65 protein-coding genes and 1 pseudogene (1 of these 66 cut by a window edge) are annotated in these 55,510 nt (G+C 57.5%); 46 read left to right on the top strand and 20 right to left on the bottom strand.

The annotated features are described in order from the left end of the window. The 5 genes in view from HIJ39_RS06200 to HIJ39_RS06180 are tightly spaced (at most 20 nt apart) and all read left to right on the top strand, a layout consistent with a single transcriptional unit that may run on beyond the window. Positions 1-387 carry the 3' portion of a hypothetical protein gene (locus HIJ39_RS06200; RefSeq protein WP_169097807.1) on the top strand. It extends 243 nt beyond the left edge of the window, so only the last 387 of its 630 coding nucleotides appear in the window; its start codon lies off the left edge, out of view; the stop codon is at positions 385-387. After that, on the top strand, positions 384-1,829 hold the full coding sequence (locus HIJ39_RS06195; RefSeq protein ID WP_169097805.1) for a proton-conducting transporter transmembrane domain-containing protein: 1,446 nt from the start codon (positions 384-386) through the stop codon (positions 1,827-1,829). The genes HIJ39_RS06200 and HIJ39_RS06195 overlap by 4 nt, the downstream gene beginning before the upstream one ends. Before the next feature lie 20 nt (positions 1,830-1,849). Next, positions 1,850-3,280, top strand: a complete 1,431-nt coding sequence (locus HIJ39_RS06190; protein WP_169097803.1) for a hydrogenase large subunit — start codon at positions 1,850-1,852, stop codon at positions 3,278-3,280. Between the two features lie 19 nt (positions 3,281-3,299). Continuing rightward, positions 3,300-3,863: an NADH-quinone oxidoreductase subunit B family protein gene (locus HIJ39_RS06185; RefSeq protein WP_169097801.1), complete on the top strand. Its 564-nt coding sequence runs from the start codon at positions 3,300-3,302 to the stop codon at positions 3,861-3,863. After that, a complete protein-coding gene (locus tag HIJ39_RS06180) occupies positions 3,860-5,905 on the top strand; it encodes a proton-conducting transporter transmembrane domain-containing protein (protein WP_169097799.1) in 2,046 nt (681 codons plus the stop codon). The genes HIJ39_RS06185 and HIJ39_RS06180 overlap by 4 nt, the downstream gene beginning before the upstream one ends. 567 nt (positions 5,906-6,472) lie before the next feature. On the opposite strand, the gene HIJ39_RS06175 is transcribed toward HIJ39_RS06180, so the two are convergent. The 5 genes from HIJ39_RS06175 to HIJ39_RS06155 form a co-directional block, all read right to left on the bottom strand. Continuing rightward, entirely contained in the window at positions 6,473-7,585 is a 1,113-nt protein-coding gene (locus HIJ39_RS06175; RefSeq protein WP_169097797.1) for a hypothetical protein, read from the bottom strand. A 712-nt stretch (positions 7,586-8,297) separates the two neighbouring features. Then, positions 8,298-9,437: an NHL repeat-containing protein gene (locus tag HIJ39_RS06170; protein WP_169097795.1), complete on the bottom strand. Its 1,140-nt coding sequence runs from the start codon at positions 9,435-9,437 to the stop codon at positions 8,298-8,300. 82 nt (positions 9,438-9,519) lie between these two features. Beyond that, a complete protein-coding gene (locus tag HIJ39_RS06165; RefSeq protein WP_338055098.1) occupies positions 9,520-10,083 on the bottom strand; it encodes a DUF2231 domain-containing protein in 564 nt (187 codons plus the stop codon). A 167-nt stretch (positions 10,084-10,250) separates the two neighbouring features. Further along, the gene (locus tag HIJ39_RS06160) at positions 10,251-10,493 is read right to left on the bottom strand and encodes a hypothetical protein (protein ID WP_169097793.1); all 243 of its coding nucleotides are present in this window, start codon (positions 10,491-10,493) and stop codon (positions 10,251-10,253) included. Positions 10,494-10,641: 148 nt separating this feature from the next. Beyond that, positions 10,642-11,382 (bottom strand): hypothetical protein, encoded by a 741-nt coding sequence (locus HIJ39_RS06155; RefSeq protein WP_169097791.1) that lies wholly within the window; start codon positions 11,380-11,382, stop codon positions 10,642-10,644. 765 nt (positions 11,383-12,147) lie between these two features. On the opposite strand from HIJ39_RS06155, the gene HIJ39_RS06150 reads away from it, so the two are divergent. Next, complete coding sequence (locus tag HIJ39_RS06150; protein ID WP_169097789.1) at positions 12,148-13,317, top strand: SCO family protein; 1,170 nt, start codon at positions 12,148-12,150, stop codon at positions 13,315-13,317. Between the two features lie 167 nt (positions 13,318-13,484). Here HIJ39_RS06150 and HIJ39_RS06145 read toward each other — a convergent pair whose 3' ends face one another. After that, positions 13,485-14,321 (bottom strand): sulfite exporter TauE/SafE family protein, encoded by an 837-nt coding sequence (locus HIJ39_RS06145; RefSeq protein WP_169097787.1) that lies wholly within the window; start codon positions 14,319-14,321, stop codon positions 13,485-13,487. Between the two features lie 144 nt (positions 14,322-14,465). On the opposite strand from HIJ39_RS06145, the gene HIJ39_RS06140 reads away from it, so the two are divergent. The 7 genes from HIJ39_RS06140 to HIJ39_RS06110 are packed head-to-tail and all read left to right on the top strand — an operon-like array spanning position 14,466 to position 18,325. Continuing rightward, entirely contained in the window at positions 14,466-14,786 is a 321-nt protein-coding gene (locus HIJ39_RS06140) for a rhodanese-like domain-containing protein (RefSeq protein ID WP_169097785.1), read from the top strand. A 14-nt stretch (positions 14,787-14,800) separates the two neighbouring features. Continuing rightward, positions 14,801-15,550 carry an MBL fold metallo-hydrolase gene (locus HIJ39_RS06135; protein ID WP_169097783.1) on the top strand — a complete coding sequence of 250 codons (750 nt, stop codon included), beginning with the start codon at positions 14,801-14,803 and terminating at the stop codon, positions 15,548-15,550. Between the two features lie 20 nt (positions 15,551-15,570). Continuing rightward, on the top strand, positions 15,571-16,185 hold the full coding sequence (locus HIJ39_RS06130; protein ID WP_169097781.1) for a rhodanese-like domain-containing protein: 615 nt from the start codon (positions 15,571-15,573) through the stop codon (positions 16,183-16,185). 12 nt (positions 16,186-16,197) lie between these two features. Further along, positions 16,198-16,524 (top strand): hypothetical protein, encoded by a 327-nt coding sequence (locus tag HIJ39_RS06125; protein ID WP_169097779.1) that lies wholly within the window; start codon positions 16,198-16,200, stop codon positions 16,522-16,524. A 24-nt stretch (positions 16,525-16,548) separates the two neighbouring features. Then, positions 16,549-16,740: a thioredoxin domain-containing protein gene (locus HIJ39_RS06120; RefSeq protein ID WP_338055096.1), complete on the top strand. Its 192-nt coding sequence runs from the start codon at positions 16,549-16,551 to the stop codon at positions 16,738-16,740. Between the two features lie 3 nt (positions 16,741-16,743). After that, positions 16,744-18,066 carry an FAD-dependent oxidoreductase gene (locus HIJ39_RS06115; protein WP_169097777.1) on the top strand — a complete coding sequence of 441 codons (1,323 nt, stop codon included), beginning with the start codon at positions 16,744-16,746 and terminating at the stop codon, positions 18,064-18,066. 31 nt (positions 18,067-18,097) lie between these two features. Next, positions 18,098-18,325 (top strand): hypothetical protein, encoded by a 228-nt coding sequence (locus HIJ39_RS06110; protein ID WP_169097774.1) that lies wholly within the window; start codon positions 18,098-18,100, stop codon positions 18,323-18,325. Between the two features lie 41 nt (positions 18,326-18,366). On the opposite strand, the gene HIJ39_RS06105 is transcribed toward HIJ39_RS06110, so the two are convergent. Both HIJ39_RS06105 and HIJ39_RS06100 read right to left on the bottom strand, forming a co-directional pair. Beyond that, complete coding sequence (locus HIJ39_RS06105; protein ID WP_243239386.1) at positions 18,367-18,705, bottom strand: PadR family transcriptional regulator; 339 nt, start codon at positions 18,703-18,705, stop codon at positions 18,367-18,369. Between the two features lie 69 nt (positions 18,706-18,774). Beyond that, the gene (locus HIJ39_RS06100) at positions 18,775-19,236 is read right to left on the bottom strand and encodes a methyltransferase family protein (RefSeq protein WP_169097770.1); all 462 of its coding nucleotides are present in this window, start codon (positions 19,234-19,236) and stop codon (positions 18,775-18,777) included. Positions 19,237-19,447: 211 nt separating this feature from the next. On the opposite strand from HIJ39_RS06100, the gene HIJ39_RS06095 reads away from it, so the two are divergent. From HIJ39_RS06095 to HIJ39_RS06075, 5 genes and pseudogenes are all read left to right on the top strand, one after another. Continuing rightward, entirely contained in the window at positions 19,448-19,864 is a 417-nt protein-coding gene (locus tag HIJ39_RS06095; protein ID WP_169097768.1) for a hypothetical protein, read from the top strand. Positions 19,865-20,098: 234 nt separating this feature from the next. Further along, positions 20,099-20,374: a metal-sensitive transcriptional regulator gene (locus tag HIJ39_RS06090; protein WP_169097766.1), complete on the top strand. Its 276-nt coding sequence runs from the start codon at positions 20,099-20,101 to the stop codon at positions 20,372-20,374. Positions 20,375-20,437: 63 nt separating this feature from the next. Then, positions 20,438-20,632: pseudogene (locus HIJ39_RS06085) on the top strand (glutaredoxin family protein); the annotation flags it as partial. Positions 20,633-20,655: 23 nt separating this feature from the next. Next, positions 20,656-21,054, top strand: coding sequence for a DUF302 domain-containing protein (locus HIJ39_RS06080; RefSeq protein ID WP_169097763.1), 399 nt, complete (start codon positions 20,656-20,658; stop codon positions 21,052-21,054). 195 nt (positions 21,055-21,249) lie between these two features. After that, positions 21,250-21,573, top strand: a complete 324-nt coding sequence (locus HIJ39_RS06075; RefSeq protein WP_169097761.1) for a sulfurtransferase TusA family protein — start codon at positions 21,250-21,252, stop codon at positions 21,571-21,573. Here the strand turns inward: HIJ39_RS06075 and HIJ39_RS06070 are convergent. Beyond that, the gene (locus HIJ39_RS06070) at positions 21,560-21,838 is read right to left on the bottom strand and encodes a metal-sensitive transcriptional regulator (RefSeq protein ID WP_169097759.1); all 279 of its coding nucleotides are present in this window, start codon (positions 21,836-21,838) and stop codon (positions 21,560-21,562) included. The two genes, HIJ39_RS06075 and HIJ39_RS06070, sit on opposite strands and share 14 nt — an antisense overlap. After that, complete coding sequence (locus HIJ39_RS06065; protein ID WP_169097757.1) at positions 21,835-22,203, bottom strand: hypothetical protein; 369 nt, start codon at positions 22,201-22,203, stop codon at positions 21,835-21,837. Before HIJ39_RS06065 ends, HIJ39_RS06070 begins: the two co-directional genes overlap by 4 nt. A 61-nt stretch (positions 22,204-22,264) precedes the next feature. On the opposite strand from HIJ39_RS06065, the gene HIJ39_RS06060 reads away from it, so the two are divergent. Beyond that, positions 22,265-22,939, top strand: a complete 675-nt coding sequence (locus HIJ39_RS06060; RefSeq protein WP_169097755.1) for a VOC family protein — start codon at positions 22,265-22,267, stop codon at positions 22,937-22,939. Here the strand turns inward: HIJ39_RS06060 and HIJ39_RS06055 are convergent. After that, positions 22,919-23,290, bottom strand: coding sequence for a hypothetical protein (locus HIJ39_RS06055; protein ID WP_207711504.1), 372 nt, complete (start codon positions 23,288-23,290; stop codon positions 22,919-22,921). The two genes, HIJ39_RS06060 and HIJ39_RS06055, sit on opposite strands and share 21 nt — an antisense overlap. Before the next feature lie 136 nt (positions 23,291-23,426). Between HIJ39_RS06055 and HIJ39_RS06050 the strand changes: the two genes are divergently transcribed. From HIJ39_RS06050 to HIJ39_RS05960, 19 genes are all read left to right on the top strand, one after another. Next, positions 23,427-23,891, top strand: coding sequence for a DsrE/DsrF/DrsH-like family protein (locus HIJ39_RS06050; protein ID WP_169097753.1), 465 nt, complete (start codon positions 23,427-23,429; stop codon positions 23,889-23,891). A 61-nt stretch (positions 23,892-23,952) separates the two neighbouring features. Further along, on the top strand, positions 23,953-24,639 hold the full coding sequence (locus HIJ39_RS06045; RefSeq protein WP_169097751.1) for a 4Fe-4S dicluster domain-containing protein: 687 nt from the start codon (positions 23,953-23,955) through the stop codon (positions 24,637-24,639). Positions 24,640-24,666: 27 nt separating this feature from the next. Continuing rightward, positions 24,667-25,872: a heterodisulfide reductase-related iron-sulfur binding cluster gene (locus HIJ39_RS06040; RefSeq protein WP_169097749.1), complete on the top strand. Its 1,206-nt coding sequence runs from the start codon at positions 24,667-24,669 to the stop codon at positions 25,870-25,872. A gap of 22 nt (positions 25,873-25,894) precedes the next feature. Further along, positions 25,895-26,956 carry a CoB--CoM heterodisulfide reductase iron-sulfur subunit A family protein gene (locus HIJ39_RS06035; RefSeq protein WP_169097747.1) on the top strand — a complete coding sequence of 354 codons (1,062 nt, stop codon included), beginning with the start codon at positions 25,895-25,897 and terminating at the stop codon, positions 26,954-26,956. Then, a complete protein-coding gene (locus HIJ39_RS06030; protein WP_169097745.1) occupies positions 26,956-27,651 on the top strand; it encodes a hypothetical protein in 696 nt (231 codons plus the stop codon). The genes HIJ39_RS06035 and HIJ39_RS06030 overlap by 1 nt, the downstream gene beginning before the upstream one ends. Beyond that, complete coding sequence (locus HIJ39_RS06025) at positions 27,652-28,932, top strand: (Fe-S)-binding protein (protein WP_169097743.1); 1,281 nt, start codon at positions 27,652-27,654, stop codon at positions 28,930-28,932. Between the two features lie 16 nt (positions 28,933-28,948). After that, positions 28,949-29,392, top strand: a complete 444-nt coding sequence (locus tag HIJ39_RS06020; protein ID WP_169097741.1) for a glycine cleavage system protein GcvH — start codon at positions 28,949-28,951, stop codon at positions 29,390-29,392. A 22-nt stretch (positions 29,393-29,414) separates the two neighbouring features. Then, a complete protein-coding gene (locus tag HIJ39_RS06015) occupies positions 29,415-29,906 on the top strand; it encodes a biotin/lipoyl attachment domain-containing protein (protein ID WP_169097739.1) in 492 nt (163 codons plus the stop codon). A 16-nt stretch (positions 29,907-29,922) separates the two neighbouring features. Then, positions 29,923-30,996: a lipoate--protein ligase gene (locus HIJ39_RS06010; RefSeq protein WP_169097737.1), complete on the top strand. Its 1,074-nt coding sequence runs from the start codon at positions 29,923-29,925 to the stop codon at positions 30,994-30,996. A gap of 44 nt (positions 30,997-31,040) precedes the next feature. After that, positions 31,041-31,280, top strand: a complete 240-nt coding sequence (locus HIJ39_RS06005; protein ID WP_338055094.1) for a sulfurtransferase TusA family protein — start codon at positions 31,041-31,043, stop codon at positions 31,278-31,280. A 28-nt stretch (positions 31,281-31,308) separates the two neighbouring features. Beyond that, positions 31,309-31,689, top strand: a complete 381-nt coding sequence (locus tag HIJ39_RS06000; protein ID WP_169097735.1) for a DsrE family protein — start codon at positions 31,309-31,311, stop codon at positions 31,687-31,689. Between the two features lie 17 nt (positions 31,690-31,706). Then, positions 31,707-32,219 carry a GAF domain-containing protein gene (locus HIJ39_RS05995; protein WP_169097733.1) on the top strand — a complete coding sequence of 171 codons (513 nt, stop codon included), beginning with the start codon at positions 31,707-31,709 and terminating at the stop codon, positions 32,217-32,219. A gap of 19 nt (positions 32,220-32,238) precedes the next feature. Further along, positions 32,239-33,000: an electron transfer flavoprotein subunit beta/FixA family protein gene (locus HIJ39_RS05990; protein WP_169097731.1), complete on the top strand. Its 762-nt coding sequence runs from the start codon at positions 32,239-32,241 to the stop codon at positions 32,998-33,000. A 5-nt stretch (positions 33,001-33,005) separates the two neighbouring features. After that, positions 33,006-33,965, top strand: a complete 960-nt coding sequence (locus HIJ39_RS05985) for an electron transfer flavoprotein subunit alpha/FixB family protein (RefSeq protein ID WP_169097729.1) — start codon at positions 33,006-33,008, stop codon at positions 33,963-33,965. Then, positions 33,965-35,992, top strand: a complete 2,028-nt coding sequence (locus HIJ39_RS05980) for a heterodisulfide reductase-related iron-sulfur binding cluster (RefSeq protein WP_169097727.1) — start codon at positions 33,965-33,967, stop codon at positions 35,990-35,992. The genes HIJ39_RS05985 and HIJ39_RS05980 overlap by 1 nt, the downstream gene beginning before the upstream one ends. A 487-nt stretch (positions 35,993-36,479) precedes the next feature. Further along, a complete protein-coding gene (locus tag HIJ39_RS05975; RefSeq protein WP_207711503.1) occupies positions 36,480-36,869 on the top strand; it encodes a DsrE family protein in 390 nt (129 codons plus the stop codon). A gap of 20 nt (positions 36,870-36,889) precedes the next feature. Then, positions 36,890-37,120, top strand: coding sequence for a sulfurtransferase TusA family protein (locus tag HIJ39_RS05970; protein WP_169097725.1), 231 nt, complete (start codon positions 36,890-36,892; stop codon positions 37,118-37,120). Positions 37,121-37,162: 42 nt separating this feature from the next. Further along, complete coding sequence (locus HIJ39_RS05965) at positions 37,163-38,302, top strand: NAD(P)/FAD-dependent oxidoreductase (protein WP_169097723.1); 1,140 nt, start codon at positions 37,163-37,165, stop codon at positions 38,300-38,302. An 18-nt stretch (positions 38,303-38,320) separates the two neighbouring features. Further along, entirely contained in the window at positions 38,321-39,094 is a 774-nt protein-coding gene (locus HIJ39_RS05960) for a helical membrane plugin domain-containing protein (protein ID WP_169097721.1), read from the top strand. Positions 39,095-39,191: 97 nt separating this feature from the next. On the opposite strand, the gene HIJ39_RS05955 is transcribed toward HIJ39_RS05960, so the two are convergent. After that, positions 39,192-40,094, bottom strand: a complete 903-nt coding sequence (locus HIJ39_RS05955) for a LysR family transcriptional regulator (RefSeq protein WP_169097719.1) — start codon at positions 40,092-40,094, stop codon at positions 39,192-39,194. Positions 40,095-40,229: 135 nt separating this feature from the next. Between HIJ39_RS05955 and HIJ39_RS05950 the strand changes: the two genes are divergently transcribed. Genes HIJ39_RS05950 through HIJ39_RS05930 form a run of 5 tightly spaced genes read left to right on the top strand, consistent with a single transcriptional unit; the run spans position 40,230 to position 47,156 of the window. Beyond that, a complete protein-coding gene (locus tag HIJ39_RS05950) occupies positions 40,230-43,079 on the top strand; it encodes a molybdopterin-dependent oxidoreductase (RefSeq protein ID WP_169097717.1) in 2,850 nt (949 codons plus the stop codon). 4 nt (positions 43,080-43,083) lie between these two features. Next, complete coding sequence (locus tag HIJ39_RS05945; RefSeq protein WP_169097715.1) at positions 43,084-43,746, top strand: 4Fe-4S dicluster domain-containing protein; 663 nt, start codon at positions 43,084-43,086, stop codon at positions 43,744-43,746. Next, entirely contained in the window at positions 43,746-44,753 is a 1,008-nt protein-coding gene (locus HIJ39_RS05940) for a dimethyl sulfoxide reductase anchor subunit family protein (protein WP_169097713.1), read from the top strand. Before HIJ39_RS05945 ends, HIJ39_RS05940 begins: the two co-directional genes overlap by 1 nt. After that, complete coding sequence (locus tag HIJ39_RS05935; protein WP_169097711.1) at positions 44,753-45,742, top strand: glycosyltransferase family protein; 990 nt, start codon at positions 44,753-44,755, stop codon at positions 45,740-45,742. Before HIJ39_RS05940 ends, HIJ39_RS05935 begins: the two co-directional genes overlap by 1 nt. Positions 45,743-45,782: 40 nt before the next feature. Beyond that, on the top strand, positions 45,783-47,156 hold the full coding sequence (locus HIJ39_RS05930) for a YeeE/YedE thiosulfate transporter family protein (RefSeq protein WP_169097709.1): 1,374 nt from the start codon (positions 45,783-45,785) through the stop codon (positions 47,154-47,156). 87 nt (positions 47,157-47,243) lie between these two features. Here HIJ39_RS05930 and HIJ39_RS05925 read toward each other — a convergent pair whose 3' ends face one another. After that, the gene (locus tag HIJ39_RS05925) at positions 47,244-47,588 is read right to left on the bottom strand and encodes a DsrE family protein (protein ID WP_169097707.1); all 345 of its coding nucleotides are present in this window, start codon (positions 47,586-47,588) and stop codon (positions 47,244-47,246) included. A gap of 189 nt (positions 47,589-47,777) precedes the next feature. Here HIJ39_RS05925 and HIJ39_RS05920 point away from each other — a divergent pair, with 189 nt between their 5' ends. Further along, on the top strand, positions 47,778-48,764 hold the full coding sequence (locus HIJ39_RS05920) for a DMT family transporter (protein ID WP_169097705.1): 987 nt from the start codon (positions 47,778-47,780) through the stop codon (positions 48,762-48,764). Here HIJ39_RS05920 and HIJ39_RS05915 read toward each other — a convergent pair. The 5 genes from HIJ39_RS05915 to HIJ39_RS05895 form a co-directional block, all read right to left on the bottom strand. Then, the gene (locus tag HIJ39_RS05915; protein WP_169097703.1) at positions 48,661-49,170 is read right to left on the bottom strand and encodes an HPP family protein; all 510 of its coding nucleotides are present in this window, start codon (positions 49,168-49,170) and stop codon (positions 48,661-48,663) included. The genes HIJ39_RS05920 and HIJ39_RS05915 overlap by 104 nt on opposite strands. A gap of 202 nt (positions 49,171-49,372) precedes the next feature. After that, positions 49,373-50,230 carry a molybdate ABC transporter substrate-binding protein gene (locus HIJ39_RS05910; RefSeq protein WP_169097701.1) on the bottom strand — a complete coding sequence of 286 codons (858 nt, stop codon included), beginning with the start codon at positions 50,228-50,230 and terminating at the stop codon, positions 49,373-49,375. Further along, positions 50,217-50,555 (bottom strand): DsrE family protein, encoded by a 339-nt coding sequence (locus HIJ39_RS05905; protein WP_243239384.1) that lies wholly within the window; start codon positions 50,553-50,555, stop codon positions 50,217-50,219. Before HIJ39_RS05905 ends, HIJ39_RS05910 begins: the two co-directional genes overlap by 14 nt. Before the next feature lie 61 nt (positions 50,556-50,616). After that, positions 50,617-50,919, bottom strand: a complete 303-nt coding sequence (locus HIJ39_RS05900) for a rhodanese-like domain-containing protein (RefSeq protein ID WP_169097699.1) — start codon at positions 50,917-50,919, stop codon at positions 50,617-50,619. Positions 50,920-51,055: 136 nt separating this feature from the next. Continuing rightward, the gene (locus HIJ39_RS05895) at positions 51,056-51,922 is read right to left on the bottom strand and encodes a hypothetical protein (protein ID WP_169097697.1); all 867 of its coding nucleotides are present in this window, start codon (positions 51,920-51,922) and stop codon (positions 51,056-51,058) included. 66 nt (positions 51,923-51,988) lie between these two features. Here HIJ39_RS05895 and HIJ39_RS05890 point away from each other — a divergent pair, with 66 nt between their 5' ends. Next, positions 51,989-52,483 (top strand): haloacid dehalogenase, encoded by a 495-nt coding sequence (locus HIJ39_RS05890; RefSeq protein WP_338055093.1) that lies wholly within the window; start codon positions 51,989-51,991, stop codon positions 52,481-52,483. A gap of 85 nt (positions 52,484-52,568) precedes the next feature. Here HIJ39_RS05890 and HIJ39_RS05885 read toward each other — a convergent pair whose 3' ends face one another. Further along, positions 52,569-53,045, bottom strand: coding sequence for a phosphate-starvation-inducible PsiE family protein (locus tag HIJ39_RS05885; protein WP_169097695.1), 477 nt, complete (start codon positions 53,043-53,045; stop codon positions 52,569-52,571). Positions 53,046-53,473: 428 nt separating this feature from the next. Here HIJ39_RS05885 and HIJ39_RS05880 point away from each other — a divergent pair, with 428 nt between their 5' ends. After that, complete coding sequence (locus HIJ39_RS05880; RefSeq protein WP_169097693.1) at positions 53,474-54,217, top strand: DUF6904 family protein; 744 nt, start codon at positions 53,474-53,476, stop codon at positions 54,215-54,217. A gap of 71 nt (positions 54,218-54,288) precedes the next feature. Here the strand turns inward: HIJ39_RS05880 and HIJ39_RS05875 are convergent, their stop codons facing one another. Then, positions 54,289-55,122, bottom strand: a complete 834-nt coding sequence (locus tag HIJ39_RS05875) for a class I SAM-dependent methyltransferase (protein WP_169097691.1) — start codon at positions 55,120-55,122, stop codon at positions 54,289-54,291. Positions 55,123-55,510: the final 388 nt, after the last annotated feature.

Genomic DNA, 55,510 nt, shown 5'->3' with positions numbered 1-55,510 from the left:
CGCCGGGCGTACGGAACTCATGGTCCTGCCGGGATGAGCGCCCTATTAATGTTGGCGCTCCTACTGAGCGCCGGAGGCATAGTGGTGGGGCGCTTGGGGCTGCCATATCCCTTGCCGATGGGATTGGTGCTGGCCGCCATGCTGGTGACGTTCGTGCAACTCTCAGGCCGATATGAGGTGTGGAGCCTTCTCTGGGGCATCTTGAGCCTGGAAACGGTGATGGATGTCGGTGCGCTCACGTGGGGAACCAGCATCCCCGCGATCGGAGAAGTGGGCATCGACGTGACCGGGTTGGCCTTGGCCCTCGTGCTGGCCTATGTGGCAGCCGAAGTCCGGCGGGTTAAGCATTCTCTAGATGTCCGCGATCTCGAGGAGCTGATCGGATGATGACGGATGCATTGTGGATTATCCCCCTAGGGCTTGCTGTCATTGGGTTGGGGTATTGGATTGTGCCAGTCAATCGCCTGGGGTGGGTGAGCGGGATCGCAGGGGCTTTTCTTCTCTTTTGGCTGGCAGCATTGCCGCTGCGCTTGTGGCAGGGAACCGGTCCCTTGGCGACGTGGTTTTTCGTGATCGTGGCGATCTTGTCAATCTTTGGGATTTGGTACTCGGGCCCCTACATTACGCGCGAGGCGAAAGAGCATCACTGGGCGGCCAGACGCGTTAAAGGGTATTATCTCTTCTTTATGCTCTTCATCGGGTCCCTCGCCGCGTTGGCCATTTGGACAAACTTCATCTTTCTATGGATGGCGATTGAAGGAGCGACGTTAACGAGCACGGTGCTGACCGCGCATCCAGCCAGTCGCGGGGCGGTTGAAGCCGCATGGAAATACATTGTTGTGACAGAGTTGGGCGGTCTGGTTGCGCTTCTGGGAACCATTTTGTCATTGACGGCCGTGGGCAGCCCGCTATTCGCATGGTCTTTCGTGCCCGCGCATCAGACCTTGTCTGGAGTACACCAGCACTGGGCGCTCATCGGAGCCTATATGGCCTTGGTGGGCTATGGCACGAAGGCGGGATTGGCTCCCTTTCACACCTGGCTTCCCGATGCCCACAGCGAAGCGCCGGCACCGGTTTCGGCTTTGTTGTCCGGATTAAAACTGGCGGGGGCGATGTTCATCGTGTACCGATTGTTCCACGTGCTCGCCTTGAGTCTTCCGTCTGCCTATCTGCAAGACGCTCTGATCTTGCTGGGCTTGCTGTCATTGGTCATTGCCGCCGGTTCGTTGACGTTCCAGCGCGATCTCAAGCGCCTGTGGGCATACTCCAGCATTGAACACATTGGTCTCATCAGTCTTGGGATGGGATTTGGCGGCATCGCGTTGGTGGGAGCGTTTTTGCACATCTGGACGCATGCGGCGAGCAAGACGCTGTTGTTTCACAACGCCGGCACCGTTCGAATTCTGTATCACAGTTCCCATTCAGAGCATGGGGCCCGTGGCATTCTGCATCGCACCCCCTGGACCGGTGCGCTACTGGCACTAGGATCGGCGGCGATCGTCGGGCTTCCGCCGTTTGCCCCGTTTTGGAGTGAGTGGCTTATTCTCGCGGGGGGGCTGCATCAGGTGGGCGACCGTCCGGTCGCAATTGCGGCCGCGGCCCTGGTTGTGCTCATTTTCATCGCCATTGCGCGACGTGTGCCGGGCTGGCTGTTCACCCCGGGGCAGGTTGGCGCCTCGCCAGTCAATACCATTCAGGAACCAATGGGGTTAATTCTACCCAGCGCCGTATTGGGGGTGTTTGTCTTGGCCGGTGGCATCGGATTTCCATTGCTGGTTCACCCCTTATGGCACCATGTGGTGTCGCAGTTGGCGACAGTTCATCTCTAAACAGGGAGGATGATGACGGAATGGAAGTAGGGGACATGGTACAAACCATCCCAACAGCCGCGACGGCTCGGGACTGGATCGATGCATGGCGTGTCGCGCGTGCGCGGGACTTCGACAGCATTGTGCTAACGGCCGACGGCCCCATCCTCGCGACGCTGCTGATGAACCGCAAGACGGGCGCCCTCACGCGGCTGCACTGGGACGCGCGCGAAAGCGACTGGGAGGATGCGTGGCAACCGTCCTGGTCGGGGATTGGGGAGACCGTGACGGCCGAATATCGCTTAGCCCGGGAACGCCCGGAGTTATCGTGGCAATTGCCAGATCATCCCCGCGTCCGCGGCAAGGGCCTCTTTACCTATCCCCTGGGCCCAGTCCGAGCGGATGTCGCTGAATCCCTTCTCTATCGCTTGCATGTGATGGGAGATGAAATTATCCGTTTGACGCTCAAAAATGGATTCAAGGAGCGGCATATCCGAGCCCTGGTTTCAGGACGGACGGTCCAGGAGGCACTGCCCGTGATTTCTCGGTTCACGACCACCTCAAATGTTCACCATACGTTGGCGATGGTCCTGGCGGTCGAGGATGCGTGGGGAATCCAACTTTCGCACCAAGTGCAGACAACCCGGGTCCTGTTGGCGGAACTAGAGCGGGCATACAGTCACTTGGGAGACCTGGCCATGCTAGCCGTCTCGACCGGACTTCCCGTACCCCAAATGGAGTATTTGCACCTGAAAGAGACCGTGCTGAGGCTCAATTTCTCGCTCTTTGGGCATCGATACCTCCGCGCCGCCATTGTTCCCGGCGGTGTCGCTGCTCGAGGGTGGCCCCAAGATGTGGATCCGGTCGCGGCCGCCCGCATTATCTCGGACGTGCTGGATCAAGCGGAGCGCATTGCGATGGGATTGGAGCGCACGTCATCGTTTCTGGACCGGTTGCATGGAGCGGGGCGGGTGCCGCCTGCGGCCATCCAATGGGGAAGACCTGTCGGCCCCGTAGGCCGCGCGGCGGGACTGGAATTAGATGTGCGTCAGGTTCGGCCTTATGCGGCGTATGGCGACTTAGACCTGAACACGCCGATTGAGACGGACGGCGATGCCTACGCGCGCTTTCGCATTCGCGTGGAAGAACTCGGCGAAAGTCTCAGATTGGTGCGGCGGATTTTAGGGGGATGGAATCCCCATGAGCTATCCCCGAACGAGGCGCAGGAGGTCCTTGATGGACCGCCGGTGCAAGCATCGGGAGTCGGGATCGTTGAGGCGCCCCGCGGCCTCTTGGGGTATTGGCTGCGGTTTGACCCGAAAGATGGCCGCATTGCACACGCGGCCATCGCGACGCCCTCCGAGCGCAATTGGGCGGTGGTTCCCGATGCGATGGCGAACGGCAACATTTTACAAGACTTCCCCATTATTGATGCTAGCTTCGCCCTATCCGTTGCGGGATGGGACGGTTAGCCCAGGAGGGGTTCGAGAGATGTACTATTGGCATTGGCTGAAAAATATCGTACGGCGGCCCGAAACTACAGGATTCCCGACCGAGCCCGATGGGATCGCGGCAGCGATGGCGAATTCAGACGCGGTCCAAACGAGTGCTCGCCCCGTGGATGGCTTCCTGCGCCGCGCCTTGGCCATCCGGCACATTGATGCCGGATCGTGCAACGGATGCGAATCGGAGTTGGGGTTGTTGTCCAGCCCGGATTACGACTTGTCCCGCTACGGATTTAGCTTTACGCCTTCGCCCAAGCATGCGGATATTTTGGTGGTAACCGGCGTCATCACGGATGCCATGGTTCAGGTCATCGCGGACGTGTTTGAACAAATGACGGCGCCCAAGCGCGTCGTCGCACTCGGATCATGCGCCATCGACGGATGGGTGTTTCGGGGAGCTCCGGGGGTTCGGGGGGGCCTTGAGGGGATTGTGCCCGTCACGACCACTATCGCCGGATGTCCGCCAAGCCCGGGAGACATTTTGCGCGGGCTCTTGGCTGCGGTTGACGGCGTAGATCCCATAAGCGGCCCCAGGGAGGTACGGCAATGAGCGGTTCCGATTGGATTTTGACATGGACGGTGTATCTTGTTGTGGTGCTTGCCGGTGGTGCCACACTGTGGCGCAGTGGATCACGCGGCGTTCATGTCTGGCTGTCGGTCTCTGGACTGGTGGGATCGCTGGGGCTCTTGGCCATGTCTTTCTTCTTGGTCCCCCAATATGCCCGTCGCATCCCATTGCCGGCGCCATGGCCGGCACTGGTGGCCTCGCCATTGCCGCTGGCAAGGCTGTGGTCCGTGGTGGCCGGGCTGCTGTTCTTCGCAGCCATCCTCTTGACCTTCTCGCGTCGCGATGGTCATCGCATACTGTATGCCCTTTTGCCGCTTTTGTCGGGCGTCGGAGTGTTCTTGTGGAGTGGCGATGGGTTGTTGCTCTTAATCAGTTGGGAATTCATCTCTGCGGTCACCTATTTGGGCTTGGTGACCACCCGACGCTCACGCCCCGTATGGAACGCGGGATGGGCTTTGCTGGCCCTGTCTGAACTTGGCGGCATGATGCTTTTGGTGGCCTTAGTCTGGTTGATGCCCATACATGCCAAATCGTTGCAGGACACGTTGGCGGTGCATCAGCTGAGCGGCGTCCCGGCATCGTTGGGAAATGTGATTATGGTACTTGCGGTGATTGCCTTCGGGGTGAAAGCCGGGCTGTTTCCTGTCATGATCTGGATGCCCATGGCGGAACCGGAGGCTCCTGGAATGGTGGCGGGCATTTTTTCCGGCTTGCTGACGGCACTCGCCTTCAGCGGCATCTTGGCCGTGGAGGCCATGGTTGGGGCGAGTTTGGCATGGGCTGTGGTCTTGGTGGTGCTCGGCGTATTAGGGGCCTTGTCGGGGGCTTTGTATAGTATCGTATCGCGGCATGCCAAACGGGTCTTGGCCTATTCCACGTTGGAAATTCTGGGTTTGGTGTTCACGTCGTTGGGCATTTGGCGAATTGTCTCTTTAACGACACCCCAAAATGTGGCGTCCACCATGGCCCTCGATGCCGCCGTGGTGTTGCTGGTCATGCATGCCGGCGCCAAATTCGTGCTGTTTGCCGCCACGGATTTTACGGGTCGCTGGGGTCAGACGCTCGACCGATTAGGGGGATTGGTCCCCGGGTCCGGATGGGTTGCCTGGTTGGCCTTGCTGGCGACGGCGACCTTGGGAGCGTTTCCCCCTTTGGGTGGATTCGTCGGGGAATGGCTGCTGCTGGAAGGCATCTTGAAGCCCATGCGGGAGGGCACCGGTGCGGCCGCGCATCTCGGTTTGATGGTGGTTGGTGCCGGTCTGGCGTTGACGGTGGCTATCGGTGTGGCCGCCTACCTGCGTTGGTACGGATTTATCTTTTTAGGTGTTCACCGTGGCATAAAACCTGTGAGCGGGGAGCATCCACTGCGGTCCTTCGTCATTGCGTTGGCGATACCACTGGTGTTGGTGGCAGTCGCCGGCCCCGGCGTGCCATGGTTCCTGCCTTGGATTAACCACGCCCTGGTGCCCTATCTCACGTCGCGGAGCCCCGTGGTCGCGCCCACCTTTATCAATCCCCAAAGCGCGGCCCCCTTGGTCCCCATTGGGGCAAACTTAGTCCCAGCACCCGGAGCGCACGGCACCGTGTTCTTCCCCCAGGCGTTCAACGTGGGCAACCCCTATGTTTTGTTCTGGATGGCGATTGCGCTCACCCTGGTGGTGGCCCTGATACGGAAACTATTTCGCCGCGGGACGGGAGTCCGGTTGGTGAGTCCCTGGAATGGGGGAGCGGAACCCTTTGCCGCACGCACCAGTTGGTCGGCGGAAGGCTTTGTTCATCCCTTGAGGCTCGCTTTCGCAAAGTTTTATGGCTTGTCGCGCACCCGCACACACACGGAGGGTGCCCACTTCTATCGCCACACCATTATCAATCGGCTTGAGCAGCAAGTATACGGTCCACTGGTCGCCGTGGGACGTTGGGCTTCGAGCCACATTCGGCGAATCCAATCGGGCCGCTTGAACCAATACGTTACCTATGTTTGGATCTTTGTGGTCATCGGCATCGTTGTGGGCGTGTGGCGCTAGCGGTACAATGGCGCTGCCAAATGGCCTGTTTGATTGACCGCGCTCAACTACTCCGTTTACGGATGATGCATCGGTTTTATCGCCGGACCGATTGGACGACGCCATTTTGGATATCCGGGAAGACAACGACCCCATGGACTGCGGGACTCTCAGCAAGCGCGCTGCTTACTGACGGATGGCATCACTTCAACGGGGACGCACACGCAGGGCGCCCCCGTTCCAGAAAACGTGTTTGAAGTCACAGCACTTAAGTTGTCGGGACCGGAATCTGACGCGTTTCGCAGCTAATTTGCCGTACCGCTTTGCGTCTTGTGGGGCATCTGGCTGAGTGGGAAGTAGCGTTGCTGAATGTCTCGTACCATCCATACGGCGGTTCCAAGGCCACGGTTGGTCTAGAGAATTGATCAGGAAAGGTCATGCTTTGTTCTAAGAGATGGAGTCCAGAGCAGGCTGTCGGCGGGTCAACTGCACAAGGTCGCGGGTGGGCGTACGCCGGCGGTTGCGAACGATAAAGAAGCCCTGGAGTTGACGTCCAGGACTTCCGATTGTTGCCAGAGATGCTTCAGGCTACGTTGCCGACGGCGCATGGGGACCGGGACCCCACTTATGACCGGGGGCGTGCATGCTTCCGGTCACCCAGCGGTCAATCACCGTGTTTAAATGGGATTCCATCTGCGTTGCCCTCGCCGGCGTCAGCTTGCCCGCCGACAGGGCTGACTGAATCTGCGCCGTGGCATCTTTCAGCAAGGTTGCTTCTAATGCCTTGGTGGATGATCCATGCGCGTGGGCGATAGCTGCCAAGCTCTCGCCTTTCTGAAGATCTGTTTTGAGAGTGCTGGGCGAGATGTTGAGCGCCTGGGCTGCGTCCGTGCGGAGGGGCCGCATGAACCCCATGCGGTGCGGGGCCATGAGCCCCCACGGGTGCGCTAGAGGTATCGTCACCAATTTCTTGATTATCGTGGGGAGGTGCGCTTTGAGTCGGGAAGCCTCAACGGATGTCAGCTTGCCCGCCGACACGGCTGACTGAATCTGTGCGGTGGCATCTTTCAGCAAGGTTGCTTCTAATGCCTTGGTGGATGATCCCTGCGCTTGGGCGATGGTCGCCAAGCTCTCGCCTTTCTGAAGATCTGTTTTGAGAGTGCTGGGCGCGATGTTGAGCGCCTGGGCTGCGTCCGTGCAGAGGGGTCGCATGAACCCCAGGCGGTGCGGGGCCATGAGCCCCCACGGGTGCGCCAGAGGTATCGTCACCAATTTCTTGATTATCGTGGGGAGGTGCGCCTTGAGTCGGGAAGCCTCAACGGATGTCAGCTTGCCCGCCGACACGGCCGACTGAATCTGCGCCGTGGCATCTTTCAGCAAGGTTGCTTCTAATGCCTTGGTGGATGATCCCTGCGCTTGGGCGATAGCTGCCAAGCTCTTGCCTTTCTGAAGATCCGTTTTGAGAGTGCTGGGCGCGATGTTGAGCGCCTGGGCTGCGTCCGTTCCGAGCGTTCCCATCAAGCCGTGGTGGCCCTGCCAGTTCGGCGTTGCGGTCGTTCCATGGTTGGCACCGAGAAATGTTCCAGCTGACACCGTGGCACGGGCAGCCGCACTATTGGCGTGGTGCGTCGCGGCCACGGCGGCCATTGAACCGACTCCAGCGAACAAGCCAACAGCAATCCATGAAGCGAACTTGAACATGAGTGTCGCCACCCCTTTGCGATTTTGGGTTACGTCCCAGTGTTAGTAACCCACAGAGGTATTGCCAAACTGTTACCGTGACTGCAAAAGTGGCTGCGGGGCTTAGAGAATGCTCGAGTGGGCGCCCACTTGGCGTCCCTTGGGCTATAAGAACGGATGTCGCGGCCAGAGTGAGCCCACGCGCCCGTGTCCATAGGGCTTTCTTAATACCCGGCGGGTTTTGGAGAAAGTTAACCCAAAGGCATTCATGCAAGTAAGGGGGGTGGTATGCTGTCGTCAAGATTCTCTGTTCGCGTCACAGAAATGTGCATGGGAGGTTCCCGGTGTCAAGGATGAAGGGACGAACCGTTGTGGGCTTGGGACTGGTCGTGTTGCTGCTGACAGGATGCGGTGTGGCGTCTCAGTCTCCGACCACGCGCCTCGCTCCGTCGCGAAGCGTCGAGGCCTCGTCGCATTTGCATTCGCCTTTGTCCATGCAGGCACGCGGAGCACCCGGGGCGTCGCTAGGACTTGCAGGACAATTGTGTTGCTTGATGGGTCGGCTCGTAGCAATACATGGTGAGGGTCAGGCATGGGATCGAAGGCGACTACTTCTCTTAAATCAGGCAAACAAGGGTGCTCATTTCAAGGCTTCTAACACGCGTAAAAAGATTCCAGAGATGCAAGCCACGCACCTCTGGTCGCCAAATAAGCTAGGTTTTAGGCCACGTGTCTAGAGACCATTTCCAGGATAGCTCCACAGATGGCCCCCGATACCGTTTTTACCGCCGGGGGTTACGCCGGCCGGAAGCACGTCCAGCCCATCGGGAATGTTGAGATAGCCCGGGGCGGTACCGGGTACGCCCGTATGCCCATACTGCCAGACGATTTGGTTGGTCTTGGGATTGATGACGATGACCCGATCGTTGTGGTCGTCGTTTAACAGCACCATGCCATTGGAGAGCTTGACAGCCAAAGACGGCTGGTTCAGCTTTCCGGGACCTTGGGTGACGTAATAGGTCCAGAGAACACGGCCGCTGGGGCTCATTTCGACGATCGCTCCGGGATTGGTATAAAACGCGACGATAATGTTCCCGTGCGGGGTAAAGTTGGCGTCTGACGGATAGTAGAACTTCGACGGAAAATGCACCGTATATTGCACCTGATTGTTCCGATTCAAGAGGATGGCGTCATTCCCGTTAATCTGGGTGACCAGCATGCCGCCGTTGGGCGCGGGGAAGTCCCCGTTCGGGGCGGAATAGGTGGTCGGTGGATTGATGGCCATCACGCCTGTTTGCCCATATTGCTTGATGATGCGGTGCGATTTCCGAGAAATGAAGAGAATGCGTTGGTTTTTGATGTCAGCGACCGTAATCTCGTCGCCCTTTGGGGTCTGATAGAGGAAAGCGTCATCCGGAGTGTTTAAATAGCCAGGCTGGCTTCCTGGGACCCCACCATGCCCATAGTTCCAGACAATTTTCCGTGTCTTGAAGTTGAGGATCGAAACGACGTTGTAGCCCTCTTGATTGGTGATGATTTCGTCGAAGTGCGGCCCAAAGAATACGTCGTCGTTGTCATGAAGCTTCGAGGGCTGTCCTGGCTTCGGATATTGCCAAACAATTTTTTTCTGAGGGGTCACTAATAGAATCCGATTGCTCCCGGCATCGGCGATTAAGACATCGCCGGGGAGGATTTTACTAGCCCGGCTCGCGCCCCATGGAATGTTCGCCGCCGCATGGGGCGTCTTGGCGTGGTGATGCGAGTGGGTGGAAGGGGAGGCGGTATGTGATCCCTGCGACCCTCCAATTCCGCAACCGGCAATGCCCGCTGACAGGGCAAGAAGTAGGCCAACAGCGCTAGACGTGTGTTTCATGGGGAGCTCCTTCTGTTAAGTAGTTAGTCAAATGCTCTTTGCTATATCCGTTCGGGCACTGAGCGACGGATCAGGTCCTGAGCTATGGGTGAGCAGACAACGGGGACGGCGTATGATAGAGGAGGCCGTGTACTCCTACGCCGTATTGGTAGACCATGGTGCCGCCCAGCGACGCGGTGAGGGTGATCATCCCCACAGCGGCGACGAGAAAAACCAGCGAAAGCAGGGTGGGCCGCCCATGGCCGGTTCCCGCGAAGCTCCAACCGCCGTCCCTCGACACACGGGGATATCGCGCCCAAAGCCGCACCGCCAATGCCACAATGGTAAACACGCCCGTCAAAACGGCGTAGCCTTGATGACGGCTTAGCAACTGGTTTGTTGTGGGGGTCCAGTGTACATACTGTTCCGAGATGACCCCGGCCGCTGCCGCCACTACGCCAGCAATAAGGCCCAGCACCAAGAGCCAAAAGCTTGCGCGGTCAAAGAAGCGTTCCCGGTCCCGCCAAACAAAACTGAGCAGCGTGGTCAAGAGGCTGCCATACAGCAAAACAATAGGAAAATGAACCAGCATGGGGTGGATTACGGGCGGAAATAAATGGAGCCCGATGCGAATCCAGAGCCCAAGCAGTTGGTTATAGATAGCCACGATTATTGTGTCCTCTCCCGAGACGTAATAGAGGTATCATGGTTTTAACGGATGATAGGGGCGAAATGCAACGAACCCGCGCAGTTGCGCGGGTCGAAAAATGTCGGACGGCAATGGGTCGCGTCGCCTATGCGATGGTTTTTCGCGCATGACTTGCTCCGTCTCTTTTAGGGCAATCCGGACTTGTCCGGCTCGTCGGCTGGGAGCGGAGACTGCCCATGAGCGAGCGATTCATGCCGTTCAATCATCGCTTGATGCTTGTGATAGAGGATCCAAGTGCTGCTGGATGCGGTAGGCTGGCTCGTGCTGGCTGGGAGCGTCGCCGCGTCGCTGGCACCGGTCGCCATAGCCAGTCCGGCAAGAGCCATAGTGGCAGCCGCAAACGTTAAACGAAAAACGTGTCTCTTCACCGTAGGTCTTCCTTCCTCAGCAGGTTTTGCGAGGTAGGATGCCCCTAACGGATTGGCCTATACGTGAGCCGTTCGGGAATTCCCAGTGCGTTGCTAAGAGCGCGGCTAGGCGCCGCCGGCGCGATTCGTGATAACTGCGAGCGCTCCCTTAGTCTCGGGCATTTCGCAACAAGGGTACGGCAATGAAGAGCCCCACGATGGACACTACGACCCCTAAAATGATAGGGCTTGGAATCCCGTGCTGTATCGGCGCATGGAGCCATGGTGTCGATGCGGCCGTTAGGAGGATCGCAGCGATGGCGCCGATAATGAGGGAAATGACAGTGGTGCGCAGACGCTTGACGCGGCCTGATACCGACATTCCGGAGGGTTGGCTCCACTCCTTGCGCAGTGAGCGGGGGACCAATCGAATGTGGGCATACACATGTACGACGATGAGGGGAAGCCACAGCGCGGCGCTACCGGCGTGAATTAAAAACACCAGTCTGTTGTCAGGCGCGCCTTCCAGAGCCAACGCCAATCCACTGAGAAACAGGGTCGCCGTCAGCAGGATGAGAAACGGCGCCAACAGCCGGAGCCAAATATTGGGTGGGCCCTTCTCGACGAACGCCGGCGATTTGGAGTAATAGCTGAAAAATCGATAGCCGACACTGGCCAGCTTCACCACCAAGGGCCCAGCCAAGAGCGTCCCGATGAAAATGTGCACCAAGATAAACTTTCTGAGATCGGCAGTGAATACCAGGTCGATAAGGAAAAGCACCAACAGTACGGCAGCGGCAAGCGCCGTCAGTCGTTCGTTCCTTAGGACAACCAGCCGTTTTCGGTTGATTGCATTAGCTCGTTCTGCACTGATGCCGCGTCGTTCGATGTTCGAGTTCGTCAGTATCACTCCTGAAAAGCCCTACGGCGGTTTGGAATAAGGGACAGGTTTAGTTCGTCGGAAGGTTTAACGATTTTGGCCCGCTATTTATATCAATAGTGGGACTCCGGCAGGCAGTCTCTCGGAGACGGCTGGCGATTGCCGCTTCATCGGCCGGGCATTGGCTTTGAGAAACGGCGCTCCTGCGGGGGCAAGGACCGCCCTATTGGACTGATGGGCCAGTGGGAGGAGAGCGAAGTGCCTGGGCAGGAACGACGCTTCCTGGCAGTATGCGGCACTCGGCGAACGACGAAGCGAACGGGGCATCGCCCCCCTTCTTTGGCGCGAGCCGCCATGGGCTTTAGTTTGGTAGCGGTGGTGACCAATTCATTGTCATGACGCTGGAAACGGCGAAGTCCGTCCGGACCCTTTCTATCCTCGCGTCGGCTGCCCTCAAGAGGCCAGTCCCAATCCGACACTGGATGGTCTTTAACGATGCTGCAGCGACCTTCACCAGCCGCCAATCTTGCCTCCAGGACCGAACCCGATCGCCACCATCCTGTGGGGTGGCGCCATGCTGTTTCATTTCGCTGCCGTGTCTCAGGAAACTCGAGTCCTTGCAAAGTCTGATTTTCCTGCCGTACGATGGTGATCATGTAATATGATCTCGACAAGCGGTCAAAAGGTGAATGGTGGGTATCGTATGGGGTCCACGTCATCGGCTTCGGGGATTGCGTTCTAGCGATTATGCCATGATCATCTATGTATGCCCAACGTGTTCAGAGGGGGTTCTTCATGAAACGTCTATGGTGGGTCCTAATGGTTTCGGTAGGCCTTTTGGCGGCGGGGTGCGGAACCACGCATGCGGCTAAGCCGGGTCAACAATCGGGATATTCCACGGCCCTAGCCCGGGTTCAATCGACGACGGCTGCCAATGTCGACCCGGGTACTTCCATGAATAACCGTCCGGCCCCCAACTTTACGTTAACCGACCAATTCGGAAAGACGGTATCCCTTTCGCAATATCGCGGCAAGGTTGTGGTGCTGGCGTTTGAGGACAGCGAGTGCACTACCATTTGTCCGTTGACCAGCGAAGAAATGGTCATGGCCAAGAATATGCTGGGACCCAAAGCGGCATCGGAAGTGCAGTTGTTAGCGGTGGATGCCAATCCCACCGCCACCTCGGTACAGGATGTCCGGGCCTATTCCCAAGCCCACGGTACTATGAATTCAGTGCTGTTCACTACTGGCAGCAAGCAGCAGCTCTCCAAGGTATGGAAAGCCTATGACATCTACGTGGCTATTCAAAAAGGGGCCATCGATCATACCCCTGGGGTCTATATTATCAACTCGCGGGGTCAGGAGAAGAAGTTGTACCTGACGCAAATGGCGTATGCGGGCATGGGCCAACAAGCGGAAGTTTTGGCCCAAGAAATAGCCCGTAACTTGCCGCATCCCACCAAGACGTCGAAGGCTGTGTTGCATAAGGCGCTGGTTCAGGAGGCCACGGTTCATCAAATCGTGCATGCGTCGTTGCCGAGCGCAACCGGGTCGGGTCGCGTACAGCTAAGTGATGGAAAGCCGCACTTGCTGGTCTTTGTGGCTAGTTGGCTGAGTGAGCTTTCCAATGTGCCACAGCAAATGCGAGCGCTCGACACCTATCAAAGCTATGCCAGGCAACACGGGTTGCCATCGGTTATTGCCGTGGACGAGGCAACCACAGAGCCGTCGCCTAAGGCGTTTCAGCAAGTGCTGGCGCAGACCGGGCATCTGAACTATCCCGTCGCCATCGATACCACCGGAGCCGTGGCCGACAAGATTGGCGTGCAGGATATCACTTGGTATGCCCTGATTAACGGCCAAGGGAAGGTAATTTGGGCGTACGATGGAAGCAACAATTGGTTTCCGATTGCGTCGTTGGAATCTCGGGTGAAAACCATCTTGGCAAAAAAAGGTCAAGGCTAGAGGCCTTGGTCCGTTAACGACAGCGCCTTAGGGGAGAAGGGAAGACTACAGGATCCATCCGAATTCGGCGACCTACGGGGATGGATTTTAAAAAGGCGGGCCGCATTACCAAAACGGCAGTGTGTTCTGCGGCCCGTTTCTCACGCGTCGGTTCCGTGGGGACGGTATCAAAGATGCAATGCCAACGCATTCTTGTAGAGCATATAGATGGCGACCAGAACAATAACTCCTGAAAAAATGTAATTGAGTGCGGCCCGGCGTTGGCTAAGCCGGGTGGCCAGCCGAGTGCCAAGAATGCCGCCGATCGCTCCCCCGGCAATGAACTCCACGAATGCCAACCAATTGATAAGTCCGGCTAGAGAATAGGTCACCGCCGTGGTTAGCCCAAATAGGCCGACAGCTAAGAGAGAGCTGCCGATCGCTTCAATGAAACTTAAGTCCACGGCAAACACCAGTGCGGGGACGATTAAGAAACCGCCTCCAATGCCAAAGAATCCTGACAGCGCACCGACCAGAAATCCCGCCCCAATAACTTTGGGCCACTGCACGCGGGATGCGGGTTGAACCGCCGCCGCCGTGTCGCCAGCTTCTTGGGAGACACGAGAAACCTCCGGGTGCGCCGCCGGCCGTTGACCCCCAGCGCGCCGCAGCATCAATCCGGCAATTACCAGCATTAATATCGCAAACAAAAAGAGCAAGGTTGCGCCGTGCAATCGTTTTCCGAGTTCCGAACCGACGAAGGCACCGACGATGCCGGGTATCGAGAATCCCAATGCGGGCTTCCAACGTACATGACCTTCTCGCGCATGGGTGAAGAGATTGAAAAACGCATTGACTGAGACCGCCAACGCACTCGTGCCAATCACAACATGGGGATTTCGAAGCCGTACCAAATAGAGCAACAGTGGCACCGCTAAAATTGACCCGCCACCGCCCAACAATCCCAGGATGAGCCCGACTATGCCCCCAGAAATCACTGACAAGATTGATTGTTCGACGGACATACGCGCTCCTCCCAACGTAGGCCTAGTATGGGATAATGGGCATCCGCACATGCTCAAGAGAGAAATCGCGGCTTGACATCATATACCCCAACGGGTATCAATATACCTATAGCGTTCGTGTTTGCAAAGGGAGGAAGTCAAGCAATGTTTGGATTGGGAGCCAAAGTGCCGCAGATTTCGGCGAAGGATTTGGAAGGCCAATTGAAGCAGGACCGACCGCCTTTAGTCATCGATGTGCGGACCATCGGGGAATTTCGCTCGGGCCACATTCCCGGCGCCCGACTGATCCCTCTCGGGGAATTGGGACGGCGGATGGACGAGATTCCCAAGGATCAACCAGTCGTTACGGTATGCCGGTCCGGCTCACGCAGTCAAATGGCGGCCAAACAGCTGAAAAAAGCCGGCTACGACGTTTACAATATGGCAGGCGGCATGATGCGCTGGGACGGTAAAACCGTTCGTTAAAAAGGAGGCAGGCCATGATTTGGCAAACCTTACAAAACCCAGAACTCGGCTGCAACTCGTATCTGATCGGAGATGAGGTAACTGGGCAGGGGTTGGTGGTGGATCCGCTGGAAGCGTTGGGCGTCGACCACTATGTGCTCTCGGCTCAAGATCTCGGGATTGATATTCAAATGGTGGTGGAGACGCATGTTCATGCGGACCACGCCTCCTGTGCATCAGAATTGGCGAAAGCACTAGGCGTACCGCACGGCATTAGCCACGCAGCTCCGGCCACATTTCCCCACCAGGATCTCAAGGATCAAGAGGTGCTGAAATTTGGGATGCTGTCGGTGGAAGTGTGGGAGACGCCGGGGCATACTCCGGACAGCATCTCGCTTATCATCCGCGATTTGCGCCGTGGGACTGTGCCGTGGGCCGTTTTAACGGGCGACAGTCTCTTTGTGGGCGACGTGGGGCGTCCCGATTTGGCGGATGCGAACGAGGAAGCCGTTTTGGAGGCGGCCAAGAAGCAACATGCCAGTGTGCACCGGTTGATGGGTCTTCCTGATGGGGTGGAGCTTTGGCCCGCACATTATGGATCGTCACCCTGTGGCGGCATTTTTATGAATAAGAGTCCTCATTCAACGATTGGTTACGAACGTGAGGCCAATCCGTTTTTGACGATGGACTTAGACACTTTTGTTGACCAGACATTGCGGTTGTTGAAGCCGCCGCCTGAGGATGCGGCCAAACTCCGGGAACAAAATTTGGCGGGAATTTCTTAATTTCGAAGGGATGATGTTACATGACGGCAGAAGAACTCAAAAATTGGAGCGAGCAACCGAACAACGTGGTGATTGATGTGCGCCAAGGTCGAGCCTATACGGAAGGGCACATTCCCGGCGCGCTGTCCGCTCCTTACCGCCAGCAGGGCTGGTCTAGGCCGGTTTCAGCCTGGGTGAAGCAGCAGGGGGCGGGATTGGGTGTCGGGCTATTCGCCGACAACGCCGTCATTGCAAAAGCCGCCAAGGATGCGCTTGAAGCCGAGGGCGTGACGGTATCGGCCATTTTCGATGGCGGGATCGCCGCTTGGAGCGACGCCGGGTATCGGGTGGTGGCGGTTAAGGCGCTCACAGTTGATGAGTTGGCGTCCCATTTGAACGATTGGACGATTATTGATGTTCGCGAACCCTATGAACTTCGGAGCGGCACGATTCCGGGCGCCCTGTCTATCCCCATGGGAAATCTCGAGAATCAAGTCAAAGAACTTTCACCGGATCGCCGGTATGCGATTGTATGCGCGAGCGGAAACCGCAGTCAATCGGCGGCCGCCTATTTGGCCGAACAAGGATTCGATGTCGCCAATGTGGTAGGGGGCATGTCGCTGTGGCTAGGCGGAGGCCATCCCGTTGAGCGCTAGAGGACTCTGTTGATGTGGCCAGTCTATGTCAATGTCATCGGGGATCAGCGCCCCGAAGAGGATGATGCAGTTGTTGTCCAGGCGGTGCCCCAGATGGGTTGGGCACCGCCTTGGCCTTGGTATCCTTCGGGACTGCCTCATTGGGGGCTCGCCACGTCCTCCACAGAAGCGGCCCGAGCCTGGTTTGCGGGTGTTCCCGAAGGACAGGAAAAACGCGTCTTCGCAGATCTTTTGGAGGCGATGAAACATCGGCGGCGGATCTTGTCGCCCTTGACTCTCGATACGTTGTCCGGACAAACTACGGCCGTGCATGTCGCTGTGTTGGCGACGCCTGGCTGACCGCGTTGCGCAGAAGCCGCGCGCGTGGCGCTCGGGATGGCCCTCACGACGCCTGCCATTTTCGCGTCGGCAATCATGCTGGACGCTTTCCCGGAGTTGACGGGGCAATTGAACATCATGACCGTGCCGGTAATTTTTGTGGGGCAGCGCCGATATGACGGTCCCATGAACGAATGGATTCTGGCGCAGCAGGTGCGCCTAGCAGCGGAGGTCTAAGGCATGCATTTTGTCATATTGGGTGCAGGACCCGCAGGGCTTCAAGCGGGTGCGGAAGCATTGGCACTTGGCCACCCCGTCACCATATTGGATCCGGAAGGCTTAGGCGGAAACGGTCTCAAGCATAGTCTTGTCCCCTCCAAGACTCTAATACGCTCAGCCAATGTGCTTCGGGCGGCTGCCAGTATTGGGAATTCGGGGCCGCCTGGCGATTGGCAGCGCATTATGGAATGGCAGCATCAACGGGTGGACGAGGGGGTTCGTCGGGCGCAGGAGCTTCTCAAAGAAGCCCGCATCATTCATGAAGCAGGTTTCTTGGAGTCCCCGCTCGAGGTGGTCACGCAAAAGACCGAGACCCGAATACGGGCCGATGTGGTTATTGTTGCGACCGGATCCCGTCAGCGCACACTGCCGGGCTTAAAGCCGGACGGCACCCGAGTGTGGATGCCGCGGGTTTTTCATGACTTAAAAAAATTGCCTTCGGAACTCGCCATTATTGGGGCTGGCGCCACCGGCCTCGAGGCGGCAGCACTGTTTGCGAGTTTTGGGGTTTTTGTCCACCTTTATTTCGCCTCCGATTCGCTGCTGCCGGAGATGGATGGAGGCATTGGCGACCGCTTGACTGCGAGCCTTAAGGACCTTGGTGTCGCACTCTGCGGTGATCGAAGGGTTACAGCACTGGCTCCCGGAGAGATGGGCGGGGTCCGAATTGACTGGACCTCCCAAGTGGGCACGGGCCACGACGTCCGGGCGCGGGTTCTTTTGGCGGCTGGACGCGAACCCGTCCTTGAGCGGGCGTCTTTAGAGGGGTTAGGATTCGATTTGGATGCCCAGGGGTTCTTTCGTGTGGACGCCTATGGCCGGACTAATGTCGCTCAGGTATACGCCGTCGGCGATGCCGCTGGCGCCCCGCTTTTAGCCAATAAAGCTTGGAGCCAAGGCTGGTGGGCCGTACGTGACGCATTGGGCATGGCCCCTGAAAAATATCCGGGCCCCACCGTTCACGCCATTTATACCCATCCGGAGATTGCCTGGGTGGGGGAGACATCCTCATTTCGTTTTGGTGGCGAGGTTTTTGTGCCGTGGCTCTACGAATCGCTGCTCAAGGACGGTCCAGGGCCGTATGTTATCGTATACACGGATGCAAATGGCCGTTTGGTAGGTGGCGAGGCCATCGGGTCTCATGCGTCTGAGATGATGTCTGCGTTGGGATTGGCCATTTCGGGTGGCCTATCGATCGAGACCCTGGGCGCGTTTCAACCGGCTAGTCCCTCCAGCGGTGAGTTGTTAGCTTGGGTAGCCCAAGAACGGCGGTTGATGGGTTAGACGCCGAGCGCTTTTCTCCGAGGAGGTGGTCGTGATCGAGGTTGCCATTTTAGTTTTGGCGGCCATACTCTTTGCCCTAAGCGGGAGATGGAAGACGACAGGCTGGCTGCCACGAACCTTGTATCTTTTGGGCGGGGCGTTGATAATGGCCTTTGTCCTCCAACACAGGGCCGCCCTCTTTGTGCTGGGAGCGGGGGCCATTGCGTTGTCCCGGATCGTGCCGGCTCATGGATGGCACAAACAGCCGGGCGAAGGATGAGGTCTGCCCGAGGTGTCTGGAGGACCCCTTGAGGTCGACTATTATTTAGGCTCGCGCCAAAGGTCGAGAAAGCGCTGGAGGGATTCGACCCGTAGTTGAATGTCGTCGCGCCACCCTCTAAGGCGCTCTTTGCCGGCGGCGGTCAAGGTATAGACTCGCACGGGCGCGCCTTCCTGCTCAACCAACCAGGTGGAGGTCAGGGCTCCGTCTTTTTCGAGTTGACGGAGAAGACGATAGACATGGCCATCATCAATGGTCCAAGAGGCGGGCAAGAGACTCTTGAGCTCGGCAATGATGGCGCCGCCATGCAATTGGTGTTGGGAGATTAAGAGCAGGATAAAGGCTTCCAGGTGCTTTCCGGTCTGATACGACTTGGCCAATAACAAACCTCCTCAGCACCATTATAACCCGGCGCCATGTCGGCGCGGATGATCAGGATGCCTGGACGGTTAGAGCCAGCGGCGTACGCGACGTAAATACTCGCGATAGGTGTCCCCAAATTTGTCCGATAAAAACTGTTCTTCCCGAATAATGACGCCATAATGCATGGTTACCAGCACGGGAATCAGCCAGACAATTATCCAGCCGTTGTTAAGGGCGAGAGCGGCCCCTAAGGATGCCGTGGTCATCGAGAGATAAATGGGATTGCGGGACCACCGAAAGGGCCCTTCCCGCACCAAGTGGGTCGGGGAACGCGATGGATCCACGGGCGTTTTGGCGCGCGCCATGACGCCGACAGCCCAGAGAGCGATCGCGATTCCCAAGGCTATGAGGACGAGGCCTAAAACCAGGGTATGATTAAACGGCCGCCAGGGGATGAGCCAATGAAAGGCGTAACCGAAAGCCAACCCGCCAAGGTAGAGGAGCGGAGGCGGCGCAATGACGCCTGGACTGTGAGCTATTTTCTTCATGGTTCCGTATCCGTTCTCTTTCTCTGACATTCCTATATAGTAGCATGCTGCTGACGTGGCGCTGGTGCGATTTGGCTTCCAGGATTGATTTTAGATACCCCGCATGGTATTACTATAGATGGTCTAGAACGCCAACTTTGTCATCAAGAGACAGAGTAGAGGCCCCAAAATGGGTTAAGACTGACAACGAAAATAATAGGGGGTGACGATTGTGTTGCTGACGTCCGACGTCCAGGACTCCGTCAAACAAGCGCTTGCGAATATGACCGAGTCGGTGACGGTCAAACTATTTTTGAAGCCGGGCGAAGAGTCCTCCAATACGATGCGCGAGTTGTGGGGGGAACTTCAGGCATTAACGCCCAAGCTCATTATTGAGGAATCTGAAAGTGTACCCTCCGGCATGGACGCGAGCCAGATGGAAGGCGCTGTGAGTGAAGTGTGGCAAAACGGCACCTTCACTGGGGTACGGTACCTAGGTATTCCGAGCGGCTACGAATTTGGTCCGCTCATTGAGACCCTGGTGGAAGTATCCCGGGGTGACGCCCCCGAATTGAGTGAAAGTGTGGTAGCATGGCTTAAAAAGCTGGAGAAGCCGCTCCATTTTCAGGTGTTCGTGACTCCCACCTGACCATATTGTCCCCGGGCGGTTCGCCTGGCTCATGCTTTCGCACGCGTCAATCCCCAGTACGTCGTGTCAGATTTGGTTGACGCCGGGAGTTACCCTGATCTTTCCGATCACTTCGGTATAACAGGAGTACCCGCGACCTTTGCCAATGGTATCGATCAAGTGGTCGGTGCCGTTCCCGAAAATCAGTTGTTCAAGTTGGCTCAGCGGGTGATTGAAGTATAAGGAGGCTCACCGATGAGTGAGACCCGAACAGTTTATTGGTCGAGCCGCGACCTTCAGCACCGCTTGCGGCGGGTTGAAGGCCAGATTCGCGGTGTAGAGGCCATGGTTGCTCGGGCGGAGAGTTGTCGGGATATTTTAACCCAACTGGCCGCCATCGAGGGCGCGTTGGCGAAAGTTGTTAAGCTGGTCGAGGCTTGCCAGGTGGCGGAGGAGTTGGTTGGGGACCGCAAGATTAGCGGCCCCGAGCTAGACCAGGTTCATGACGCCATTCGCCGCGTGACTCGTTAGGATGAGAAGGAGGCACGGTCAATGGTAACAATTTATACCACCCCAACATGACCGCATTGCCGGACCGCTAAGCGCTACATGAAGGAACGAGGTATTCCATTTCACGAGGTGGACGTCACCAAATCCGAGTCCAATCTCAATGCGCTCAAGCGGAAATCCGGGCAAACCGGCGTGCCGGTGATTGATGTGAATGGAACCATTGTGGTTGGGTTTAATCGGCCCAAACTTGATCGGGCCCTCGGTATTCGGTCGGTTTAAAGAACTCGCAGAGGAGTGGCACCATGAGTGAGCTGATGTATCAGGTGCCCACCAAAAAGTCGGTCGATGAAGCCGTCCAGGCGGTGGGGCATTCGTTGAAGAATCATCAATTCGGCGTCCTCTGGGACCTTGACATTAATGAGAAGTTGACCGAAAAGGGACTGGAGCCGGAACCATCCTTCCGTATTTTGGAGGTCTGCAGTGCGCCCCGAGCCAAAAAGGCGCTCAGTACCAACCAAACGGTCGGCTACTTTTTGCCCTGCAAAGTCCTGGTATATCAGGACCGTGAGTCAGGGGAAACGCGGATTGGCTATGCCAAGCCCGACGCTTTGATGGGGCTATTGGGCGACAATCGTCTCAATGAGCTCGCCATCGAGGTCGATCAGTTGCTTAAACAGGCGGTCGATGAGGCTGCCCAATAGCAGTGAGAGGCTGTCCGGAAAAGGGGCAGCCTCTATTTATCCCCGTGCGTGCTCTGTATCCTAAACATGCCTGCGCCAAGGAATCCGAGATGGTTCTGGGGTATCTGTCGGTCAAGCGGGCGCCATATCGTCGATGTGTCTGTTTGTGGTATCCTGCCACAAAAGGATCGTTGAGCCCCGGGAAGGGGGACGACCATGGACGTCAGGATGTTTGGGCCAGTGGGTGCCATGACTGTTCCCGAGGCAGCGAGCGTTGTCCGTGATCTTAATGTAGGCGACAGGCTGCGGGTCATCACCGACGTGTCGGCTGTCGTCCGGGAGATCGAGGCATTTGCTCGGCTGTCCGGTAATGCGGTCCGGACGGTCGAAGAAACCCGGGTGATGACCGTTGACATGCAAAGCGGCAACGATGACGCGGACTTTTTTGCACCCGTGCCCGGTTCCGCTCATGCGAGCGGACCGCGCTGGGTGGTGGTGTTGGAGGTTCTGCCGACCAATAAGCTGATTAAGCGTAGTTGATAAGTTGCTTCAAAGCGCTTTTCACGGCCTCCGTGGGATCGGCCGCCTGTTGAGCTTGCATGACCTGTTCTGCGATGCTGCATGCACTCACGATGCGCGCGACTTGTTTAAGCGCTCCTTCGATAGCGGCCACTTGAATTAAGATCTTTTGACAGGACTGCTCCGATTGGATCATGGATTGGACGCCACGAACTTGCCCTTCAATACGGCGAAGGCGGCGCACCACATCATCAACATCCCAATACGCCCGTTGTTCAGGTGTCATTTATTCGCGGCTCCTTTGTCAGGGATTTGAAGTATTTCCGAACGCCACGCCTCATCCACACGAGGGTTCCATCGGTCCTGATCCGGGGGAGGGGGCGTATGTTCAACTTTCCATACAGCGTACCATAAGCTGGCACGGAGTTCGTCAACGGAAATCGCCAAATCCTTTGCGATCGTTGGCAATGAGGGATGGGTTTCAATGGCTTTGAGCACGTCTGCGACGCTCGTTTGGGCGTGGCGGAGATAGGGCTGATCGTCGTGGAGCCCTCGCTGATGCCCAATGAGTCGAAAAATCACCCAGAGTGGGTAGGCGGGATCCGAACGGGTGTCCTCCCAGTATTCAAGCCGCAATTGTTCTTCATCCATTTGACAGCCCTCCTTATGATAAGAATATCGGATATCGGACCTCGGGGAGGTTCAGCGACCTGTGTGGATAGACCACCTAACACTGGCTGTTAAAGGCCGGACCGAGGCAATGGATTTGCTTAGCCACCTGGGATCGGCGATGACCGCCGCTCCTTCATGGTGCCCTGGCACCGACCGGTTCGTTGTGCCCCTCGCGAATGCCTCCTTTCTGGAGGTGGTTTCGGTACGCGATCCGTTGCTGGCCAGACGGTCAATCTGGGGTGGCGCCTTGGTGCGTTTTTTGCGCGGTGGCGCAGGCGTTTTTCGGGTCGCCTTGGGACACCTTGACTTGGACCAATTTATCGCTCAGCGAAGCCGGCGTGGTGTGCACTGGTGGCCGCCCATCGACGACCATATTGCGGGCATCGACGGAACCCCGGTTCCGGTACGGATGACCCAAGTCGATCCGATGGTGCCATGGCTGGTGCAATATCTCGCCAAACCGTCTCACGCGCCCAATGCGACGCTTCGACTCGCGCGCGTGAGTATCGCCGCTCCCGCAGCCCAAGCCATGGCTCTCCGATACCACCTTATGTTGGGCCTTCCCTTGCAAGATTTAACCCATATGGCTACCCAAAATGCCGCATTCGATTTTTTAGCCGGAGAACCCGGCTATCGGAGTCTACACCTGACTCAGGGCGATGACGTCATCCGGTTGGAAGCGGTTAATGGGCAGTTACTCGTCGATATCGGTTAATCCGAGGACGCGCGCCCGTTCAGCGCCATCGCCACAGGGAAAGGCGACTTCCCCAAGCTCCTGGCCCGCTTTAACCTTGCCTTGCAGGATTAACTGATACTCGACTCCTTCACGAATCACTTCTATCTGCCACTTTCCCATCCCCGGGGGTCTCCCAACCCCTTGGGGTATGAGAACGCTCCGCATGGTCAACTGATATCCCGGAACTTCTTCCTCGTAGGGGAGAAAGTCCATCTTGCCGAGATTGATGTGACGCAGCGCTTGGTTTATGGCTGCGAGCCGTTGGCCAAAATGGGGGAATAAATCCCGGCAATCCTCCAGCGGCACAAGTTTTTGCCATCCGCCCACCATGTTCCTCCCTAATTTCGACAAGATTCTCATAGTCAGAGTAAAAAAATCTAACTGAATAGATTGTAATATACAGATAACGGGAATAGAATACCCATATAAACCCATACCCGTATGTCTATTTAGGGAGGTGTTTTGGATGGAAGATCGGCTTGCGATCGTGTGCTCCAAGGGCAGCCTGGACATGGCCTACCCTCCTTTTGTGTTGGCCACTGCGGCTGCAGCCATGGATATGGAAGTCATGCTGTTTTTCACGTTTTGGGGGCTGGACATTGTCAATCGACACAAGATCGATTCGCTGGAAATTTCCATTGCATCCAACCCCGGAATGCCAGCAATGGCGAAAGTTGCGGGAATGGTGCCGTTCGGGACAAAGATGGTGAGCAGCATGATGAAGGAGCAGTTCGCCAAGTCTAATGTGATGTCCATTCGCCAATTTGTTGAGACCTCACACGAGATGGGGGTGCATATGGTTGCCTGTCAGATGTCGATGGACGTGATGGGCGTGAAGCGGGAGGACTTGATTCCCCAAGTCGAGGATGTGGTCGGCGCTGCGACATTCTTGGATTTCGCGAAGGAGGCCAAGGTCCAACTCTTCATATGAGCGACGGCGCTGTGACGGGCATAGATGTGCGGTCAATGACTGTTGGGGGAGATGGTAAAGGTTGCTGTCCAACTTATATCCGGACGTACCGATCGAGGAAAAGCAGCGTCTGTTCGATGAAGTCAAGCGGGATCCGCGGTATCACGACTACCTCTATGGGTGTTACGAGTGTGGCATTTGCGTAGCAGCCTGTCCGTCAGCGCGATTTTACGACTTTTCGCCGCGGAAAATCGCCCAAACCTTGGCGCGGGAAGACATCGAGATGTTTTATGAGCAAATGAACGACGATATTTGGAACTGCTCTCAATGTTTTTCTTGTTTGCGCTGCCCACGCCAAAACAATCCGGGTGGTCTCATCACCATCATGCGTGAAGTTGCCGTCAACAACGGGCTGAAAACCACCAAGGAAGCCTTGGCGGGCTATACCCGGATTATTTACAAGATTATGACCACGGGTACGCAAGTGTCGCCTGACATGTTGCAAGAGGACGCGTTCCCCGACTGGGGACCCCAGGTCAAGGAGGTGGCGGCGCATCTCGACTTATGGAGAAAGGCGTTGCCGCCAGAAACTCTTCATACCACCGGGCTCTCCTGGCAGGTGGAGGAGCGGACCATGTTGGAGCTCTATACGATTTGGAAGCTCACCGGGGTGCTCGACATGATTGCCGAATTGGACGAGGGACTGCACGACATCATGGAGGAAGTGATGGATGACGCCCTCGAAGATCAGGGTTTTTCCGTTGTCTAACGCTTTCGTGAGCAAAGGAGGAAGACCATGAGTGAGATGGAATTGCCGATGATGCCCCGCGGCACCACGCCCGAAACGGCGAGGACCTTCACCCCCGACCCCGACCAGGCGCCGGATGAAGACCTGCGAGAAGCCATTTGGGAATTGGGCCGCGAAGGCGAGTGGATTGTGCAGCCCGTACCGGAACCCTACTACGAGGCGCGAACCAAATACGGACGAATTAAGAAAATACCCTTCCAAAAAACCTGGCACCACAAAAGCTGTGGACAATGTGGCCATATCCCCGGCTATTCAACATCGATTTTTTGGCTCAACCGATTTCTGGGCTACGACTACTTCGACCCCCGCGATCAAACGTCGTGCACCGCTTGGAATTACTACGCCTCTGCCACCTCTAATCAGGCTGCGCAGGCGGCGGTGGCAATGCGCAATTTTTCGGCCGCCTATGAAACCGGCTATTACCCGTTAATTCATTGTGGCACGAGCTTCGGCCATTACAAAGAGGTGCGGCATGAACTCGTGCACAACCATGAATTGCGCCGCCAAGTGAAAGCAGTGATCGAGAAGCTGGGTCGACCCTTCGTCATGCCCGAAGAGTTAGTGCACTATAGCGAGTGGATGTATGCCATTCGCGATCAACTCAAAGAGCGGGTTGTGCATGACTTGTCCCGAATCACCGCGACCGTGCACCCGGCGTGCCACTATTACAAGCTGCAGTCGGGTGACGCCATTTATGATGCCGAAATTTATGGCGGCCAGCGTACAGCGGCCGTGACGGCGGTTGTACAGGAGCTGGGTGCTAAGGTGGCTGACTACTCCACCTGGTATGACTGCTGCGGGTTTGGCTTTCGCCACATTCTGGTGCAGCGGGACTTTACCCGCAGTTTTGCCACCATGCGAAAAATCGAGGTCATGAAGGAGGAGGCCAATCCCGATGTAGTGCTGACGCACGATACCGGTTGTGTCACCTCCTTGGATAAGAGCCAATTTGCAACCCAAGCGCATGGACGCAATGTGGGGGTTCCGGTCATGTCAGAGTCCCAATTCGCCGCCCTCGCGGTCGGCGCACACCCTTACCGGGTGGCCCAGTTGCACTGGCACTCCACCGACTATCGGCCTTTGTTGCAAAAGATGGGGATCGATCCGGAGAAGGCCTGGGCCGAGTTCCAAGAGGACCTGGCGCAAATTGAACAGGGTTCGATGGAGTTCTTAACGTGGGAGTCCGTACTTTAGCGTAGGTGGGAGGCATAGTCGCATGGCAGTCAATCGGCTGTTAGTGGTGGGCGCGGGGCCCGCGGGGTTGGAAGCGGCCCGCGGCGCCGCCGATATGGGAACTGAAGTGCTGTTGGTGGAGGCGACGGGTGAATTGGGGGGGACCCCTTATGCGCATTACGCGACCCTGACGCCGCACCTGAAAGAGACACACGATGCGATGCAAGAGATGCTCGATGGGGTGAAGTTGCACCCGGGCATTGATATTCGCTATAACACGCGGGTCAAGGCGAGCCAAGGCGAGGCGGGTGCCTTTAAGGTCACATTGGCTGGCCGTGATGGCGCCGAAACAGAGGAGTCGGTGGGAGCGGTGGTGGTCGCGACAGGATTTCAGCATTTCGATCCTGGGCGGGAGACGCAACTCTACGGATACTACGAGTTTGATGACGTCATTACGCTAGTTGACGCTGAGCACATGATGAAAAGCGGTCAGATTGTCCGGCCGTCCAACGGCAAGCCGCCTGAGCGGGTCGCCTTCATTCAGTGCGTGGGCTCGCGTGATCGCCAGATCGGCAACCGCTGGTGCTCTAAAGTGTGCTGCGGTATCGCGTCAAAACAATCGATTGAAATTAAACGGATGCTGCCAGACGCTAAGGTCTTCATCTTTTATATTGACATGCGCATGTATGGCTTTTGGGAAGACCAGCTCTACTGGAAGGCGCAAGAAGAACACAAAGTGAATTACGTCCGCGGCATCGTCACCGAGATTTTGAAGAAAGGCGACAAGCTCTTAATGAAGGGCGAGGATACGACCATGGGTCGACCCGTCGAAGTGCTCATGGATCTCATTATTTTATCCGTGGGCATGGAGCCCTCCAAGGGTACGCTGGAGATGGCCCAGGTGTTCAACATACCACGCGAAAGCCACGGATTTTTGGCTACTGTGGGTGAGCCGTTGGATACGGTCACCACGCCGGTGCCCGGCGTATTTGTGGCGGGTGCAGCCGCTGGGCCGAAAGACATTGAAGATAGCGTGTCAATGGGCGGGGCGGCGGCCATCAAGGCCGTCGGGCTGCTCAATCGTTTGGCCAAAACGACGGCGTGATGGGCGCGAAGGCTCCGCTCATTGATGCCGAAGTGCTAAATGAGTTTTTTGAAAAGGCTGAGCTATACCTGACGCCGGAATTTTTGGCGAAGTTGTCCGACGACCTCACCGGACGGTGCCGTGCCATCGCTCCAAAATTTCCGACATTCCCCGATTTGTGGGATTTGGCACCGGCCACGCGGCGGCTGCCAGCGGACGAACGGCAGCGCTGGGCCGAACCCGTTGAGCGTCTCCGTTCGGGGATTTGCAAGGCCAATGTGGCGGATGTGTTGGATGACATTGAGAACTGGGAGTCACCCCCTAAATGGCTTCTTGATTGGGCCACGTTTTGGATGAGCATCGTCAATCCGGAGTTGCTGTGGTGGGCCCGATGGGTCTATGCGCCCAGGGCTGAGACCGGTGCATTGGTGCTGCTGGTTGACAACCCCATTTCGCTCAAGCAGGAGGGCCTACGGGCGACGTATGGCGCCTTATCCAGTGCAGCCCAGTACTTGGGCGCGCTGCTGGAAAGCACACGCTCCCTACAAGGGCTGGATGCGGTGTTTCAACCTCAGGTCACGTTGGCTGTGGTCTATAGCGTCTATATGTTCACCATGGCGTCATGGAAGCTGACCGAAGAATTCACTCGGGTTCTCCCGCCGTTTCCGGTCGTGGTCCGCACATTGTTAGGGATCAATCGATGGGAGGGAAGGTAATTGAGTGAGAAAGCCACCCCGATAGAGCTGGAGGTCGCGGTCGTTAATGGTGTCGAGCTGAATGGACATTGGAATCGCATCTTTGAGCCGCGGGTGATTTCAGAATACGATCTGTCGGTGCTGGAGGAGGTCACCGCAATCCCCGGGGCCGAGTCCTTAGCCTTCTGCTATCAGTGTGGGAAGTGCACGTCGGTGTGCCCCGTCGAGGACGCCGGTGGCGACTATTCGCCGCGGAAGGTTTTCCGCCGCACGCAATTGGGGGCTTCGCTGTTCGAAAGCGCGGACTTGTGGCTATGCACAACCTGCTCGGACTGCCTAAGAGTTTGTCCCAAGGAAGTGAACATGGTTAACATCATGCCAGCCGTGCGGGAACAGGCGGTGATGGATGGCCACGCGCCGGCTGAACTCTTGTCCGCCTTCGAAAACACCACGCGCTATGGAAATCCCTTGGGGGAGCCGGCTAGGAAGCGTGCTGAGTGGACCAAGAATGCCGGTGTGCCGGTGCCGATTATGAGTCAACACAAGGCGCCCGTGGACGTGCTGTGGTTTGTAGAGTGTTACCCCGCCTATCATCCCCGCGGTAAAGAAGCGTCCGTTGCGCTGGCGCGCATTTTAAATCGACTGGGAGTCAACTTCGGCATCTTGGGCAACGAAGAGAAGTGTTCGGGGGACTCGCAGCGGATGGCTGGCGAGGCGGGGCTTTTTGAGATGCTGGCCGAGGATAACATTAAGAGCCTGTCCAAATACCAGTTCAATACCCTGATGGTGACGGACCCGCATGCCTTCAATGCCTTTTTGCATGAGTACCCCAAATATGGCGGGGAGTGGCCTACCTATCATTACACGCAGTTCCTGGCTCCCAAGATTGGGCAGATGGATTTTGCCGTACCGATTGACCGACGCGTAACATTTCACGATCCATGCTATCTCGGCCGCCATAACGGCGAATATGAGGCCCCTCGGGAACTTCTGCACGCCATTCCTGGCCTGGATCTTATTGAAATGGGACGCTGCCGCGAGAATTCCTATTGCTGCGGTGGGGGCGGCGGTGGCATGTGGATGGACAGCTTTACGTCCGAACGATTAACCATGCGCTTATCCGAACGGCGGGTCAAGGAGGCAGTTGAGTCGGGTGCCGACATTTTGGCCGTGACATGTCCGTACGAGGTGTCGCGCTTTGAAGACGCCGTCAAGAACACCGGCAATGGAGGCAAATTAAAGGTTTTAGACATTGCCGAACTGTTGGCCCACGCTATGGGCTTGGTGACGGCCAACATTTGATGGAGGAGGACGTGGTGTGAGCGAGGTAAACGGGTGTTTGCTTCCAGGTGACCTTTGGTATTGGCCGGAAAAGCATGTGTGGGTGAGGGGGCCGGAAGAGGATGGCACTGTGGTGGTCGGGATGACCGACGTGGCCCAGCATTTGGCGGGAAAAATCGTGGTGGTGAACTTAAAGGCGCCTGGCCGGGCTCTCGCCCAAGGCAAGAGCGCGGGAACTCTGGAGAGTGGAAAATGGGTGGGATCGATTCCGACCCCCGTAGCGGGTCAGGTGACGGAGATTAATGAGGCCGTGAAAAAGAACCCCGCCGTCGTCAACCAAGATCCTTACGGCGCCGGCTGGCTGATTCGCGTGCGGCCCGACAACTGGGAGGAAGGATCCAAAATACTGGTGAGCGGCGCGGAAGGCATTGCCGTCTATCGTGCCAAGCTGGAGGCGGAAGGGATTCAGTGTCAGTCCTAAGGGACTGAAGGGAGGTGGGCTCGTGGCCTATGTATTTGCCTGTGAGCTGCCAGACCATTTGTGGTTCGATGTGGAAAAAGACGTCTGGGTAGAGGCGCTTCCCGATGGGACGGTGCGCATGGGCATGACGGATCCGGCTCAAACGCGTGCCGGGCGGATCCTCTTCGTGCGGGCCCGAGTGGGGAAGCGCGTCGCGGTAGGGAAGAACCTCGCCACCGTGGAAAGTGCGAAATGGGTCGGGCCCGTCCCGTCTCCGCTGATGGGGACCGTCATCGAGGCGAACGCCGTGGTGCTAGGCGATCCCAACGTGATCAACCGCGACCCCTATGGGGCAGGGTGGTTGGTGACATTTCGCCCGGAAATCCCCGTAGAGCAGTCCGGACTCTTGCGAGGTGCCGAGGCCCAGGCGGCATATCGCCAGAAACTCAAGGCGGAGGGATTGACCTGTATGCGGTGTGCCGATCTCCCGGAGGCATCCATGGAACCGGAGCCCGATTCGAAATTTAACCTTTAAAGCAAGGAAGGATATCATGCGGTACCTCAATCTTGGCACGATCCCGGCCGAAGCTTCGCAAGCCGTTTATCACGCGCTGGCGGACTTAATGACCCCGGATAAGCCGATCACGCTGGTGACGGTGAGCCCCGATCGGCCCTATGTTTGCGTTGGTTATCACCAGGTGGCAAGCCGGGAAATCGACCGTCCCTACTGCGAGGCTGCGGGCATTCCGGTGGGCCGGCGCATGGTCGGGGGCGGCGCGGTCTGGTTGGACTATGATCAGATCTTTTGGCACCTCATCATGCCCCGTCAACATCTTCCCGTCGACACGCTGTACCGAAAGTTCCTCACGGCCCCGGTTGAGGCTTACCGAAAAATGGGCATTGGAGCCGAACACCGCCCGGTGAACGATATTGTGGTGGGACCGCGCAAGATTGGCGGCACGGGGGCCAATACGATGGGCGAGGCTGACGTGTTGGTCGGGAGCATCATGATGGACTTTGATACCCAAGCCATGGCTCGGGTCATTAATGTTCCGTCAGAGAAATTCCGCGACAAGATGGTCTCATCCTTGGAAGACTACATGACCACGGTGCAGCGAGAACTGGGTCCCCGGGCCCCCTCGCGCGAGGAGGCAACAGCAGCATTGGTGGAGGCTTTCGCCACCCTCCTTGGAGAGCCGGTGATGGCCGATGAATTGACGCCCGAGGAGCGTCGGCGGTTGGACTATTACCAGAAACTGCTCTTCGATCCTGCTTTCGTATACCGCCATGAGGGATACCTTCAACCGGGCGTGAAGATTAAGGACGGGGTGCATCTCTTGGAGGGCGTCGCCAAAGCGCCGGGGGGCTTGGTGCGGGTTGTGTGGCGGGAATCGGAGGGCCGCATTGATGACATCGTCATCGGAGGCGATTTCTTTGTGAATCCCGCCAACGGCTTGGAAACGGCCGAGCAGCGTCTTCGGGGGGCGCCCAGTGAGATGGATGCATTGGCACGCGCGCTCGCGGAGGTCTGGGCGGAGCTCGACATTCCAGGCGTCACCATTGATGACGTGCTGGCGGCTTTTCAGGCGGGGCGCTCCATTGCGCCCGAGCTAGTGGGGGAGTGAGCCCGGGAGCCCCAGCATTATCCCAAGGAAGGGAGGGAAATCACGTGGAGCAAGAAGCCATTGCGCTAGCCATCGACGCCAAGGGATTGGCGTGCCCAATGCCTATTTTTAAGGCTAAGCAAGGTCTCAAATCGGTGGACGTTGGACAGGTGGTGGAAGTCATTTGCACCGATCCGGGATCCATGGCGGACTTCAAGGCTTTCGCCAACTCGACGGGCCATGAGCTGTTGGCTGCCGAGAAACAAGATACCATCTATCGCTTTTTGCTGCGTCGCACCAAATAGGGCGGTCCCAAGGAATGGGGGAGAAATTATGGCAGAGGAAACCAAGAAATATCTCTATCTCGTCACACACGGAACGGAGACACCGGAACGTTCTGCATCACCATTTTTTCTGGCCACGACGGCAGCACTGATGGATCACGAATCGACCATGGTCTTTACGATTACGGCAACCAGTTTGTTGAAAAAGGGGGTGCCGGAAACATTGCATATTAAGGAGACGGGCGACAGCTCGACGCTGCAATTCTTCATCGAACAGGCGAGGGAGGCCGGGGTCAAGCTTTATGTCTGTGCACCGAGTCTCGACCTCAACAACTGTACCCTTGAGGATCTGATTGAGATTGACGGGGTGGTTGGGGGGACGGCCCTCAACGAGATGGCAGCTGAGGCTGACGTCGTCATCACATTTTGATGGCGGACGTCAACCGTTTGTGGAAGGACGTGCTGCGGCTGAAGCCTACCTCCGCCGACGTCGAGGTTTTGGCATTGGTCGCTCAATGCTTAGACTTTGAGGGCCCATGGACAACGCGCATCGTGGGTGTGCTCGGTATTCTTCTGCAGCGATTAGGCACGTCCATCGGAGTGAGTGTCTACGCCCCCTTGAAGGTAGGAGGGGAGCTCTATGCGGCCGCAAGCGCCGGCTTGGCCGGCCCCCTATCCGTCGCATGGGGAGCCCCTCTGGCGGGGCTTGCAGCCTCGGAGCGTGCGGCCCAGTTTGCCGGCGACGCCCGCGCCTTCCCCGATTATCAAGGGGGTTGGCTGGGTGTGGCCAGTGTGCTGGCCGTGCCCATCATGCGAGCACCACAGCTCTATGGGGTGCTGGAAGTGCGGAGCCATGGGTCCGGATCATTCGGGGTGGATGAAGCCGAGCTAACGGGTCTGGTGGCATCCCAACTGGCGGATCGGTGGCCGGCCCGTCAGGGTGCGGCAGAGAAGCAATAAGACGCAGGAGGACAAGACGATGAAAATTGCGGTGTTGATGAAAGATGTTCCGGACTTGGTGGAGGAGTTGGAAATAGAGGACGGGGTATTGGCGGTCGACGACATGAGCTTTGTCCCCAGTGAATGGGACGACCAGGCGTTGGAGGAGGCGCTCTTGATAAAGGAGGAGCAAGGCGCCGAGGTTATCGCTGTCGCAGTCGACACGGGCGACGTGGACACGCTGCTCTATACCGCTCTGGCTAAGGGAGCCGACCAGGCGGTGAAAATCGTTGGGGATTTCGATCGAACCTTGTCTAATCGCGAGCGGGCTTCACTCCTGGCGGCCTTCTGCCGGGATGAATCACCCGATCTGGTGCTCACTGGTGTGCAGGCGATTGATGATTTGGATGGGCAGATTGCGGGCCTGGTCGCTGGTTTGCTCGCCATCGCCCATGCCTCGGTGGTGCGGGATGTGCATGTGGCCAACGGCCGCGTGCAATTTATCCAAGAGTATTCAGGCGGCCGCATGGCGGAGTTTTCCGCGTCCACGCCCGCCTTGTTGGGCATTCAAGCCGCCCGCAAGCCTCCCCGGTATGTGACGGTGGCGAAGGTGCGGCAAGTCCAAAAGTCAGCACAGTTGCGGGAGGTTGACGGCGCGTCGGCGGCTGTTCCATCCCTCACGGTTCGCCGCGTCTATAAGCCAGAGGCGGCTGGACATGCGCAAATGTGGGGGGACGACGTCGACGAGGTGGCGGAAAACATTATCAGAGTATTGGAAGACAAAAAGTTGTTGAGGGGTTGATGACAATGGGACAAATCGTGGTTGTCGGAGAATTGTTGGACGGTGCGTTGTCCGATGGGACTTTTGAGCTCCTGACCCGGGCCCGAGACATCGCTTCGGCGGCCGGTCATACGGTGACGGTCGTAACATTTGGCGATAATGCCCGTGACGCCGTGCGGGAGGTTGACGCCGACGACGCGGTAATTGTTTCGGGGCCCGCAGTCGCCGACTATCAGCCTGAAACCTATGAAAACGCGGTGCTTCAGATTGTGGGCGAGGACACGGCGCTGGTGATGCTCGGCAATACAACCATGGGCATGGATCTTGGGGCGGCGGTTGCGGCCCGAAAAAATCGACCCATGGTGGCCTATTGTACTGACTTAACCATGGACGGGGCGGTGTTGGTGGCGACCAGTCAAGTTTATGGCGGCAAATTGAATGCCGAAGTGGAGGTTCCCCTGACGGGTGCCGTGGTCACCGTCATACCCGGGTCATGGCCGGTTGATTCATCCCGTGCGGGCAGCCCGGCCATCCGAGAAGAGGCGGCGCCGTCGCCGGCCAATCTGGAGTTGACACGGGTTATTGAAGCCGAGTCGGGACAAGACGTGGACATCACCAAGGCAGATATTTTGGTGAGTGTGGGCCGCGGCATCGAGGATCCGGACAATTTAGAGCTGGCGGATGCGTTGGCTGAGGTGCTGGGAGGGGTTGTCAGCTGTTCCCGCCCTGTGGTAGACGCTGGATGGTTGCCGCGGTCCCGACAGGTGGGGAAGTCCGGAAAGACTGTTAAGCCGAAAGTCTATTTAGCTCTGGGCATCAGCGGAGCACCCGAGCATCTCCAGGGGATGAAAGACGCCGAACTCATTATCGCTGTCAACAATGATGAGCGGGCTCCCATCTTTGACGTCGCGCACTACGGGGCCACGGCCGACATCTTGGACTTGATGCCAGCCCTGACGGAAAAACTTGAGGGGAGAGCGGGATAGTGATTTTGCGCACCGGATTGATGGCCATCACTGTGGCCATGATCGTTGTGAGCTTCGCGTTGTTTCTACGCCGGGTGCTGGCCATTCAGTCGGTGATGAATCGCGCCCGGCCTCTAAAGAGGACCGATCAAATCGGCGAACGGATCCGGTCGGTAGTGGAACATGTGGTGTTGCACCGCCGCATGTTCCGCATCACGTTGTCCGGCGTCCTGCATTACTTCATTTTCAGCGGCTTTGTCATTTTATTGATCGACATCGTGGAAACCGTGGGAGAAATATTTTTCCCGGGGTTTACCGTCGGGCGCATCTTGGCTCCCTTGGTGGATGTTTGGGTGATTTTGGTGGCGGCGGGCATTATCCTCGCCTTATACAACCGCCTCATTTTGCGTCCGAAGCGCTTCGAGGGCTCGGATGAAAAGGATGCCTATCTCATCTTGGCGTTAATCGGAGCTATCATTGTCGGCATCGTCATTCACGACTCCTTCTTCCCGTTTGTGGCGGCCAAGGTCCTCCATGTTCCGGACCCGGTTGCAGGCTCCCATTTCCTGGGCTACGGCCTTTCGCATCTTTGGGTGGCGATCGGCTGGACGGGACCAGTTGCGGCCAGCATTGGCTATGCGGTTGGCTATCTTCTCGACATGGGCGTGGTGCTGGCGTTCTTGGCCTACTTGCCGTACTCCAAGCACTTCCACATTTTTGCCGCTGTGCCTAACATTTTTCTTCGCAATCTCCGTCCCAAAGGGGAGTTGGTGCCGGAGCCTATTGAAGATACCATGGCGATTCGCACCTTTCGGGACCTCACTTGGAAGGATGTCAGCGATCTCTACACCTGCACGGAGTGCGGTCGGTGCCAGGCTGTCTGCCCCGCTCACGCGGCGGGCCAGCCTTTGTCGCCAAAAATGGTGATTTTGAAGATGAGGGATGCGCTGAACGAGCGCATGGCGGCGGGCACGCTTGATGATCCAGATCAACCAAGTCTGGCGGGGGGCGTTATTTCGAAGGAAGAACTGTGGGCGTGTACGACGTGTGGAGCCTGCCAAGAGGCGTGTCCTGTATTTATTGAGCATGTGCCGAAGATTGCGGGGCTGCGGGCGGCGCTTTTGGAAGAGGGTGACATTGATCCCAATGCCCAAAAGGTATTGGTGGCATGGGACCGCCAGGGAAACTCCTTTGGGCAGCCTGCGCGCAAGCGGCCCGCCTGGGCGAAGAATATCGACGTTCCGATCAAGGATGCACGCCGGGAACCGGTGGAATGGCTGTGGTTCGTGGGCGACTTTGCCGCCTTGGATCCCCGCGTGCAGCGGTTGACGCAGCGCGTTGCGGAGTTGCTGACCCACGCTGGAATTGACTTCGGGATTCTGTATGAATCGGAGGTCAACGCTGGCAATGAAGCGCTGCGGGTGGGCGAGTATGGGCTGTTCGAATCGTTGGCCGAAAAAAATCTGAAAGCACTGGAAAAAGCCCAGTTCCAACGCGTTTTTACCACCGACCCGCACTCGCTGAATGCGCTGAAAAACGAGTACCGTAAGTTTGGCTTTGATGCCGAGGTCAAGCACTATACGGAGGCATTTCTCGAGTGGATCGATTCTGGAAAAATCACGGTCCGGCAACAGGTGCCAATCCGTGTCACCTATCACGACCCCTGCTACCTCGGCCGATGGAATGGGATTACCGAAGCGCCGCGCGCTCTTCTCTCGCGGTTAGGGGTGCAGTTGGTCGAGATGCCGCGTCATGGCGCCCAAAGTTTCTGCTGCGGCGCTGGCGGAGGGCGTATCTGGATGGACGAAACGGGGATACAAGATCGGCCGGCCAATCAGCGCATTCGCGAAGCCCTGGCGTTGAATGACGTTCCCTTCTTTGTGGTGGCTTGTCCAAAAGACGTATCGATGTTTTCGGCGTCGGTAACCGCCATGGGGGTCGAGGACAAAATGCGGGTCGTCGACATGGCTGATTTGCTTGCGGTGGCGGTGGGATTGGACACCGCTGATGACACCTTGTTACCTGCCGTGGGGAACTCTCTAACGTGACTTGCCCGGAGGACAACGCGTCAGGGCCTCTTTTACAAATGCTCCAGCGGCACCATTTTCTCGGCGCACAATGACCGAGGTAAGGGGGTGTCCCCAAAGGGGCCAGCGTTGGCCGCGGTCAAAAGGCGCGAGGTCGAGGTCATAAGTATCTAGGGTCACATTAAAGAGGGTCGGCAGTTCCGACGGTTTCGTTTGCGTGGATTGGCCAAAGTCCAAACGGAATGGGGGCTCCTAAGCGTGGTCTAAACCTGTTAAAGCACGCGACCCCCGCTTACTAGAAGCGAGGGCCACTCGATTGTGGTTGAAGTCCGCTCGAGTCACCCGTGCGGGTGACTTTTGAGACGGCCCCATGTCACTTGAGAATCAAACGGCGTCGGGGGGCATATCTCTCTGTGACGCATCCCGACAAAAAGATTGAAAACGGATAATATTCACATATACTTGAGGTGACGGTGGTTTCCCGTTTGAGCGGGGAAAGGAGCGACTGATGGGGCAACTGAATCTGATGGTGCTTTCCGGCGATTATAGCAAGATTCATGCCGCCGCCATGGTGACGATGGTAGCCGGAAGTCTTGGGCAAACCGTCGATATTTTCGTGTCGATGGAGGCGTTGCCGGCCTTTCACAAAGATCCGGCGGTGCGAGAAACCATTGCCAAGGGTCCGGTCGCAAAGGACGTGATCGAGAAAGCGCATGGGGACTACCTGGAGTTGTTTGAACAGGCCAAAGACATGGGTGATGTGCATCTCTATGCCTGCAGTCTGGTGGCGGATGTCAAAGAGTGGTCACTAGCGGATTTGTCCCCTTTGTTTGACGACATGATGGGCGTGACAGGGTTTCTCGGTAAGGCGTCCGAGGGCTCTGCACTGACATTTTAGGGATGAAGGAGGTGGACTAATTGTCAGAGGCCAAGGTGGTGGACGCCCGGGGTTCCTACTGCCCAGGACCCTTGATGGAGCTCATTAAGAGCATTCGGCAGGAGCCGGTGGGCACCGTCTTTGAGGTATGGTCGTCCGATCGCGGTTCCGCCAAGGACATCCCAGAATGGGTGCATAAAGCAGGTCACGAGGTCTTGGGGAACAAGGAAGAAGACGGCATTTACAAGATTCAGGTGCGGAAAGTCAAATAATTCCCTGGATCTTCAGGGATATCTTAGGAGGTTTGCATTCTCATGACGCGGATCGTGTTGTTGGGTGGCGGCGTGGGCGGCAGTATGGTCTCCAACCAGCTCGCGCGGCAGTTAAAGCCGGAAATTCTTCGCGGTGAGGTTGAGGTCACGGTCATTAACGAATCGGACGTTCATGTCTATCAACCCCTCTTCTTATACATGGCGTTTGACCAAGCCGTTCCCGCGGATGCCCACCGCTCAGAAAGAAGCGTGTTGAACCGCCATATTAAGTTAATCGTGGGCAGCGCCGATCGGATTGACCGGGAGCAAAATCTGGTGCGGATGGATGACGGCCGGGAAATTCCCTATGATTATTTGGTGATCGCGACAGGCAGCCGCCCCGCACCGGAGTCCATTCCCGGACTTGTTGAAGGCGGCCATATTTTCTACACCGAGGAAAGCGCCCTAAAACTTCGGGACGCTCTCCAGTCCTTTGAGGGAGGACGGTTGGTGGTGACGGTGGCGGTGCCCCACAAGTGCCCCGTGGCGCCGTTGGAGTTTACGCTGATGGCTCAAGACTGGCTGAAGGCCCGAGGACTCGGCGACAAATCGCAGGTTGTTTATACATACCCCATTGGTCGGCTGCATTCGTTGGAACCCGTCGCAAATTGGGCTAATGAGGTGTTTCCCGAGCGGGGCATTGAGACGCACACATTCTTTAATGCAGAGACGGTGGATCCGGAGCAAAAGACCATCACCAGCATGGAAGGCGAGGTCTTGGCTTATGATTTATTGGTTGCCATCCCGCCCCATGCCGGACAGGATGTGATTCGCCGATCCGGGCTGGGGGATGCCGGCAACTGGATTCCGACCAACCGTCACAGTTTGCAAATGGAGGGCGCGGACAACATCTATGTGTTGGGGGATGCCACCAACTTGCCCATTAGCAAGGCGGGGTCCACGGCCCACTTCGAAGCCGACGTGGTTGCCGCCAATCTGATCAACCGGGTGCGGGGCGGTCGCGGATCGGTGCGCTATGATGGCAAGGTTTTCTGCTTTATCGAAACGGGACGTGATGAGGCTACTTATATTAAGTTCGACTACGAGCACCCGCCCAGGCCGCAAGCGCCCAGCGAAATGATTCACCTCTATAAGCTGGCCTTTAACAAGATGTACTGGCTATCAGCGGCAGGGGTTCTCTAACGTCAAGGAGGGAAAGCGATGGCGACTATTGATGTAGCCGATGAGACGCTACAGGAACTGACCACGCTTCTCGCCGCGGTTCGCGATAGTGCGACCCCGGGGCTCGCGGAACGCATCAGTCAGATGTTGGTGGCGCTAGGGGCGGTGGCCGCCGAAGTCGAACCGGACCGGGCGAGTTTGTTGGTTGAATCCGCCATGCAAGCTTCTGATTCATTGGCGAAAACGCTAGAGCAGCTTGATCAATGGCATCGCACGGGGGTATGGGACTCGCTAGCCGAGTTGGTCAGCCTCGGTGCTGCGTTAAAAGACAGCGCCACGCCGCAGATTGCGGAACGCATCGCCTCGTTGGCTATTGGGCTTGGGCAAGTCGCGGACGAGGTAGGTCCCGGGCTGGTGGAAACCGTGAGTGCCGTGGAACGTCACGGTCTGGTGCTTAGGGAAACGATTGAGGAGATTGCCCGGTGGCATCAGGATGGGACATGGGAAACGCTGACCGAGACGGTAACGCTTATGCGCGCCCTCAACGATTCACTCACTCCGCATATGGTGGCGCGGACGGTGGAGATGGTCACCACATTGGGCAACGCGCTCGCCGAAGCGCTGGATTCCGGACTTTTGGACTTTGGCATTCGCCTGGGCGAGGCATTGGCAAAAGCGAACGCTGACGCATCCCAGGATACCACGCGGGTGACCGCCATGGGTTTGGTGCGGAGTATTAAGGAACCAGAGATGCAGCGGTCAGTTAAATTGCTGATGTCCTTGATGCGTCGTCTGCCGGCGGTCGTGGAATAGCCTCGTCGTTTTCATTTCAACACCCTCGTGCCCCATCACGGGGGTGCTTTATTGTGTGGATTCTGCTGCCACGAAAACATCATCCTGCCGCGCGCCATTAGGACAACATTTCACCCCAGTTCTCGGCCATCAGCGCGCGAACCAGAGCTTCGGCCAGCGGATGGACAAATTCATGATGGTGGATGATGGTGAAGTGACGCAACAGCGCGAGCCCTTCCACGTCGATGATGTGAAATAGGTGCCGTTCGTGGGGAAGAATGGTGTACGGAGAAAGAATGCTGGCGTCCTGTTGTTGGATAATCATGGCCTTAATGGCCTGGGTAGTTCCCAACACGAAATGAATGTTGAGATCGTTGAGACTGATGCCGAGTTGACCCAGCGCCGATTCCACGACCATGCGGGTGCCGGATCCGGGCTCGCGAATCACCAGCGGCAACTGTCGCAATTCCGAAATGGTGATACGATTACGATTCGCCAATGGATGGCTCTGACTCACCACCAGATGCAGGCGGTCCGCTAAAAACGGGCGCGCCGCCAAGGCGGTGTTCGACAGCGGTGCCTCAATTAGGCCCAGATCGATGTCTTTGTGCATGACGCGGTCTTTGATGTCATGCGAATTAGCCATATAAAGGGTGAACTGGGGACGCGGCCTGGCTTGACTCATGCGGGCCAAAACCCGGGGGAGGATAAATTCAGCGATGGTCAAGCTGGCACCCACGGTCAAACGCGCGGGCGCATCCGCCAAATGTTGGGCCACAGCCTGCTTGGATGCTTCCCAGGTCTGCAGCAATTGGGTCACATAGCGATAGACGATTTCTCCGGCATCATTGAGGCGCACACCTTGCGAGGTGCGGATTAAAAGAGGGGTTCCGTAGGCGGATTCCAACTGATGAATTTGTTGGCTGACGGCCGACTGCGAGAGGTTCAAGGCGCGGGCTGCCTGCGAGAGACTCTGATGCTCACCGACTGCCTTAAATGTCCGCCAGACATGTTCATTCATGGCGGGACCTCCTCGCGCCAGCGTTGTCATAAGCAATCCTGTCGGACACTATCAGAAAGTCAATACGCACCGCCGCCATCCTTCCTTTACCTTACATTACTATAAGGGAATTTCGTTGGAGAAGGGAAGAGAAACATGGCGGTAAAGCTACCCATGGCCCAATCGGGTCAAGAGGACGGCAACATCCGGCGTCTCCATACCACTTGCTATATGTGCGCCTGTCGGTGCGGTATTGAGGTGACTTTGGAGGGCGACCGGGTCCGGTTTTTGTCTGGAATCCCAGAAAATCCGGTGAATAAGGGGGTATGGTGCGCTAAGGGCGGCGCCGGCATCATGACCGAATACAGCCCCGCCCGCCTGAAGACGCCGCTCATACGCGAGCCCGGAGCACCGCGCGGCGAGGGGCGTCTGGTGCCGGTAGATTGGGAAACCGCCTTGAATCAGGTAACGGGCTGGTTGAAGGCTATTCGCACGACCGACCCCGCGAAACTCGCGTACTTTACGGGACGCGATCAAATGCAGGCTTTCAACGGGTATTGGGCCCGTCAGTTCGGCACCCCCAATTGGGCGGCTCATGGCGGGTTTTGCTCCGTGAATATGGCGGCCGGCGGGATGTATTCCGTGGGCGGAAGTTTTTGGGAGTTCGGCTGGCCCGACTTGGATCATGCGCGATGGTTCATGATGTTTGGGGTTGCCGAGGATCATCCATCCAATCCCTTGAAGTTAGCCATCTCCGCGCTGAAAGAGCGCGGCGGCCGTTTCATCGTGGTAAACCCGGTGCGAAGCGGCTATGGGGCGTTGGCCGACGAGTGGGTGCCCATTCGGCCCGGAACCGATGGCGCCTTCATCTTAGCCTTGATGCATGTGCTGTATCGGGAGAATCTCTACGACAAGCGTTTTTTGGCTTCCTGGACGAACGCGCCGGGGCTCGTCATTCGGGCGCCGGGAACCGAGAAAGATGGACTCTTCGACCGGACCGGCGATGGTGATCTGTGGGTGGCGCTGGAGTCTGGAGAACTTGTCCCGTATCGTGAGGCCAAGGGTCGGGGAGTATTAGAGGGCCAATTTACGCGGAACGGACTCACCTTGGTGCCGGCTTTTCAGGCCTTGGTTGAGGAGATTGAGCGCGCTACGTCGGCCTGGGCGGAACGCATCACCGGCATTCCCAAAAAGACCATCGTGCGGCTGGCGCTGGAAATGGGGAAAGTCGCGCAAGAGCAGCCTCTGGTATTGCCCATCCCTTGGGACGATATTTACGGTCAGCACCACGAGGAGACCGTTGGTCGGCCGGTGGCCTTTCACGCCATGCGGGGTCTCGCCGCCCACACCAATGGGTTCCAGACCATTCGCGGTCTCTTTGACCTTATGATGATGCTGGGAACCGTGGATGTGCCTGGTGGTTTTCTCTATAAGAGTCCCTATCCGAAGCCGGTTCCACCGCCGGTGAAGCCCGCCCCCCATCGAGAGGATTATGGTCCCAATCGGGCGGCGAAGGCTCCGCTTTTGGGCTATCCCACCAATCCAGATGATTTGCTGGTGGACGGCGATGAGCCGCTTCGGATTGACGAGGCCTATTCCTGGAAGTATCCCTTGGCGGCGCACGGAACCATTCAAAATGTGGTCGCCAATGCCCACGACCAGACGCCGTATGCCATCGACACACTGCTGATATACATGGCCAACATCGCGTGGAACTCCACTTGGAACACGCTGACCACCCGGGAGATGTTGACGGCTCGCGATGAAAAGACGGGCGAGTACAAAATTCCGCATGTTGTGGTGTTTGACGCATTTGATTCGGAGACGGTCGCCTATGCCGATGTGGTCTTTCCGGACACGACCTACCTTGAGCGTTGGGATGCCACCTCGCTGCAGGATCGGCCCATTTCGGAGCCGTCGGGACCGGCGGATTCCATTCGCCAGCCGGTGGTTCCGCGCTTAGGAGAGACAAGACCAACCGCCGATGTCCTGATTGAGTTGGCGAATCGACTGGAGTTGCCCGGATTTGTGGAAAACGGGGTCCCCCGTTACAAGAGCTATGCCGATTTCATTCAGTTGTGGGAAACCGAGCCGGGCTCAGGAGTTGGGCTTTTGATGGGATTCCGCGGCAAAAACGGGGATCAAGCCTTGGTGGGCGAGCCGAATCCCAAGCAACTGGAAGCTTATGCGGCTCACAAGGCGTTTTTTGAATTTCGCCTGCCCGATTCGCACCGCTACTATCGGATGGGCAATCAAGGCTATCTGGACTGGGCGCATCAAGTGAAGTTTATCGGCCAGCCGGAGGCGATAACGCTTCATCTCTATTCGGAGCCTCTGCAAACCTTTCGGTTGGCGGGCCAAGGGCTCTGGCCGGGGAAAACGCCCAAGGATCCTGTGCTGCGCAAGCGGCTGGTTGATTACTTTTCCCCGGTGCCCATCTGGTATGCGCCCTTGGAGGACCGGCCGGAGGAGAAGGACACCTACCCGCTTCGGATTATCACCCAGCGTCCCATGACCCATTATCACTCCTGGGGGTCGCACAACGCCTGGCTTCGCCAACTGTTGAACGAGAATCCGCTGTTCATGAATCCTTTGAAGGCTCAGGAAATGGGCTTAAAGGAGGGCGACTGGGTCTGGATTGAGTCGCGGATTGGGCGCATGACCGGCAAATTGCGATTTTCCGATGCGGTCGAACCGGGGACCGTATGGACCTGGAACGCCATTGCCAAAGGCCCCGGTTCATGGGCGCTCGATCCGCAGAGTCCCGAGGTGCAGCGGGCGATTTTGATCAACCACATTATTCCGGACCGATTGGTGGGGGGCGATCGGGGATTTTTCAACAACGACCCGGTCACCGGACAGGCGGGCTGGTATGACGCACGCGTCAAAGTATACCCCTCGGAGATTCACGAGGTGTGGCCCCGCGTGGCCGCGCGCCAGCCTGCTTCCCCGCCGCCCGCGATCGCGCACATGGCCTATCAAAGCGGAAAGTCCGAAAGGAGCTAGCGACATGCAGTTAACCATCATCACCGACCTCAACAAATGCGTCGGGTGCAAGAGCTGCCAAGTGTCCTGTAAGGAGCATAATACCTCCGGGGCATTTGGCCCGGTGCCTGACGAGACCCCATATCAGGATCCCGATGGCATGTGGTGGAATCGGATTGTCACGATGGAATCGGGAGAGTATCCTAATACCTCGGTTATGTATCTGCCCAAGGCCTGCATGCATTGTTATGACGCGCCGTGTGTACCGGTGTGTCCCACTGGGGCGTCGTACAAGCGCGATGACAATGGGGTGGTGCTGATTGACTACGACAGTTGCATCGGCTGTCAGCTCTGCATGTGGGCTTGCCCCTACGGCGTGCGGGAGTTCGATGAGCAAGAAGGGGTGGTCAAAAAGTGCACGCTCTGTATTGATCGCCTGGAGGATGAGAGCTTGCCGGAGGTGGAACGTCAGCCCGCTTGCGTGCAGAGCTGCCCGACACACGCCCGCACCTTTGGCGATCTGGATGACCCCACCTCGGAGGTCTCCCGTTTGGTGGCAGAGCGCCAGGGCTTCGGTCTTTTGCCGGAACTGGGTGCAAGGCCGGCCGTCCATTATCTTCCCCGCCGTCCCTCGCCCTCACCGGTGGGCCGCGACGAAGTCGATGATCTGGTGGAGGAAAAGTACTGATGAAACCGGCAACTCAACTTTTAGCGTTAACCATCGGGCAGGGCTTGGCAGTGGGGCTCGCGGTGTGCCTTGCTTATTTAGCGTCGCGTGGGGTGCTCACGCCGGCGTTGGCGTGGAGTCTTCTCATCGCTGGCCTGGTGACGGCAGCGGTCGGCGGGGTCGCCTCTTTCTTTCACATGCATCATTTTAGTGCCGCGCGATTCATTTTGCGGCGGCTCAAGACCTCCTGGTTGAGCCGGGAGGCACTCACGACCGCTCTTTTTGGCGGAGTGTTGTTTCTGTTAGCGCTGTGGACCTATGTGGGGCGACCGCCGCTACATGGCGGAGCTTATGCCATCCTGCCTTGGGTGGTGGCTCTGTTTGGCCTCATCGCCCTGTTCGTGACCGCCATGCTCTATGCCACCATCCCGGCCATGCTAAGCTGGCATTCGCCGATGACGGTTTTAAATCTCATGATGTTGGCGTTTTATGGGGGCAACAGTTGGGCGCTTCTATTTGCCGCCGCGAGTCACGTGCCGCCGGTGGCGCTCGGGACTATTCAACTGGCGCTGACGGTCTTGGTCTTCATCATGAAGGGTTTGCAGTGGCACGTGTTCAGCTTGGCCCAGCGGCGGGTCAATCCCGCCACCGGCTTTGGCTTGCCCTTTGCCCCATATCGGCTGCAGGATACCGGCACCACCAAACCTCCCTATCGGACCCAACCCCAAACAATGCCGGAGCTTAGTGCTCGGTCGCGAATGCAAATGAAAGTGGCTATTGTACTCGTACTGGGCGTGGTTCCGGTCGTCAGCGATCTCATCTGGATCGAGGCGCATATGATGGGCTTCGCACTCATTGATGCTATAGCCGTCACGGTCGGTCTGGTGCTAGAACGGTGGCTCTTTTTCCGGGACGCCACCCATAGTTCCAAGGTCTTTTTCACGGATGCTCCGGATGTGCCCTCTCGCGTGGCCGAGCCGGTTAACCACGCGCGGGCCATGGTGTCCGGGCAATCGGTTGGCAAATGATGATGCAGCTGGTAGCAAATAGCCCGGACGCACCGGAGGTCCAAAGTCTGGAATTGCTGAAGCGGTGGATTCCGTTCCAAACGCGCTTTGGTCAGCGTGCGAAAAAACCGCTGTTTGGCGCCGCTCCTCCCTGGGTCGGTGGCGCCGCGGTCGCTGGTCGGCGCTCAGGTACGATATTATATGCGCCTACGCATGAGAACCTGGTGCGGATACGCGACGCCCACCCGGGGGTTCCGATTGTGATGGCCGAGTCGTTTGATCTTGCCGTAAAAGAAGCCTCCGAAGGCGGCGGGGTGGTTGCGCTTCCGCGGCTGGTGCCCGAGAGTTTTTACCCACCGGGTGCCGGCGCCGATACCTTTGGCGTGACTCAACGATTGCATCTTGAGGGACGGCCCCGATTGGTGTATCTCGGCCGTTATGGCAATGGTCTTCACCTCACCCAGGTCTTCGAGTTGACGCGGCGTCTCCTGACCATGGGGGGCGAAGTCATTTTGTGGGATGGCCTCGCCCACCGTGAAGCCTTGGCCCCAGTGGTCAAAGCGTTGAGGCTGGCGGAAACAATCGTGTTTGCCCCGCCCCTCAATCAGGCAGAGGCGGCGGGACTTCTCTTGGGCGCCGATTTAATCTGGGTTGGTGATCCCGAACCGGCGCTCTATGTTCCAATTTCTTGGGCCATGGCGTCGGGGACACCGATTGTGGCCCGGTATTCCAAGGATCAGGAAGCGCTGCTGGGACCGGCGGCCCTCTGGGTGTACGAGGATGAGCTAGACGTGTGGGAGAATGCGCTTTTGGCGGGCTTGCAAAATGCCGTGGTGCGGGAGGAACTGCAGTACCGCCAGTTGGAAGCGGCCAACCGTTGGCGTTTGGAGCAGGCGGCCCCCGAATGGATCCAAGCCCTCGGGGCTCTGGGAGGAAGGGGCATGGTCCGCAAGCTCGAGGTCCCCCGGCCATGCGTAATCGAAAATTCCGATACCCGGCGAGGTATATGACGCAAACGATTGGCCCACTCTAGCGGCTGGAGGGAATGCCATGACTGCGCCGCTATGGGTGGGTCTGTTGTTGGGGCTCGCTATCGGGGGATTGGTGGAGATTTGGGGTGTGGCCAATCCCGAGATGCTAATCCGGTTTGCGAAAGGGGATGACCGTCTCTTTCTTGCGTGCCTGGCCATCGCCTCGGGTACCGGGGCATTCACGCTCTTTGGCCTTCATTATTTCGGGGTCCCAATCCACTGGGGGCCAAAGCCGTTTTATGTCGTCGGCGTCAGTTTAGGTGGGGCGCTATTTGGCGCGGGACTGGCGCTGAGCGGCTATGTGCCGGGAACGATACTCATGGCGTTGGCAGAAGGGCGCCGGGATGCAGTGTGGGCGCTCCTCGGCGGACTCATGGGAGCGGCAGCTTGGACGGCCATGAGTACTACGGCCGCTGGCCATTGGCTGGTGTCTTATGCGAATGCGGGGAACGTGATGGCAGGGGCGCGGCTGGTGGGGAAATATACCCTTCGCGGCCTCTCGCCAGGTACGCTCTGGGCCATCGCGACGCTATATGGACTGTCCCTGGTTATGCTTGCCTGGACATTGCCCAGGTTTCGCATGCCGGTCGACGCCTGGCCGAGACGTCGTGCCCGTCCAGCCTATCGCCTTCGGGATATCGAACGGTATGGCAGTCACAGCCGGGAGCCGTTGTTGGTCGGGAGCGCGGTGCTCTTGGGACTTCTGACATCGCTGGGAATGGTCCTGCACCAAATATTTGGCGTCTCAACAACCTATTCCTGGTTGGTTGGGAAGATGCTGTTTGCCCATGCGCCGTACAGTCAAACCGTGTTTCACACCGTTGGTTGGGAGCCTTTGTCCGATATTGGACTGTTTCTCGGTGCGCTCATGTCGGCAACGCTCATTTCCGGCCGCTTTCGCGCCTGGCGGGCCGACGTTCCGCCCTCCTGGACCATGCGCTTTCGCCACTCATCCCGCCCTTGGGGGGCGGCGGGCGGGGCGTTTTTGGTGTTGTTTGGGGCGCGCATGGCAGGAGGCTGCGCCTCGGGTCACATGCTTAGTGGCGGCATGCAAATGGCGCTTAGTGGTTGGGTGTTCAGTGGTTTCGTGTTGGGGTCGATGTGGGTGACAGCTCGGCTCGTCTATCGGGGTCATGGCAGCGTGATGCGAAAGCACCTGGGTCCATACCGGATACCCCATGGTTCCACCCGAGGGCTGGTGGTATTGGGCGGTCTAGCGACGATTGCACTAGCCATGGGCGGGCTTCGCAACTCGCAACAGCCGTTGACACTTGGTGCCTTCCTTCAAGTGGCTGCTTCACCTCTCCTGCTGGTTCTATTGCTGAGTTATGAGACGTGGCGCCTCAAGGCGCGCGGGGCGAAGGCGACAGCGCTAAAGGGTGCAACCTCTTGAAGTGGCCAGCATCCATAGGCGGGTGTCGGGACGCGAGGTGAGGGGCGGCTTCTTTGCCGCCCCTCACCTGGCGCCGTGCGAGGAATCTTAGACTCCGACCACCTGGTATCCTTGGTCGACCAGTTCCAGCAGGACTTCGCCCGCGGGCCGCAGCGCGACTCCGGTGGCTAATACGGCCGCCTCATCCAATCCCAACTGTTTGACGTTGGCAGGGCAGGCATGAACCGGCACAGCCGCCTCGCGCAGGTCTTTCAGGACCTCCTGAATTTGCGGGTTGGAATCCGTTGTGAGGCCCACTCCTGGTCCAAACAGATAAACCTGCACATCTTTTTGATCCCGAGTCGTCCTCAGACGTTGGGCGAGGCGGAGTCCCGACAGCGCTTTCAGGGGCTGGTCGGGGCCGGCGGTAATCCAAAAGGCAATTTTCGCCATGATCGCAATCCTCCATGCGTGAAATGTCTATGACCAACGGCCGCGAACAGGGTATCAGGCTAAGTTGCCCGGGGGTTGCGTTCCCACGATCCGTCTGGTTCGGTAATATTACTGCAAGGGGCATGAGCGTGCAAGTGTCAGTATGCAACAGTCATCGAACGGCATGGGGTGTGGTGGATGAGAAAAGGCATGGCTTGGTTGGTCTTAGCCACCCTACTTTGGGGCGGAAATTACATTGCGGGTCGGGTGTTGGCCTTTCAGATATCCCCGCTGGTCCTGAACGCTGTGCGGTGGATTCTTTCGAGCCTCATTTTGATCGGCATTTTGAAAGTTACGCGACGGCGCTTTCCATGGCATGAATGGAAGGCGCTCTTATGGATGGGACTGTTAGGCATGTTTGTGTTTTCCGCACTCACCTATCTTAGCCTCGGCCACGTGGGAGCAGCGGAAGCCGGGCTGATTTCCGGGACCATGCCGGTCATCATCATGATTCTTAGCGTCTTATTGCTCAAACAGCGCGTGACATGGCTGCAATGGGGCGGGGCATTAGTTTCGGTGGTGGGTGTTGCCGTTTTAGTCGGGGGCGGTGCGACTGGTCATCTGATGGTGTCCAGAGGCGTCGGAGAGCTGTTGGCGGCGGCTGTCGCATGGTCACTCTACACCGTGTACGGGAAAAAGTTTAGCCGTCGAATTGATGCGATCACCTTGACGACCGGTGCCGCGGCGGTGGGAGCGATGATGAGTTCGTTGACCGCTTTGGCTCTCTGGCACACGGAGTCCGTTCATTTGGCGGCTGTGGGCATAGTCTCCCTTTTTTATGTCAGCACCGCCGCGTCAGTCATCGCCTATCTATTGTGGACCGCAGGCGTGGCGCGGGTGGGTGCCGCCGCAGCGGGGCCGTTCATGAATTTATTGCCGATTTGGACGGTGGTTCTGGGGCTGTTGCTGCTGCATGAATCGCTGTCCTTGGGCGATTTAATCGGGGGCGTGTTCATTATCATCGGCGCTTTCCTTGCGGGGCGCCCGTCAACGATGTCGCCGGCAACCCGCGACTCGGACAAAGCTGTCGCCGTCAATCCGATGAGGGGTTCAGATGGCGCTCTTTCCGAGGGTATGGGGGCCATCCGGGAATCAGCCGCGACAACGCAATATGAGTCGAGACGGCGACCAGCGTGAAGGGCAGTACGACCGCCAATGCAAACCAGGGGCCTGGCTTTAAGAGCAGCGGATACATGGAGAGCGCGATCCCGGGGGGATGATAAATGCCAGCCCTGGGAAGGGCGAGTAAAAGAAAACTTCCCACAATAGCGGCGGCCAGCGGTCCATGCCACAAGATGGCAACCCCACCCCCGAGCGCGGCGGACAGGGTGCTGCCGAGAATAACCGGCAGAGGTTGAGCCACTGGTTGCTGCGGAAGGTACAAGAGGATACTGAGCATGGCCACAAACGGCGGTACCAGGAAGATTGTCCAGTGGTGGAGCAGGTGGTCGAGCAAAGCCAATAGGAGGAGCAGCAACGCTCCCCAAACAAGCGCCCAGGGTGAGACCTTGGTCGGATACAAACCGTTTTTCAACCAGTGCATTAAAAAGCCTCCGCGTAAACATTGGCGGTTATGGAGAACGGAAAGCATTGGTGGTGTGGGCGCCCCAATTTGCCGCGGACTCCCTCCATTCACCCATCCGTTGTACCGCACTTGCCACGCTCCCGCAAGTGGTTCGCCGGTGGAAGCATGTCAGGGGGAGCGAGGCAAAATGAGCATCTTGCCCGCCCCGTTTTAGCGTGCCTTAGAATCCCGAAAAAACCGTGGAATGGGCCTCGGGCGGCATGAATCCGTAGCGGGCATAGATAGCCTGAGCCTCTGATGTTTGGAGAAAGGTCAAGTAGGCATCGCGAGCTTCTGGGTGCGGGGCCCGCTTGAGACCCGCGACGAAATATTGGCCCACGGGATTCTCTAAAAAGTCATCAAGCGGGATAGACTCTACCCGGCGGTGTGTGGCGCGGGCCCATGCGGCCTCGCTCTGCCATACGACACCGACGTCGACCCGATCGCGCTCAATCCAATCTACTGTCTCTCGATGATGCACTGTCGTCAGGAGAGTTGTCCCGAGGTCCTGTTTATGGCGAAAAACGGCGTTGGCCAATGATTCGCCACCGACCAGATCTAAGGCATGGCGCGCCAAGCGGGCGATGCCCTCCGTCTCAGGATTGGGCATGGCGACCCGAATATCCTCGCGGGCAAGGTCCTGAAATCCAGCAATCTGCTTGGGGTTTTTTGGTTGGACCACCAGCGCCAAGCGATTTTCCGCGTAGGGCAATGGCTCCAACACCTCTTCTTTGAGAAGATCCATTTCCCCCCGGCCGGCCGTGAAAACGTCGGGATACACCGTGAGGATGAGCGAGCCAATGTGAATCCTACCTTCCGCTTGGATCTGGTGCGCCAGCAGGCCTGGTGGCAGGGTTTCATAATAAATCCGCGAAAACTGGGGGTGGCGTGCACGAAACGCCGTGAGCAATTCTGGCATGACCATAAACTGATTGCCGTTGAGAAAAAGGTATAGATCAGCGTCGCCCGGGTCCCCGACGAGGTCGATGAGAGTGTCGAATCCGGGTAAATCGAGACGTGGTGCCTCATGGCTTGACATAGCTGAATCCTTCCTGCTGGCGGCGAACGATTTCCGCAATGCCAGCCCGGACCATGGTCATGCCTGGCAACAAATCGGAGGCGGTGAGATTTTGCGCCTGCATGGTGTTCTGGCAGACGGCTATGGTAACGCCCTTGTCTTGCAAGTCGGCTATTTCGTCTTTGAGCGTGGTTTCGGTGGCGACGGCCAGCGAGAGCCCAGCCCCGTGCACGACGAGTTCAATGAAGAGATCGGGCATCTCGTGCATCAGGTTGACAATGTTTCTCAGCACCATGCGCTGCTTCTCTGGTGCACCTTCGTTTAATTGAAATACGACACCGGTCAAATGGTTCCCTCCTGACTGCCCCAAGCACGCCTAATTTTCGGGCCGCGCACGAGTGTGGACATTACCCGTCGACTGGACCCTTCCAGTTTTGCATCCCGCCGGACATGTTGTAAACATTTCGGTATCCGGCTTCCATGAGGAGTTCCGCCGCCCGAGACGACCGGTTGCCCGATCGGCAGACCACAACCACGGTCTTGTCCCGCGGCACTTCGCGCAGGCGATGCACGAGTTGGCTGAGTGAAATGTGTTTGGCACGGGGAATGTGGCCAGCTCGGTATTCCGATGCCTCCCGCACATCAACGATGAGAGCTTGGCCGGATCGGGCCATAGATGCAACCCGCTCCGGGGACAAATGGCGAACCATGGATGACCTCCCTTACATGATTTAATTACCCCGTAGGGTATTATAGTTCAAAACTTTGGTGAGCGTAACGGGAGCAGGTGATTCTGCCGAGAGGTACAACATCTTGACGAGTGAGTGTCTCCATGCGGCGGACTTGTTAACGCCCCATGACCAGACGGCGTGCTTCGCGCATGGAACGGATGAGAGTGCCCAGACCGACGATGATGACGGTAAAGGTGACCAAGGCGAAACCGATTCCGAGATTATGCAGGTTATGAACATGTAGTGGGGTGGCGATAGACCAGGACATCGTCTGCGGAAACATGAGTCCGCCGACGCCCGCCACAATGAAGGCGCTTCCTCCATAAAAGAGCGTGTTTGAGGCAGTGCGGCGGGCCACTTGACGGGCCACGGATTCAGGCAGCCGCAACTGTCGCATCCAGCGGCCGAACAGGGCGCCGGCAGTGGCCTGAATGGTCATGGTGCCGAGGCCGAAGGCCACGCCGGGAACCCAGCCCAGAGATGCACGGCCCATGGACGGGGCGAGCACCGTATAAATGATGAGGGCAAAGGCGCCGAATCCCCAGCCGGCGATGAATCCGTGGACGAGTGCCATGCTAGGGGGAATCATTTGGGGTTGGTCGTCTTTATGAATGTGGGTGCCCGTCCCATGAATGTGTACGACGTGCCCGGTATTCTTCATGTATAGACCGGCTAGGGCCATCGCCAATCCCACGACGACATAGACCCATAAATCCACGGTGGGGTTTTGCAGCCACCGGGCGAGGGCCAAATACGAAAGTTCCGAGGCGATGCCGCGCTGTATGGTAAAGGCGAACGAAAACGTCAGACCGGCGACAAGCCCTCCGCGCGTGGAATAGGCGCCAATGGCGTAGCTAAAGGTAATAGGCCAGGTGTGCTCGTCTGGGGTGATTCCGTGGAGAATTCCCAAGAGGTACGCGGTCAGAATGACCATAGGGATGGAAAGGCCCAAGGCAGGATTCCATAAGTTCAAGGCGGCCATCGACATACCTCCCGTGGTAGGATGAACGAGAAGTGTATGCCTTATGTACGAAAGCGGGGAGTTAGCGTGGGGGAAACTAATCCGAAAAAAAGTCCGGCGATTGGCATCGATCAAGAAATTCCCGGTCGGGAGCCGCTTCACATCCGTCACCTAGTTTTGGACTTTAATGGAACTCTGGCGGAAGATGGGCAAGTGGCGGCCTCGACCGCGAGACGTCTTGCCCAAGTGGCGGAGCGTTTTCACGCGCTGATTGCCACGGCCGACACTTATGGAACAGTAACATCGTTCGCTGAGCGGCTCGGGATGGAATGCCATGTCATTCGGGCCACCCGGGATAAAGAGGCGTTAGTTCGTTCGCTCCCGGGAGGCGTGGCCGCCATCGGCAACGGGGCCAATGACCGGGCCATGCTCGAGGCAGCCGATTTGGCCATCGCGGTCATTGGCCCAGAAGGTGCTGCGCTTGGGGCTGTGTTGGCAGCCAATATCGTGGTCCGTCATATCGACGACGGACTGGATTTATTGCTGTATCCTTCGCGATTGGTGGCGACTCTTCGTGAATAGCCGGTGATGGGGGATCGGTATCCACGGGTGGCGACATTCCTGTGAGTTATTTTTGATTCGGGCTCGCTCACGACGGATTGCTTAATTAAAACTCGTCCTGCTTGGGGCTCCAACGGAGGGCCAGTGTCAGGGCTAGAGCAACGAAGGTGGTCACGCCGAGATCAAGGAGATAGCTTGATACGTGGACTTCAGGTCGATTTACGGCTGCTTTGGCGGTGATGACCAGAATCCGACGGATGGCTGCAATGATGCCAACGATCAAGAAGGGCTGATGACGGAACTGGTGAGTTTTTAAGAAGAGCAACAAGGTGTGCAGGAGTTCCGCCAACATCAGAACAATGAGAAAGCGGTCTAAAACACTGTTGATGAAGCTGGACAGCGAAGTGAGATCCAGATGGACCACCGTATCCACGATGATATAAAGAGCACCGGCGAAAAGACTGAAGGCCAGCAACACATAGATCATGTCTTCGAAAATTCCTAAAACGCCCACCAACCGTTGCCGGATATGGTGAGACACCCAGCGATCGCGCATCCGATCAGACATGCGCATCTGCTCCATGTGTGTGGGTTCCTCCTCTAGGGGTGAATGGTCCGGTAATAAGCCGTGGTGTTCGCATTGTACGGGAGGCCTCCTCTTTTGATGCGCGTTTTTGGGTCAATGGTTGATTTTCCGCCGTGAGTGGTGGTTGCGCGCTGCTTCTTTGGAACTAGGGTGCCCGAGCGGCCCTGATCATTCTCAGAAAAGGGCATACGACTGACGTTGGCCAACCGCCTGCCTCGGTTGTCTTGGGGGAATTATGCCATATTATTTCTCCGAGACCTCGTTCTAAGCGAAAAATTGGGATTCGCTGTTGGACTGAGTCGCGTCGGTTCCGTGCCGGTTGCAGCTTGAGACGTGCTGTTGCCGTGCCAGTGTGCTTAGATTCAGACAAATGCTTTGCGCTGAACATCCTGGAAATCACGAGGAGGGAATAAGCACTGCTTACGTTGCAGAATACGCCCAACTTGGCGGGAATCCGCATTGCCGGCGATTATCAAGATCTCGAGTCCTTGTATATGGCACTCCATGCGATTGTCGGCGAAGACGGCGAATATCAGACCTTCGATAGCGCCCGACTTCGGGTCTTGGGGGTATGCTATGACATTCGGCATGCCTTTCAAGGCGACCGCGAGGTAGAGTTCGTCCCAAACCACATGGACCGGGAACGAATGCGCTGGCACGGGATTATTGCTCCTGAGCAAAATCTCTATTACAAGGTCTCAATCTATTATCCTGAGCTCCTTTTTGTGGTTTCGGCTCTCAACCAATTCATTCGCCTGACAGCAAAAAAGATGGCCAACTCAGCCCGAAATCCACTCACGGACAAACGCGCGGCCTGGGATGGCGCCATTGCCCAGGTTCGTCTCTTTCAGAGCCAAGTCGCAAAGTGCCTTAAGGAGGCCGTGACGGATGCTTCCTATCATCGCATGATGACGCTGATGCATCGCGATTATCCATGGATGGAAGAGTATATGGACCAATATTTGGACCTTCTGAACATCCGCTATCTCTATCTTGAGAGTCGTGAAGAGCGCCAAAGAGCGCTGTTGACCACGGTCAAGCGGATGGTGGAAAGAGGGGCCGAATATCAGGATTTGGTACGCGACATCTGGCGGGAAGCCTTGGCTCAAGGGTGCCGGGTAGATGAGCTCACTCTCGTGAAGGAATACCCGGACGATATTGCATGGTAAATCTTCGTCACGCCAAATAAGTTTCATTACGGGTCAAATGTTCAGCCATGCATCGACCGCGCCCGTCGGCACTATCCCTGTTTCTCCAGCAGAAAAAAGCCACTCGAGGAGTGGACCTCAAACACGCCGTCCTGCGCGATTCGCTCCTGAATGAGATCGGCCAGCCGGTTCAGGGCACGGACGGTCATATCCGGATCGTCCGCGGCCTCGCCCAAATGGGAGCGAATGGGCCCCGAGGCCATGTAGCGTACGGCCGGCTCAGCCTGGGGAAACCGAAATCCGCCCACAAAGCTGTATACGCGTGGAGGGTCCGGAAAGAACGCCGCTCCATTGCTTAAGTTGAAACGGTCCGACATGAGAGGCGCAGCCCCTGGCAAACCGAGTTCGTGGGCGACCTGGTCGCCGAGTTCCCAGAGCTCGCGGTACGGCTCACGACCGTTTGTACACGCGGTCAGGACGCCTCCTGGCTGCAGCACCCGATATGCTTCCGACAGAGCTCTCGCAATGTCCGGCACGTGGTAAAGCATGAAATGCAGGCCAACCCAGGCGAATGTGCCATCCGGCCAGGGAAGGGTCTGGGCATCGCCCACCATGGCCTTGCTGCGCGAATCGCCGATCAGCATTTGGCGTAAGCTTGCGATCATGCCCTCCGACTGATCCATGCCAGTATAGAACGGCAAAGGCCCCAGCGCGCCTCGCATCGCCCGATACCAGGTGCCGGTACCAGGACCGACATCCAAAATTCGTTCGGGATGAGCCTGTACCTGAGTCATGGCTTGGGTTACTCGGTCGAAAATGTCGCCACCTTGTCCGATGCCATAATGGCGATGGGTGTCTATCCGAATCTGAAGCTTCTCTTCGGTCGCGTATTGGGAAGCGACGTAACGGGAATCGCTGGTGTCCATTGTTTATATCCCTTCCGATTAAAATGTCGCCCTTAGCGAGAAAAGTCGCACCGTATGCGCGCCCCCTCCATGCCCAGATCGCCTCCTGGATCCAGTGCCGCCCACCAATTAGTGAAAGGTTTAACGTTGTAACGGTCAGTTCTCATTCAGTGTATCAGTGGCCCCGGGGCGGTCCAACTCTTAAGTGCTGGGCTCCGATGCTGAGTTGCCATCACGTGGATGGTATGAATTATGGGACAGACCAGGGTCGGCAGGACTGCGTCATAGTCGGTAACAATGGGATGATGGCGCTATTTTGGCAGTAATACTGGCGGAAAATCCCAAAATCTGCTACACCAAGGGTATGAACACGAAAATACGAGACTCCAACAGGGGCGCGTACGCGCCC

This window comes from Sulfobacillus harzensis, from assembly GCF_012933365.1.
GTDB lineage: Bacteria > Bacillota > Sulfobacillia > Sulfobacillales > Sulfobacillaceae > Sulfobacillus_B > Sulfobacillus_B harzensis.
The sequence above is the reverse complement of the archived record's forward strand: the minus strand, read 5'-3'. Positions and strand labels throughout refer to the sequence as shown.

Bases quoted from the DNA above. Each gene is read 5' to 3' on its own strand.
- HIJ39_RS06130 (WP_169097781.1), top strand. From the start codon at position 15,571: ATGACGGCAGAAGAACTCAAAAATTGGAGCGAGCAACCGAACAACGTG.
- HIJ39_RS06135 (WP_169097783.1), top strand. From the start codon at position 14,801: ATGATTTGGCAAACCTTACAAAACCCAGAACTCGGCTGCAACTCGTAT.
- HIJ39_RS06115 (WP_169097777.1), top strand. From the start codon at position 16,744: ATGCATTTTGTCATATTGGGTGCAGGACCCGCAGGGCTTCAAGCGGGT.
- HIJ39_RS06035 (WP_169097747.1), top strand. From the start codon at position 25,895: ATGGCAGTCAATCGGCTGTTAGTGGTGGGCGCGGGGCCCGCGGGGTTG.
- HIJ39_RS06180 (WP_169097799.1), top strand. From the start codon at position 3,860: ATGAGCGGTTCCGATTGGATTTTGACATGGACGGTGTATCTTGTTGTG.
- HIJ39_RS06090 (WP_169097766.1), top strand. From the start codon at position 20,099: ATGAGTGAGACCCGAACAGTTTATTGGTCGAGCCGCGACCTTCAGCAC.
- HIJ39_RS06010 (WP_169097737.1), top strand. From the start codon at position 29,923: ATGCGGTACCTCAATCTTGGCACGATCCCGGCCGAAGCTTCGCAAGCC.
- HIJ39_RS05900 (WP_169097699.1), bottom strand. From the start codon at position 50,919: ATGGTTCGCCATTTGTCCCCGGAGCGGGTTGCATCTATGGCCCGATCC.
- HIJ39_RS05910 (WP_169097701.1), bottom strand. From the start codon at position 50,230: ATGTCAAGCCATGAGGCACCACGTCTCGATTTACCCGGATTCGACACT.
- HIJ39_RS06150 (WP_169097789.1), top strand. From the start codon at position 12,148: ATGAAACGTCTATGGTGGGTCCTAATGGTTTCGGTAGGCCTTTTGGCG.
- HIJ39_RS06040 (WP_169097749.1), top strand. From the start codon at position 24,667: ATGAGTGAGATGGAATTGCCGATGATGCCCCGCGGCACCACGCCCGAA.
- HIJ39_RS05975 (WP_207711503.1), top strand. From the start codon at position 36,480: ATGGGGCAACTGAATCTGATGGTGCTTTCCGGCGATTATAGCAAGATT.
- HIJ39_RS05885 (WP_169097695.1), bottom strand. From the start codon at position 53,045: ATGGAGCAGATGCGCATGTCTGATCGGATGCGCGATCGCTGGGTGTCT.
- HIJ39_RS05940 (WP_169097713.1), top strand. From the start codon at position 43,746: ATGAAACCGGCAACTCAACTTTTAGCGTTAACCATCGGGCAGGGCTTG.
- HIJ39_RS06075 (WP_169097761.1), top strand. From the start codon at position 21,250: ATGGACGTCAGGATGTTTGGGCCAGTGGGTGCCATGACTGTTCCCGAG.
- HIJ39_RS05960 (WP_169097721.1), top strand. From the start codon at position 38,321: ATGGCGACTATTGATGTAGCCGATGAGACGCTACAGGAACTGACCACG.
- HIJ39_RS06175 (WP_169097797.1), bottom strand. From the start codon at position 7,585: ATGTTCAAGTTCGCTTCATGGATTGCTGTTGGCTTGTTCGCTGGAGTC.
- HIJ39_RS05920 (WP_169097705.1), top strand. From the start codon at position 47,778: ATGGCTTGGTTGGTCTTAGCCACCCTACTTTGGGGCGGAAATTACATT.
- HIJ39_RS05950 (WP_169097717.1), top strand. From the start codon at position 40,230: ATGGCGGTAAAGCTACCCATGGCCCAATCGGGTCAAGAGGACGGCAAC.
- HIJ39_RS06050 (WP_169097753.1), top strand. From the start codon at position 23,427: ATGGAAGATCGGCTTGCGATCGTGTGCTCCAAGGGCAGCCTGGACATG.
- HIJ39_RS06190 (WP_169097803.1), top strand. From the start codon at position 1,850: ATGGAAGTAGGGGACATGGTACAAACCATCCCAACAGCCGCGACGGCT.
- HIJ39_RS06100 (WP_169097770.1), bottom strand. From the start codon at position 19,236: ATGAAGAAAATAGCTCACAGTCCAGGCGTCATTGCGCCGCCTCCGCTC.
- HIJ39_RS05930 (WP_169097709.1), top strand. From the start codon at position 45,783: ATGACTGCGCCGCTATGGGTGGGTCTGTTGTTGGGGCTCGCTATCGGG.
- HIJ39_RS06170 (WP_169097795.1), bottom strand. From the start codon at position 9,437: ATGAAACACACGTCTAGCGCTGTTGGCCTACTTCTTGCCCTGTCAGCG.
- HIJ39_RS05955 (WP_169097719.1), bottom strand. From the start codon at position 40,094: ATGAATGAACATGTCTGGCGGACATTTAAGGCAGTCGGTGAGCATCAG.
- HIJ39_RS06080 (WP_169097763.1), top strand. From the start codon at position 20,656: ATGAGTGAGCTGATGTATCAGGTGCCCACCAAAAAGTCGGTCGATGAA.
- HIJ39_RS06140 (WP_169097785.1), top strand. From the start codon at position 14,466: ATGTTTGGATTGGGAGCCAAAGTGCCGCAGATTTCGGCGAAGGATTTG.
- HIJ39_RS05895 (WP_169097697.1), bottom strand. From the start codon at position 51,922: ATGGCCGCCTTGAACTTATGGAATCCTGCCTTGGGCCTTTCCATCCCT.
- HIJ39_RS06195 (WP_169097805.1), top strand. From the start codon at position 384: ATGATGACGGATGCATTGTGGATTATCCCCCTAGGGCTTGCTGTCATT.
- HIJ39_RS06055 (WP_207711504.1), bottom strand. From the start codon at position 23,290: ATGGTGGGCGGATGGCAAAAACTTGTGCCGCTGGAGGATTGCCGGGAT.
- HIJ39_RS06125 (WP_169097779.1), top strand. From the start codon at position 16,198: ATGTGGCCAGTCTATGTCAATGTCATCGGGGATCAGCGCCCCGAAGAG.
- HIJ39_RS06185 (WP_169097801.1), top strand. From the start codon at position 3,300: ATGTACTATTGGCATTGGCTGAAAAATATCGTACGGCGGCCCGAAACT.
- HIJ39_RS06065 (WP_169097757.1), bottom strand. From the start codon at position 22,203: ATGGATGAAGAACAATTGCGGCTTGAATACTGGGAGGACACCCGTTCG.
- HIJ39_RS05875 (WP_169097691.1), bottom strand. From the start codon at position 55,122: ATGGACACCAGCGATTCCCGTTACGTCGCTTCCCAATACGCGACCGAA.
- HIJ39_RS05925 (WP_169097707.1), bottom strand. From the start codon at position 47,588: ATGGCGAAAATTGCCTTTTGGATTACCGCCGGCCCCGACCAGCCCCTG.
- HIJ39_RS05965 (WP_169097723.1), top strand. From the start codon at position 37,163: ATGACGCGGATCGTGTTGTTGGGTGGCGGCGTGGGCGGCAGTATGGTC.
- HIJ39_RS06000 (WP_169097735.1), top strand. From the start codon at position 31,309: ATGGCAGAGGAAACCAAGAAATATCTCTATCTCGTCACACACGGAACG.
- HIJ39_RS05990 (WP_169097731.1), top strand. From the start codon at position 32,239: ATGAAAATTGCGGTGTTGATGAAAGATGTTCCGGACTTGGTGGAGGAG.
- HIJ39_RS05945 (WP_169097715.1), top strand. From the start codon at position 43,084: ATGCAGTTAACCATCATCACCGACCTCAACAAATGCGTCGGGTGCAAG.
- HIJ39_RS05985 (WP_169097729.1), top strand. From the start codon at position 33,006: ATGGGACAAATCGTGGTTGTCGGAGAATTGTTGGACGGTGCGTTGTCC.
- HIJ39_RS06145 (WP_169097787.1), bottom strand. From the start codon at position 14,321: ATGTCCGTCGAACAATCAATCTTGTCAGTGATTTCTGGGGGCATAGTC.
- HIJ39_RS06070 (WP_169097759.1), bottom strand. From the start codon at position 21,838: ATGACACCTGAACAACGGGCGTATTGGGATGTTGATGATGTGGTGCGC.
- HIJ39_RS05915 (WP_169097703.1), bottom strand. From the start codon at position 49,170: ATGCACTGGTTGAAAAACGGTTTGTATCCGACCAAGGTCTCACCCTGG.
- HIJ39_RS05935 (WP_169097711.1), top strand. From the start codon at position 44,753: ATGATGCAGCTGGTAGCAAATAGCCCGGACGCACCGGAGGTCCAAAGT.
- HIJ39_RS06030 (WP_169097745.1), top strand. From the start codon at position 26,956: ATGGGCGCGAAGGCTCCGCTCATTGATGCCGAAGTGCTAAATGAGTTT.